53 protein-coding genes and 2 pseudogenes (1 of these 55 only partly in view) are annotated in these 55428 nt (G+C 71.0%); 38 read left to right on the top strand and 17 right to left on the bottom strand.

Annotated elements, in window-relative coordinates; all coding sequences use genetic code 11:
- The 7 genes and pseudogenes from ON759_RS06865 to ON759_RS06835 form a co-directional block, all read left to right on the top strand.
- Positions 1-1216, top strand: the 3' portion of a protein-coding gene (locus ON759_RS06865; protein ID WP_271679630.1) for a S9 family peptidase. 947 nt of this gene lie to the left of the window's left edge; 1216 of the gene's 2163 nt are visible here — the last part of the coding sequence; the start codon falls outside the window, past its left edge; its stop codon occupies positions 1214-1216.
- Between the two features lie 135 nt (positions 1217-1351).
- Positions 1352-1714, top strand: coding sequence for a YbaN family protein (locus ON759_RS06860; protein WP_271679629.1), 363 nt, complete (start codon positions 1352-1354; stop codon positions 1712-1714).
- Between the two features lie 25 nt (positions 1715-1739).
- A pseudogene (gene lptM, locus ON759_RS06855) lies at positions 1740-1904 on the top strand (LPS translocon maturation chaperone LptM); the annotation flags it as partial.
- Positions 1905-1921: 17 nt separating this feature from the next.
- Positions 1922-2782: a diaminopimelate epimerase gene (dapF, locus tag ON759_RS06850; RefSeq protein ID WP_271679627.1), complete on the top strand. Its 861-nt coding sequence runs from the start codon at positions 1922-1924 to the stop codon at positions 2780-2782.
- 2 nt (positions 2783-2784) lie between these two features.
- A complete protein-coding gene (locus ON759_RS06845) occupies positions 2785-3462 on the top strand; it encodes a DUF484 family protein (RefSeq protein WP_271679834.1) in 678 nt (225 codons plus the stop codon).
- 1 nt (position 3463) lies between these two features.
- Entirely contained in the window at positions 3464-4363 is a 900-nt protein-coding gene (xerC, locus tag ON759_RS06840; protein ID WP_271679626.1) for a tyrosine recombinase XerC, read from the top strand.
- Between the two features lie 44 nt (positions 4364-4407).
- Positions 4408-4671 (top strand): hypothetical protein, encoded by a 264-nt coding sequence (locus ON759_RS06835; RefSeq protein WP_271679625.1) that lies wholly within the window; start codon positions 4408-4410, stop codon positions 4669-4671.
- A gap of 7 nt (positions 4672-4678) precedes the next feature.
- On the opposite strand, the gene ON759_RS06830 is transcribed toward ON759_RS06835, so the two are convergent.
- Together ON759_RS06830 and ON759_RS06825 are read right to left on the bottom strand one after the other, a co-directional pair.
- A complete protein-coding gene (locus ON759_RS06830; RefSeq protein WP_271679624.1) occupies positions 4679-5440 on the bottom strand; it encodes a glycosyltransferase in 762 nt (253 codons plus the stop codon).
- Positions 5437-6219: a glycosyltransferase gene (locus ON759_RS06825; protein WP_271679623.1), complete on the bottom strand. Its 783-nt coding sequence runs from the start codon at positions 6217-6219 to the stop codon at positions 5437-5439. Before ON759_RS06825 ends, ON759_RS06830 begins: the two co-directional genes overlap by 4 nt.
- Before the next feature lie 64 nt (positions 6220-6283).
- Between ON759_RS06825 and hslV the strand changes: the two genes are divergently transcribed.
- Both hslV and hslU read left to right on the top strand, forming a co-directional pair.
- Positions 6284-6835, top strand: coding sequence for an ATP-dependent protease subunit HslV (gene hslV / locus ON759_RS06820; RefSeq protein WP_271679622.1), 552 nt, complete (start codon positions 6284-6286; stop codon positions 6833-6835).
- A gap of 102 nt (positions 6836-6937) precedes the next feature.
- Positions 6938-8311, top strand: coding sequence for an ATP-dependent protease ATPase subunit HslU (gene hslU / locus ON759_RS06815; RefSeq protein ID WP_271679621.1), 1374 nt, complete (start codon positions 6938-6940; stop codon positions 8309-8311).
- 6 nt (positions 8312-8317) lie between these two features.
- Here hslU and ON759_RS06810 read toward each other — a convergent pair whose 3' ends face one another.
- Both ON759_RS06810 and ON759_RS06805 read right to left on the bottom strand, forming a co-directional pair.
- The gene (locus ON759_RS06810) at positions 8318-9061 is read right to left on the bottom strand and encodes a YkgJ family cysteine cluster protein (RefSeq protein ID WP_271679620.1); all 744 of its coding nucleotides are present in this window, start codon (positions 9059-9061) and stop codon (positions 8318-8320) included.
- Positions 9062-9101: 40 nt separating this feature from the next.
- Positions 9102-10793 (bottom strand): GspE/PulE family protein, encoded by a 1692-nt coding sequence (locus ON759_RS06805; protein ID WP_271679619.1) that lies wholly within the window; start codon positions 10791-10793, stop codon positions 9102-9104.
- A 94-nt stretch (positions 10794-10887) separates the two neighbouring features.
- On the opposite strand from ON759_RS06805, the gene ubiE reads away from it, so the two are divergent.
- Positions 10888-11649: a bifunctional demethylmenaquinone methyltransferase/2-methoxy-6-polyprenyl-1,4-benzoquinol methylase UbiE gene (gene ubiE, locus ON759_RS06800; RefSeq protein WP_271679618.1), complete on the top strand. Its 762-nt coding sequence runs from the start codon at positions 10888-10890 to the stop codon at positions 11647-11649.
- A gap of 3 nt (positions 11650-11652) precedes the next feature.
- Positions 11653-11844 carry a hypothetical protein gene (locus tag ON759_RS06795; protein WP_271679617.1) on the top strand — a complete coding sequence of 64 codons (192 nt, stop codon included), beginning with the start codon at positions 11653-11655 and terminating at the stop codon, positions 11842-11844.
- 49 nt (positions 11845-11893) lie between these two features.
- Here the strand turns inward: ON759_RS06795 and ON759_RS06790 are convergent, their stop codons facing one another.
- On the bottom strand, positions 11894-14173 hold the full coding sequence (locus ON759_RS06790; RefSeq protein WP_271679616.1) for a DUF5916 domain-containing protein: 2280 nt from the start codon (positions 14171-14173) through the stop codon (positions 11894-11896).
- Positions 14174-14413: 240 nt separating this feature from the next.
- Here ON759_RS06790 and ON759_RS06785 point away from each other — a divergent pair, with 240 nt between their 5' ends.
- From ON759_RS06785 to ON759_RS06770, 4 genes are read left to right on the top strand one after another with little or no spacing between them, the layout of a single operon-like run.
- Entirely contained in the window at positions 14414-16402 is a 1989-nt protein-coding gene (locus ON759_RS06785; protein ID WP_271679615.1) for a M1 family metallopeptidase, read from the top strand.
- Between the two features lie 12 nt (positions 16403-16414).
- Positions 16415-17374 (top strand): alpha/beta fold hydrolase, encoded by a 960-nt coding sequence (locus ON759_RS06780; RefSeq protein WP_271679614.1) that lies wholly within the window; start codon positions 16415-16417, stop codon positions 17372-17374.
- A gap of 31 nt (positions 17375-17405) precedes the next feature.
- Positions 17406-18125 carry a hypothetical protein gene (locus tag ON759_RS06775; protein ID WP_271679613.1) on the top strand — a complete coding sequence of 240 codons (720 nt, stop codon included), beginning with the start codon at positions 17406-17408 and terminating at the stop codon, positions 18123-18125.
- Between the two features lie 20 nt (positions 18126-18145).
- Entirely contained in the window at positions 18146-18406 is a 261-nt protein-coding gene (locus ON759_RS06770; RefSeq protein WP_271679612.1) for a hypothetical protein, read from the top strand.
- Here ON759_RS06770 and ON759_RS06765 read toward each other — a convergent pair.
- The gene (locus ON759_RS06765; protein ID WP_271679611.1) at positions 18391-19326 is read right to left on the bottom strand and encodes a carbohydrate kinase family protein; all 936 of its coding nucleotides are present in this window, start codon (positions 19324-19326) and stop codon (positions 18391-18393) included. The genes ON759_RS06770 and ON759_RS06765 overlap by 16 nt on opposite strands.
- Positions 19327-19524: 198 nt before the next feature.
- Here ON759_RS06765 and ON759_RS06760 point away from each other — a divergent pair, with 198 nt between their 5' ends.
- From ON759_RS06760 to rarD, 14 genes and pseudogenes are all read left to right on the top strand, one after another.
- Positions 19525-20568 (top strand): rod shape-determining protein, encoded by a 1044-nt coding sequence (locus ON759_RS06760; RefSeq protein WP_271679610.1) that lies wholly within the window; start codon positions 19525-19527, stop codon positions 20566-20568.
- Positions 20569-20748: 180 nt separating this feature from the next.
- Positions 20749-21561, top strand: a pseudogene (mreC, locus tag ON759_RS06755) (rod shape-determining protein MreC); the annotation flags it as partial.
- Between the two features lie 152 nt (positions 21562-21713).
- A complete protein-coding gene (gene mreD, locus ON759_RS06750; protein WP_271679609.1) occupies positions 21714-22193 on the top strand; it encodes a rod shape-determining protein MreD in 480 nt (159 codons plus the stop codon).
- Between the two features lie 3 nt (positions 22194-22196).
- A complete protein-coding gene (mrdA, locus tag ON759_RS06745) occupies positions 22197-24167 on the top strand; it encodes a penicillin-binding protein 2 (RefSeq protein WP_271679608.1) in 1971 nt (656 codons plus the stop codon).
- Positions 24164-25291 carry a rod shape-determining protein RodA gene (gene rodA / locus ON759_RS06740; protein ID WP_271679607.1) on the top strand — a complete coding sequence of 376 codons (1128 nt, stop codon included), beginning with the start codon at positions 24164-24166 and terminating at the stop codon, positions 25289-25291. Before mrdA ends, rodA begins: the two co-directional genes overlap by 4 nt.
- Positions 25292-25364: 73 nt before the next feature.
- Complete coding sequence (gene mltB, locus ON759_RS06735) at positions 25365-26477, top strand: lytic murein transglycosylase B (RefSeq protein ID WP_271679606.1); 1113 nt, start codon at positions 25365-25367, stop codon at positions 26475-26477.
- On the top strand, positions 26474-27736 hold the full coding sequence (locus tag ON759_RS06730) for a septal ring lytic transglycosylase RlpA family protein (protein ID WP_271679605.1): 1263 nt from the start codon (positions 26474-26476) through the stop codon (positions 27734-27736). Before mltB ends, ON759_RS06730 begins: the two co-directional genes overlap by 4 nt.
- 138 nt (positions 27737-27874) lie before the next feature.
- A complete protein-coding gene (locus ON759_RS06725) occupies positions 27875-29089 on the top strand; it encodes a D-alanyl-D-alanine carboxypeptidase family protein (protein ID WP_271679604.1) in 1215 nt (404 codons plus the stop codon).
- Positions 29090-29152: 63 nt separating this feature from the next.
- On the top strand, positions 29153-29431 hold the full coding sequence (locus ON759_RS06720; RefSeq protein WP_271679603.1) for a DUF493 family protein: 279 nt from the start codon (positions 29153-29155) through the stop codon (positions 29429-29431).
- Positions 29432-29489: 58 nt separating this feature from the next.
- Positions 29490-30212 (top strand): lipoyl(octanoyl) transferase LipB, encoded by a 723-nt coding sequence (gene lipB / locus ON759_RS06715; RefSeq protein ID WP_271679602.1) that lies wholly within the window; start codon positions 29490-29492, stop codon positions 30210-30212.
- 24 nt (positions 30213-30236) lie between these two features.
- Positions 30237-31229, top strand: coding sequence for a lipoyl synthase (gene lipA, locus ON759_RS06710; RefSeq protein ID WP_271679601.1), 993 nt, complete (start codon positions 30237-30239; stop codon positions 31227-31229).
- A gap of 163 nt (positions 31230-31392) precedes the next feature.
- On the top strand, positions 31393-33576 hold the full coding sequence (locus tag ON759_RS06705; protein ID WP_271679600.1) for a carboxy terminal-processing peptidase: 2184 nt from the start codon (positions 31393-31395) through the stop codon (positions 33574-33576).
- A 93-nt stretch (positions 33577-33669) separates the two neighbouring features.
- Complete coding sequence (gene yedA, locus ON759_RS06700) at positions 33670-34551, top strand: drug/metabolite exporter YedA (protein ID WP_271679599.1); 882 nt, start codon at positions 33670-33672, stop codon at positions 34549-34551.
- Positions 34548-35447 (top strand): EamA family transporter RarD, encoded by a 900-nt coding sequence (gene rarD, locus ON759_RS06695; RefSeq protein ID WP_271679598.1) that lies wholly within the window; start codon positions 34548-34550, stop codon positions 35445-35447. Before yedA ends, rarD begins: the two co-directional genes overlap by 4 nt.
- A 4-nt stretch (positions 35448-35451) precedes the next feature.
- Here the strand turns inward: rarD and ON759_RS06690 are convergent, their stop codons facing one another.
- The 4 genes from ON759_RS06690 to ON759_RS06675 are packed head-to-tail and all read right to left on the bottom strand — an operon-like array spanning position 35452 to position 39928.
- Positions 35452-36768: an ABC transporter permease gene (locus tag ON759_RS06690; protein WP_271679597.1), complete on the bottom strand. Its 1317-nt coding sequence runs from the start codon at positions 36766-36768 to the stop codon at positions 35452-35454.
- 11 nt (positions 36769-36779) lie between these two features.
- Positions 36780-37937 carry an ABC transporter permease gene (locus tag ON759_RS06685; RefSeq protein WP_271679596.1) on the bottom strand — a complete coding sequence of 386 codons (1158 nt, stop codon included), beginning with the start codon at positions 37935-37937 and terminating at the stop codon, positions 36780-36782.
- Positions 37938-37949: 12 nt separating this feature from the next.
- Complete coding sequence (locus ON759_RS06680; RefSeq protein ID WP_271679595.1) at positions 37950-38642, bottom strand: ABC transporter ATP-binding protein; 693 nt, start codon at positions 38640-38642, stop codon at positions 37950-37952.
- Positions 38643-38665: 23 nt separating this feature from the next.
- The gene (locus tag ON759_RS06675) at positions 38666-39928 is read right to left on the bottom strand and encodes an efflux RND transporter periplasmic adaptor subunit (protein ID WP_271679594.1); all 1263 of its coding nucleotides are present in this window, start codon (positions 39926-39928) and stop codon (positions 38666-38668) included.
- Between the two features lie 212 nt (positions 39929-40140).
- Between ON759_RS06675 and ON759_RS06670 the strand changes: the two genes are divergently transcribed.
- The 5 genes from ON759_RS06670 to ON759_RS06650 all read left to right on the top strand — a co-directional run bounded on the left by ON759_RS06670 (position 40141) and on the right by ON759_RS06650 (position 44191).
- The gene (locus ON759_RS06670) at positions 40141-41055 is read left to right on the top strand and encodes an ABC transporter ATP-binding protein (RefSeq protein WP_271679593.1); all 915 of its coding nucleotides are present in this window, start codon (positions 40141-40143) and stop codon (positions 41053-41055) included.
- Positions 41052-41852 carry an ABC transporter permease gene (locus tag ON759_RS06665; protein WP_271679592.1) on the top strand — a complete coding sequence of 267 codons (801 nt, stop codon included), beginning with the start codon at positions 41052-41054 and terminating at the stop codon, positions 41850-41852. Before ON759_RS06670 ends, ON759_RS06665 begins: the two co-directional genes overlap by 4 nt.
- A gap of 25 nt (positions 41853-41877) precedes the next feature.
- Positions 41878-43089 carry a sensor histidine kinase gene (locus tag ON759_RS06660; RefSeq protein WP_271679591.1) on the top strand — a complete coding sequence of 404 codons (1212 nt, stop codon included), beginning with the start codon at positions 41878-41880 and terminating at the stop codon, positions 43087-43089.
- Complete coding sequence (locus ON759_RS06655) at positions 43086-43688, top strand: response regulator (RefSeq protein ID WP_271679590.1); 603 nt, start codon at positions 43086-43088, stop codon at positions 43686-43688. The genes ON759_RS06660 and ON759_RS06655 overlap by 4 nt, the downstream gene beginning before the upstream one ends.
- Positions 43689-43762: 74 nt before the next feature.
- On the top strand, positions 43763-44191 hold the full coding sequence (locus ON759_RS06650; RefSeq protein ID WP_271679589.1) for a hypothetical protein: 429 nt from the start codon (positions 43763-43765) through the stop codon (positions 44189-44191).
- 9 nt (positions 44192-44200) lie between these two features.
- On the opposite strand, the gene ON759_RS06645 is transcribed toward ON759_RS06650, so the two are convergent.
- From ON759_RS06645 to ON759_RS06615, 7 genes are all read right to left on the bottom strand, one after another.
- The gene (locus ON759_RS06645; RefSeq protein ID WP_271679588.1) at positions 44201-45589 is read right to left on the bottom strand and encodes a leucyl aminopeptidase family protein; all 1389 of its coding nucleotides are present in this window, start codon (positions 45587-45589) and stop codon (positions 44201-44203) included.
- A complete protein-coding gene (locus ON759_RS06640) occupies positions 45586-46296 on the bottom strand; it encodes an HAD family hydrolase (RefSeq protein WP_271679587.1) in 711 nt (236 codons plus the stop codon). Before ON759_RS06640 ends, ON759_RS06645 begins: the two co-directional genes overlap by 4 nt.
- A gap of 31 nt (positions 46297-46327) precedes the next feature.
- On the bottom strand, positions 46328-47455 hold the full coding sequence (locus ON759_RS06635; protein ID WP_271679586.1) for an AI-2E family transporter: 1128 nt from the start codon (positions 47453-47455) through the stop codon (positions 46328-46330).
- A complete protein-coding gene (locus ON759_RS06630; RefSeq protein ID WP_271679585.1) occupies positions 47452-47790 on the bottom strand; it encodes a hypothetical protein in 339 nt (112 codons plus the stop codon). Before ON759_RS06630 ends, ON759_RS06635 begins: the two co-directional genes overlap by 4 nt.
- Positions 47787-48338 carry a phage holin family protein gene (locus tag ON759_RS06625; protein WP_271679584.1) on the bottom strand — a complete coding sequence of 184 codons (552 nt, stop codon included), beginning with the start codon at positions 48336-48338 and terminating at the stop codon, positions 47787-47789. Before ON759_RS06625 ends, ON759_RS06630 begins: the two co-directional genes overlap by 4 nt.
- An 8-nt stretch (positions 48339-48346) precedes the next feature.
- Positions 48347-48703, bottom strand: a complete 357-nt coding sequence (locus ON759_RS06620; RefSeq protein ID WP_271679583.1) for a hypothetical protein — start codon at positions 48701-48703, stop codon at positions 48347-48349.
- Between the two features lie 74 nt (positions 48704-48777).
- Entirely contained in the window at positions 48778-50247 is a 1470-nt protein-coding gene (locus tag ON759_RS06615; protein WP_271679582.1) for a Do family serine endopeptidase, read from the bottom strand.
- Positions 50248-50673: 426 nt separating this feature from the next.
- Between ON759_RS06615 and ON759_RS06610 the strand changes: the two genes are divergently transcribed.
- The 4 genes from ON759_RS06610 to ON759_RS06595 all read left to right on the top strand — a co-directional run bounded on the left by ON759_RS06610 (position 50674) and on the right by ON759_RS06595 (position 55146).
- Entirely contained in the window at positions 50674-52824 is a 2151-nt protein-coding gene (locus ON759_RS06610) for an adenosylcobalamin-dependent ribonucleoside-diphosphate reductase (RefSeq protein ID WP_271679581.1), read from the top strand.
- Positions 52825-52937: 113 nt separating this feature from the next.
- Positions 52938-53462 carry a hypothetical protein gene (locus ON759_RS06605; RefSeq protein ID WP_271679580.1) on the top strand — a complete coding sequence of 175 codons (525 nt, stop codon included), beginning with the start codon at positions 52938-52940 and terminating at the stop codon, positions 53460-53462.
- A gap of 106 nt (positions 53463-53568) precedes the next feature.
- On the top strand, positions 53569-54369 hold the full coding sequence (locus ON759_RS06600) for a TSCPD domain-containing protein (RefSeq protein WP_271679579.1): 801 nt from the start codon (positions 53569-53571) through the stop codon (positions 54367-54369).
- 123 nt (positions 54370-54492) lie between these two features.
- Entirely contained in the window at positions 54493-55146 is a 654-nt protein-coding gene (locus ON759_RS06595) for a hypothetical protein (protein WP_271679578.1), read from the top strand.
- Positions 55147-55428 lie beyond the last annotated feature (282 nt).

Genomic DNA, 55428 nt, shown 5'->3' with positions numbered 1-55428 from the left:
CGGCCGCTGGGTGATCCGCACCAATGCCGATGGCGCGACCAACTTCAAGCTGGTCACCGCCGCCGACGGCAGCGCCTCGCGCAAGGACTGGCGGGACTGGGTCGCGCACGACCCGAAGGTGTTCATCGAGGGCATCGAGCTGTTCGACGGCTTCGCCGCCATCGCCGAGCGCTCGGGCGGGCTGGAGCGCGTGCGCATCCTCAAGGACGGCGCCTTGGACTACGTGAAGGCCGACGAGACCGCGTACTCGATGGGCCTGGACGTCAACGCCGAGCCGGCCACCGACTGGCTGCGCTACAGCTACACCTCGCTGGCGATGCCGGCGACGACCTACGAACTCAACGTCAGGACCGGCGAGCGCCGCGAGCTCAAGCGCCAGCCGGTGCCCGGCTACGACCCGGCGAACTACGTGACCGAACGCCTGTGGGCGACCGCCCGCGACGGCACCAAGGTCCCGGTGTCGATCGTGTACCGCAAGGGCTTCGAAAAGGACGGCAAGGCCGCGTTGCTGCAGTACGGCTACGGCAGCTATGGCGCGTCGATGGACCCGGGCTTCTCGGTCACCACGGTGAGCCTGCTCGACCGCGGCATGGCCTACGCGATCGCGCACATCCGCGGCGGCCAGGAAATGGGCCGGCAGTGGTACGAGGACGGCAAGCTGCTGCACAAGCAGAACACCTTCACCGACTTCATCGACGTCACCGACTTCCTGGTCAAGGAAGGCTACGCGGCGAAGGACCGGGTGGCGGCGCTGGGCGGCAGCGCCGGCGGCCTGCTGATGGGCGCGGTCGCCAACATGGCGCCGGAGAAGTACCGCGTGATCCTCTCGCAGGTGCCGTTCGTGGACGTGGTGACCACGATGCTGGACCCCAGCATCCCGTTGACCACCAACGAGTACGACGAGTGGGGCAACCCGGAGCAGAAGCCGTACTACGACTACATGCTCGGCTATTCGCCCTACGACAACCTGGCCCGCAAGGCCTATCCGGCGATGTTCGTGGGCACCGGCCTGTGGGATTCGCAGGTGCAGTACTGGGAGCCGACCAAGTACGTCGCCCGCTTGCGCGACCTGAACGCCTCGCAGGCGCCGGTGGTGTTCCGCACCAACATGGAAGCCGGCCACGGCGGCAAGTCGGGGCGCTTCCGCCGCTATCGCGAGCAGGCCGAGATGTATGCGTTCATGCTCGACCAGCTGGGCGTCGAAGCCGGCAAGTAAATTGCACCCGCCCCGCCGCACCGGCTCGCCAGGGGCGGCGACCCTCGATCGGGACGTCCTGTCCCGACTCGGGTCGGCGGGCTGTCCTGCCCGCCTCGCCTGCCCCTCGCCTTGCCGATGCGTCGGTTCCGGCCGATGACGCGCTGGGCGTGGTGGCTGCTCGCCTACGCCAGCCTCGCGCTGGGGATCATCGGCATCGTGGTGCCGGGGCTGCCGACCGTGCCGTTCGTGCTGCTGGCCGCGTTCGCCGCGGCGCGCGGCTCCGAACGCTTGCGTGCGCGCCTGCTGGCCGACCCGCGTTTCGGCCCGGTGATCCGCGACTGGGAGCGCGAGGGCGCGGTGTCGCGCCGTGCCAAGCGCCTGGCCACCGCGATGATGTCCATCTGCGCGGTGCTGCTGTTCGCCACCGCGCCGCGCGCGTGGATGGCCGGCATCGGCACGCTGGCCATGGCGCTGGTCGCGGCATGGCTCTGGCGCCGCCCGGAGCCGCGACACTGAGCGGGGCCGCGGGTACACTGCGGCCATGACCAAGCGCCTCGCCTTCGCCTCGTTCCTGCTCTGCGTCCTCGCCGGTTGCGGCAACAAGGGCCCGCTGGTGATGCCGGATGCGCCGCCGGAACCGGCCGCGGCCCCAGCCGCCGAAGCCCCGGCCAGCGACGCCGCACCCGCCACGGGTACGCCGGCCGCGCGCCGCTGAGCCGGCCGATGGCCGGCGGACTGCGCTTCACCAAGATGCATGGCGCGGGCAACGACTTCGTCGTTCTCGACCTGCGCGACGGCGCGCCGCCGCCGGATGCCGCGGCCTGCGCGCGGATCGCCGATCGCCATCGCGGCGTCGGCTGCGACCAGCTGCTGACCGTCGAGGCGCCGCGCAGCGCCGGTGCGGTCGCGTCCTACCGGATCTGGAACGCGGACGGCAGCGTGGCGGGCCAATGCGGCAACGGCGCGCGTTGCATCGCGGCCTGGCTGGTGCGCGCGGGCGCGGCGCCGGCGTCCGGGGCGTTCGCGATCGACAGCCCGGCCGGCCGCCACGAGGTGGCCCGCGACGCGGCGGGCGGCTTCGTCATCGACATGGGCATCCCCGACTTCGCCCCGGAGGCGTTGCCGATGCGCGGGTGGTCGGCGCCGCAGGCGGAGTACGCGCTCGAGGTCGACGGCATCGTGCTGCGCTTCGGCGCCGTGTCGATGGGCAATCCGCATGCAGTGGTCGAGGCCGCCGACCTGGCGCATGCGCCGGTGGATCGCCTCGGCAAGGCCCTGCAGGCGCATGGCGCGTTCCCGGAGTCGGTGAACGTCGGCTTCGTCGAAGTCGTGGCGGCCGACCACCTGCGCCTGCGCGTGCACGAGCGCGGCGCCGGCGAAACCCTGGCCTGCGGCAGCGGCGCCTGCGCGGCGGTTGCGGTGCTGACCCGCCAGGGGCGGTTGCCGGCCGGCGCGCCGGTGGCGGTCGACCTGCCCGGGGGCCGGCTGCGCATCCAGTACGATCCCGCCAGCGGCCATGTCCGCATGGGCGGGCCCACCGCCTTCGTGTTCGACGGAACGATGTCCGGGGAGGACCAGCCGTGACCATGGGATTCGACCAGACCGAGCGCCTCGGGGCGCACGAAGTCGCCGCCTGGCTGCGCCGGCACCCGGCGTTCCTGCAGCAGTTCCCCGACCTCGCGCTGACCCTGGTGGTGCCGCGCGAGAACGGCCCGGCGGCATCGCTGGCCAGCTACCAGCTGGAGGTGCTGCGCGACAAGAACCGCGAGTTGTCGCGGCGCTTGCAGGAGCTGTTCGGCAACGCGCAGGAGAACGAGCGGCTGGCGGTGCGCACGCACCAGCTGACGCTCGCGCTGATGAAGCAGGACAGCGCCGCCGCGACCCTGCGCGCGATGGCGGCCTCGCTGGCGGAAGACTTCCACGGCGACCTGGTGCGGATCGTGTCGTTCCATCCGGTCGCCGGCATCGACGATGCCGAGTGGCTGCAGGTGATCGCCGAGGGCGACCGCCGCCTGGATGGCTTCCGCGACCTGCTGGGCAGCGGCGAACCGGTCTGCGGCCGCCTGCATCCCGACAAGAACGCGCTGCTCTACGGCCTGCGCGCGGAAGACGTGCAGAGCTCCGCCCTGCTGGTGCTGCCGGGGATCGGCCTGGTCGCGGTCGGCAGCCGCGACCCCAACCGCTTCTTCCCGGGCATGGGCACCCTGTTCCTGCGCATGATGGGCGAGGCGCTGGCCGCCGGGCTGCAGCGCTTCCAGGCATGAGATGAGCGCCGCGGCCGGCCCGGTCGGGGAGTTCCTGGCGCAGCTCGCGGTCGAACGCCGCAGCTCCGCGCATACCCTGGACGCCTACGCGCGCGACCTCGCCGCGCTGGCGGGCTGGGCCGGCGCCAGGCGGCGCGACCTGCTCGCGCTGGATGCCGAGGACCTGCGCGCCTTCGTCGCCGCCGAGCATCGCCGCGGGCTGTCGCCGACCTCGCTGCAGCGGCGCCTGTCGGCCTGCCGCAGCTTCTACCGCTGGTTGCTCAAGCACGGCCGCATCGCCGCCAGCCCGGCCGACGCGGTGCGCGCACCGAAGGCGCCGCGCAAGCTGCCGCAGGTGCTGGACGTCGACGAGGCGGTGCAGCTGGTCGAGGTGCCGACCGCAGGGCCGCTGGGCCTGCGCGACCGCGCGCTGCTGGAACTGTTCTATTCCTCGGGGCTGCGCCTGTCGGAGGCCTGCGCGCTGCGCTGGATGGACCTCGACCTGGCCTCCGGCCTGGTGACCGTGCTCGGCAAGGGCGGCAAGCAGCGCGTGGTGCCGGTGGGCTCGCATGCCTGCCAGGCGCTGCAGGCCTGGCGGACGGCGTCGGACGGCGCGCAGGACCGCTTCGTGTTCCCGGGGCGCGGCGGCCGGCGGATCTCCGCGCGCGCGGTGCAGGTCCGGCTGCGCCAGCTGGCGATGCGCCAGGGCGTGTACAAGCGCGTGCACCCGCACCTGTTGCGCCACAGTTTCGCCAGCCACGTGCTGGAATCCTCGGGCGACCTGCGCGGCGTGCAGGAGCTGCTGGGGCATGCCGACATCGCGACCACCCAGATCTACACCCACCTCGATTTCCAGCACCTCGCGCGGGTCTACGACGCCGCGCATCCGCGGGCGAAGCGCAAGGGCGACGCCGGCGCTTGACCGCGCTCAAGGCGGCGCGCGCGGCGCGGCGGCATCCTGCCGCCATGGTCGAGACGATCGAAGGCTGGCGCTGCATCGGCTGCGGCAAGGTGGAAGCCACGCGGCCGTGCATCGGCGTGTGCCAGGACCGCAAGGTGGAATTGGTGGCGGCCGAGGACTATGCCGAACTGGCGTGGCGGGTGGCGCAACTGGAGGAGGCATTGGCGCTGATCGCGCGCGTCGACCCGAAGCCGGACCGGTTGCAGGAAAGTTGGGACGCCTTGCAAGCCCGCGCCCGCGCGTTGCTGGCGGACGCCCCGCCCGCGTGATCGCGGGTCAGTCGCCGCCGGTGCGCGGCTGCAGGATGTGCCAGCTGTCGATCTCCAGCGCGCAGTCGTAGCGTGCGTCGAGGCCGCGACGGCGGACCGCGTCGACGAAGGCGGCGTAGCGCGCGTCGATGCCCTCCGCCCAACGCGCGACCTCCGGCGCGGAGGCGTGCACCCGGTGGCGATAGGTCACCCGCGGGAGGTGCGCGATCGTGCAGGTCTCGGACAGCCGCAGGCACAGGTCGTAGTCCGCGGCGTCGGCGTGTGCGGCCCGGTAGCCGCCCGCCGCGCGGTAGGCGCTGGCGCGCAGCAGCCGCAGCGGTCCGGTCATGAAGTCCAGCAGGAGCGCATCGGGCGTGTACGGCAGCGCGCACAGCGGCCCCGGGCCGAGCACGCGGCCGCCGGCATCGACCAGCACATGGCGCCCGTAGGCCATGCCGGCATCGGGCCATTCGCGCAACACGGCGAGCAGCGTCGCCAGGGCATCGGGTTCCAGCAGGTCGTCGCCATCGAGCACGCCCAGCACCTCGCTGCGCGCCTGCAAGGCGGCGGCGTGCAGGGCCTCGGCTTCGGTCGCGGCGGCGTGTTCGGACACGCGCAGGCGTGGATCGCCGGCGGCCGCGGCCTGCAGGGCGGCGGGATCGGTGTCGACCCCGACCAGGATGGCCTCCCATGCCACTGGTGCTTGCGCGCGCAGGCTGGCCAGCGCATCGGCAACGAACGCGGCCGCGGCGCGCACGGGGATCAGGATCGACACCTCCGGCGCGGTCATCGCGCGGAATCCGTCGCCGGCTTCGGCTTGAGCACATGGCGTGCACGCACCCCCAGCGACAGGGCGTGGGTGGCATCCATCCCGCGGCGTTGCAGGGCGCGTTGCGCGGCTTCGAAGGCGGTGCGTACCTGGCGCAGGCGGTTGCCTTGCGACACCGAGGTGGCGCGGATGCGGTAGGCGTACAAGGCGCGCGGCAGGTGCTCCACCGGGTAGCGTTCCGACAGGCGCAGGCAGAAGTCGTAATCGGTCGAGACGTCCAGCGCGGGATCGAAGCCGCCGAGCGCGCGGTACGCGTCGGCGCGCACGAGGCGGAAATGGTAGGTCATGAAGTCCAGCAGCAGGCGTTCCGGCGAATACGGGGTGCGGAAGCGCGTGCCCGGGCCCAGCACGCGGCCGGCCTCGTCGATCTCCACGTACTCCGAATAGGCCATCCCGAGCTGCGGGCGGGCCTGCATGAAAGCGACCATCGCCGAGAGCGCGTCCGGGGCGAGCAGGTCGTCGCCGTCCAGCACGCCGACATAGGCGCCACGCGCCTCGCGCAGGGCACGGGCGAGGCCGACGCCGATGCCGTGGTTGCGGCCGTCGCCGAGCAGGCGGAAGCGCGGGTCGCGCGCGGCGTAGGCCTTGGCGATCTCCGCCGAGCCGTCGGTGGAGCCGTCTTCCCAGAGCAGCGCCTCCCACTCGGCGTGGTCCTGCGCCCGCAGGCTGTCCAGCGCGGCAGGCAGGAAGCGGGCGGTGTCGAAGACGGGGATGGCGATGCTGACCAACGGTGGCGGCACGGACGCGCTCCTGCTTGAACCCGGGGCGGGCAGCCCCACATCACCGGTTCGAACGGAGAACGCCATGGATCCCAGCCAGAACCCGCATGTCTTCCACGCCACCACCATCGTCTCGGTCCGCCGCGGCGGGCAGGTGGTGATCGCCGGCGATGGCCAGGTGACCCTGGGGCATACGGTGATGAAGGCCAACGCGCGCAAGGTCCGACGCCTGGGCAAGGATGGGCGCGTGCTGGCCGGTTTCGCCGGCGCGGCGGCCGATGCGTTCACCCTGTTCGAGTTGTTCGAGGCCAAGCTGGAGAAGCACGGCCAGCTGACCCGCGCCGCGGTCGAGATGGCCAAGGATTGGCGCACCGAGCGCCGCTTCGGCAAGCTCGAGGCGCTGCTCGCGGTGGCCGATGCCGAGACCTCGCTGGTGATCAGCGGCACCGGCGACGTGATCGAGCCGGAGGACGGGCTGATCGCGATCGGCTCCGGCGGCATGTACGCCCTGTCCGCCGCGCGCGCGCTGCTGGCGCACACCCAACTGGATGCGAAGACCATCGCCACCGAGGCGCTGGGCATCGCCGGCGATGTCTGCATCTACACCAACCGCAACATCGTGGTCGAGCAGCTCTGAGCGCCGGCCCGGCGTATCGAGGGCAGACCGATCAACCAAGCGAGTATCGGGGAGCGACTTGATCGGTCTGCCCTCGGTGCGCCGCACCACAGGACACATGCCATGACCGACTCCTCCTCCATGACCCCGCGCGAGATCGTCGCCGAGCTCGATCGCCACATCGTCGGCCAGCACGCGGCCAAGCGCGCGGTCGCCATCGCCCTGCGCAACCGCTGGCGGCGCGCGCAGCTCGCGCCCGAACTGCGCAACGAGGTGATGCCGAAGAACATCCTGATGATCGGCCCGACCGGCGTCGGCAAGACCGAGATCGCGCGGCGCCTGGCCACGCTGGCGAACGCGCCGTTCGTGAAGGTCGAGGCGACCCGCTTCACCGAGGTCGGCTACGTCGGCAAGGACGTCGAGCAGATCATCCGCGACCTCGCCGACACTGCGGTCAAGCTGCATCGCGCGCAGGCCAAGCAGCGCGTGCGCACCCAAGCCGAGGAACGCGCCGAGGAGCGCATCCTCGACGCCCTGCTGCCGCGCCGCGAGGCGCCGCCGTCGTTCGGCTTCAACCCCGCCGCCAGCGCCACCGTCGACATCGGCGCCGAGCCCTCGTCGCAGGCGTCCTCGACGCGGCAGAAGCTGCGCAAGCAGTTGCGCGCTGGTGAGCTGGACGCGCGCGAGATCGAGCTCGACCTCAGCATGAACATCGGCGTCGACATCATGGCCCCGCCCGGCATGGAGGAGATGGGCCAGCAGCTGCGCCAGGTGTTCGGCCAGCTCGCCGGCGCCAAGACCCACAAGAAGACCATGACCATCCAGGCCGCGCGCCCGCTGCTGCTGGAGGAAGAAGCCGGCAAGCTGGTCAACGAGGAGGAGGTGCGCGAACGCGCGATCGAGTCCTGCGAGCAGCACGGCATCGTCTTCATCGACGAGATCGACAAGGTCGCCAAGCGCAGCGAGGGCCACGGCGCCGACGTCAGCCGCGAGGGCGTGCAGCGCGACCTGCTGCCGCTGGTCGAGGGCAGCACGGTCAGCACCAAGTACGGCCCGGTGCGCACCGACCACATCCTGTTCATCGCCAGCGGTGCGTTCCACCTCGCCAAGCCCTCCGACCTGATCCCGGAAATGCAGGGCCGCTTCCCGATCCGGGTGGAACTCACCGCGCTGGGCAAGGACGACTTCGTGCGCATCCTCACCGAGCCGAAGGCGGCGCTCACCACGCAGTACGTCGAGCTGATGGGCACCGAGGGCGTGCGCCTGGCGTTCGCCCCCGACGCGGTGGAGCGGCTGGCCGAGATCGCCGCGCACGTCAACGAGCGCCAGGAGAACATCGGCGCGCGCCGCCTGCACACCGTGCTGGAGCGCTTGCTGGAATCGCTCAGCTTCGAGGCGCCGGACAAGGGCGGCGAGGTCGTGGTCGACCGGGCCTACGTCGACCGCCAACTCGGCGACCTGGTGCAGGATCCGGACCTGTCGCGCTACATCCTCTGAGTGGCGCTACCGCAACGCCCGCAGCCACTGCCGGAACAGCGGCTCCGCATCGAACCGCCGCTCGAGCTCCGCGCGATGCCGCCGCGCGTACGCCAATGCCAGCGTCAGCGGCACGCTGTGCTGCCGGCGGCCATAGGCGGCCTCGCTGATCGCCAGTGCCGCGGTGGCGGCGTGCAGCGGCATCGGGATGACCTCGGCCTTGTTCGCGAACGGCTCGGCGCACAACGCGGGGTCCGAGGTCACCAGGTATTGCCGGCACACGAACGGGCGCTGTGGGTGGATCGAGCAGGCGTTGTCGTCGAGGAATGGACACGCCAGCCCGAGCTTGAAGTAGGCATGGGCGAGGGTGCGTGCGGCGTCCGCGTCGAGGGCGTCCACGCGTTGCAGGAAGGCGTCGGCGAGGCCCGCGTCGCGCAGGCGCTGCTCGCGGTCGGCGAAGCGCGCCTCGATGTCGTGCCGACGCGCCGCCGGCAAGGCCTCCACCAGCCGCAGCAAGGCATGGGCCTCGGGCGGGGTCACCGGAACCGGTTGCGCGCGGCAACAGGCGGAGCAGCCCTTCGCGCAGGCTACCGTGCGGCCGCCGGCCTCTGCCTTGCGCACACCGTGGGCGATCGCGGCGTCGTCGATCGCGCGCTGCGCCGGCAGCAGTTCGTCCAGCCGCGCCGGTGAGGGCGGTTGCGGCGCCGACACCGCGACCGCCGCGCCATCGATGCGCAGCACGAGTTCGATCCGGCGCCGGCGAGGGTCCATGCCGCAGTGAACGGAAGGCCGGGGACGCGCGGGACACCCCTCAGTCGGCGCGCACCCGCCAGGCCTCCGCCAGCGAGATCGCGCCTGCGCGGGCCAGCGCCACCGCGGCCTGGGTGATCGGGACCATGCCGTCCTCGATCGCCACCTGGTGGATGCGGTCGGCTTCGGCGCCGGGCACCACCAGGGTGCGCAGGCGCGGGCTCATCACCAGCAGCTCGTAGACCGCGCGCCGGCCGTGCACGCCGAGGCCTTCGCACTGGCTGCAGCCGCGTCCCGCGTGGAACACCTCCTCGGCGCCGACGCCGAGCAGTTCGCGCATGTGCGCCGGTGCGTCCTCGACCTCACGGCAATGCGGGCAGGTCAGCCGCACCAGCCGTTGCGACATCACCGCCAGCAGGCTGGCGCGCAGCAGGTAGGGCTCGACCCCGAGGTCGAGCAGCCGGGTCACGGTGGTCGCCGCGGTGTTGGTGTGCAGGGTGCTCAGCACGAGGTGGCCGGTGAGCGCGCTTTCCACCGCGATGCCGGCGGTCTCGCGGTCGCGCACCTCGCCGACCATGATCACGTCGGGGTCGTGGCGCAGGAAATTGCGCATCGCGCTGGCGAAGGTGAAACCGGTCGCGCGGTTGACCTGCATCTGCTGGATCTCGGCGACGTGGAACTCCACCGGGTCCTCGATGGTGAGGATGTTGATCCGCTGCTTGCGCAGTTCCAGCAGCATCGCGTACAGGGTGGTGGACTTGCCGCAACCGGTCGGGCCGGTGGTCAGGAACATGCCGTGGCTGCGCGCCATCACGTCGTCGAGGCGCTCGCGGTCGGCCGCGGTCAGGCCGAGCTGGTCGATGTTCCACAGGCTCTCGCGGGCGTCCAGCAGGCGCACCACGACGCTCTCGCCGAACACCGCCGGCAGCGCCGAGATGCGCAAGTCGACCTGGCTGCCGTCCTCCAGCGCGAAGGTGGTGCGGCCGTCCTGCGGGCGCCGGTGCTCGGCCAGGTTCATCCCGCCGAGCACCTTGATCCGGCTGACCACCGCCGCATGCAGGGCATGCAGGAGGCTGCGCACCGGGACCAGTTCGTCGTCGATGCGGAACAGCACGTCGGTGCCGTGTTCGCCCGGCCGCAGGTGGATGTCCGACGCGCGCCGCGCCACCGCGTCGGCGATGAGCCCATGCACCAGGCGAACCACCGGTTGTTCGCGGGCGAGCCGTTGCGCCTCGTCCTCGCTCGCTGCCTGCGCGGGCAGGCTCGGGTCGAGGCCGAGTCGGCGAACGGTTTCCTGGTCCTCGACCCGGTCGTAGCTGCGCGCGATTGCATCGCGGATGCCGCGCATCGTCGCCTGCAGCGGCACCACCCGGTGCGGCGAGATGAACTCCAGCGCCGCCAGCGCCTCGCTGTCGGAGGGGTCTTCCATCGCCGCGGCCAGCAGGCCGCCGTGGATGCACAGGGGCACCACCCGCAGCCGTCGCGCGAGCTGCGGCGACAACAGGGCCGCCGCGGCCGGGTCGGCGCCGACCTCGGGCAGGCGCACCAGCGGGACCTGCAACCGGACCGCCTGGCCATAGCAGCGCTCGCAGGCATCGTCGCCGCTGGCCAGCCACGTCGCCAGGTCGACACCGCCGGGTGCCGCGCGGGTCGCGTAGGTCCCGCGGGCGTGTTCGTCGAGGTAGCGATCCAGCGCCGCGTCGTCGGCCAGCAGCCGCGGCGCGGCGGGCACGATGGTCCGGTGCTCGCCCATGGCATTCCCCCTGCATCCGATGCGTCCAGTCTGCGCCCTGCGCCGGCGGCCTGCATTGCGCGGCGTCAAGCGCCGGCGGTGCGATAATCCGGCCATGAGCACACCCGCAGGCAAGGACGGCACCACCCACTTCGGCTTCCGCGAGGTGCCGGTGGCGGACAAGCAGAAGCTGGTCGGCGAGGTGTTTTCGTCGGTGGCCGGTAAGTACGACCTGATGAACGACGCGATGTCGCTCGGCATCCACCGCATCTGGAAGCGCTACTTCGTGGCCACCGCGCAGGTCCGCAAGGGCGACCGCGTGCTCGACCTGGCCGGCGGCACCGGCGACATCGCCGCGCTGCTGCGCGAGCGGGTCGGCGACGCCGGCGAGCTGGTGCTCGGCGACATCAACGGCGAGATGCTGCGGGTCGGCCGCGACCGCATGACCGACCGCGGCCACGTGCGCGGCTTCGAGTACGTGCAGTGCAACGCGCAGGCGCTGCCGTTCCCCGACGCCAGCTTCGACCTGGTGACCATCGCCTTCGGCCTGCGCAACGTCACCGACAAGGATGCCGCCCTGCGCGAGATGCTGCGGGTGCTGAAGGTCGGCGGGCAGGCGCGGGTGCTGGAATTCTCGGAAGTCACCGCCGACTGGTTCAAGCCGCTGTACGACTTCCATTCCTTCCAGGTGCTGCCGCGCCTCGGGCGCCTGTTCGCCGGCGATGCCGACAGCTACCAGTACCTCGCCGAATCGATCCGCAAGCACCCGCCGCAGGCCGAGCTGAAGGCGATGATGGAAGCCGCCGGCTTCGCGCGTTGCGACTACCGCAACCTGTCGGCCGGCATCGTGGCCATCCATACCGGTTACAAGGCCTGAGCGATGGCCGACGACAAGCCCCTGCGCAGCTTCCGCGAAAGCCCCTGGCGCTACTCGCAGTTCGCCATCCTCGGTCTCATCGTGGCCGGCCTCGTGAAGTGGCTGAGTCCCCTCGGATGGCTGCCTGCGCTCGCGATCGGCGCAGCGGTCGCCGTGGCCTACCTGCTGTTCGAGAAGCGCCGCGGGGTGATCTGACCGCCTCCGCATCCGGCGCACCGGATGCGGGAGGGGTCGCAGGCGCCCGTCAGGGCTGCCAGCCGTAGCTGAGCTTCAGGAACACGCTGCGCGTCGCGCCGAACAACTCCGGGTGGTCGTCGTCCATGAACGCGCCGTAGGAGGCACCGGCGTACAGCGCGGTGCGCGGGTTGATCTTGTAGGAGTACACCGCCTGCGCCGCCCAGTCGCGGGCGGTTTCGTTCACCGGCTGCAGGTACAGCGCGGGGTCGCGGGTCACCTCGCTGCCCTGCAGGGTCAGGCGCAGGCGCTGGCGTGGGTCGAACTGCCAGCTGCCGCTGAGATTGGCGACCACCGCCTCGAACGCGGTGCCGCCGTCGCGCCACATGCGCTGGTGGATGACATCCCAGTCCATCGCGATGCCGCGGCCGATGTTGGCGTTGCCGTACAGCTCCACCATCGTGCGCTGGCCGGTCTTCGATGCCGCCAAATCCAGCAGGGTGCCGACCTGGGCATAGATGCCGACCTGCAGGCGGCCGTTGGGGCGGAAATTGGCGTTGGCGTCGACGTAGTGCTCGTCGAACATCCGGCCCTTCCAGTAGCGGTCGCGCACCAGGCCGTGCAGGCGCAGGTTGCTCTGCTTCGGTCCCTGCGCGCTGACCTGCGCTTCCAGCTCGCGCTCCAGCAGCTGGCCGTCGTAGCGGTGGGTGGTGTCGAAGTCGGCGTAGAAGTTGATCCGGTTGAACGCCTGGTCGTCGCGGAACCAGCTGTAGCCGCCGCCGAGCAGCGACTTGTCGTAGCCGACCTGGCCCATGAAGCCGAGGTCCGCGCGGAAACCGGGATCGATGTCCTCGTGGGAGGCGGTGAAGTTCCAGTTGCGGTTGCTGAAGGCGTACTCGAGGCGCCAGGCGTTGCCGGTCGGGGTGGGGTCGTCGCCCAGTTCGCCGCTGTACTGGTCCACGATCTCCTGCGGGTACTCGGACTGGCTGTGCAGGAACTGCGCAGTGGCGGTGTGAGCGCCCTGCTGCCAGCGCGCATCCACGCCGGCGAGGTTGTTGGCGTAGTCGTCGCCCTGGCGGAAGGTGCCGATCGCGCCGATGCTGAAGTGCGTGTTGATGTCATGGCGGTAGCGGCCGACCGCCACGTTGGCTTTCTGGTCCAGCTGGCTGAAGCCGGAACCCAGGACGCCGGGCACCAGCACCAAGGTGGTGGCGTCGCGCGCGACGATCGCGCCGTAGGCGCCGCTGCCGGTGCGGCCGGTGGTGCGCAGGCCGTAGTCCGGGTCGGCGATCTGCCGCGTGTAGAGCACGTCGAACTGGGTGGTGAAGTAGTCCGCGCCCTCCAGGAAGAACGGCCGCTTCTCCTGGTAGAACAGCGCGAAGCTGTTGTTGATGTCGAGCTGCAGCTGGTCGGTCTCGACCTGCGAGAAATCCGGGTTGAGCGTCGCGTTCAGGGTCATCGCCGGCGACGGCGCCCAGCTCACGTCCACGCCGGGTTCGATGCTGCTGTCCGTGCCGCCCCAGGGGGTGCCGGCATCCGGGCGCGACTGGCTGCCGCCGATGGTGAGCGTGGGCACGACCTCGAGGTTGCGCCCTTGCTGGGCGCCGGCGAAGCCCTCGTACTTGCCCCATTCGCACTGGAAGCAGTTGGACTCGCGGGGGACGCGATGGCTGGTGAGCTGGTGGCGCTTGTCGCGCGGCCAGTTGCGGAACAGCGAGATGCCCCAGCGCTGGTCCTGGCCGCCCCGGGGGAAGCGCAGGGTCGAGAACGGGATGCGGATCTCCACCTCGTAGCCGTCGGCGGTAAGCCGGCCCGCGCTTTCCCACAGGCCGTCCCAGCTGGCGTCCTCCTGGTTGTTGGTGTTGGTCTCGTCGCGGATCAGGTCGGCCTGCACGCCCAGCGGGTTGACGATCAACTCGTAGGCGCGGCGATGGTCGTCGAACGTGTCGAGGAACACGCCGACCCAGTCGTCGTTGAACGCGGCGTCGCGGTCGCGCAACTGCGCGCGGATCTGCGACGGGTCCGGGTCCTTCGCATGGAAGGCGAGGTACAGCGCGTCGGCGGTATAGCCGATGCGCACCGTGGTCTGCACGGGAGCGGGCGTGTTGTCGCCCGGCTGGATGTCGTAGGCGACCTGCTGTTCGAGCGCGCCCTGCCAGGCGTCGTCGTCGGGATTGCCGTCGATGGTGATGTCGCCCTGCAGCAACGGGATGCGTCCGCCCGGGATGTAGGCGGCGGGCGCCGCGGCCGCGGGGTCAGCCTTGGAGGGGGCCGACGCGGCATGGGCGAACGGCGCGCACAGCAGCAGGGCGGCGGCCAGGGCATGCGGCTTGGCGACGAGGGCTTTCAAGTGTCTCTCTCCGTGAGGCATCGGGTGTCGGGGGATCGGATGCGGGGTCGGGCGGACGGGTTGCCATGACTGATGGCAGGGGCGGCATGCGGCCCGCCTCCCGCGGCCCGCGTGCACCTTCCCCAATCGCGGGCCTGCGCCGGCAGTGCCGGTGGTCGCCCCACTTTCGGCAGGGCCGCCTGCACGGCGGCCCGACCCGGGCGGCGGTAAACTCGGCGTTTTCCGCGACAGGTCCCTCGCATGCGCCAGCTGATCCTCACCGCCTCCATCGCCGCCGCCCTCGGCATCGCCAGCGGTTGCGACCACAGCCCGGCCCCGCAGCAGGCGGCGGCTGCGCCCGCGCCGCGGCCTGCCGTCGCCGAGCAGGTGGTGGACGAGCATTCCTACGCCGAGCCGGACAAGGTCCGCACCACCGACCTCGCGCTGGACTTGGCCATCGACTTCGGCAAGAAGCAGATCGCGGGCACCGCCACTTACACCCTGGAGTGGCTCGACAAGGCGGCGACGCAGCTGGTGCTGGACACCCGCGACCTGGAGATCCAGAAGGCGGAGGGGCTGGGCGTCGACGGCCAGTGGCGCGCGCTGCAGTTCGCGCTGGCGGGCAAGGACAAGGTGCTGGGCAGCAAGCTCACCATCGACGCGCCGGATCGCCCGGCGCAGGTGCGGGTCACCTACGCGACGTCACCGGCGGCGTCCGGCCTGCAGTGGCTGGAACCCTCGATGACCGAAGGCAAGCAGCAACCCTTCATGTTCAGCCAGTCGCAGCAGATCCATGCACGCTCCTGGGTGCCGTTGCAGGACACCCCGCGGATCCGCTTCACCTACAGCGCGCACGTCTCGGCGCCGGCCGACACGATGGTGCTGATGAGCGCGGACAACGATCCCGCCGCCGCCCGCGACGGCGACTACACCTTCGAGATGCCGCAGAAGATCCCGTCGTACCTGCTGGCGATCGCCGCCGGCGACCTCGTGTTCAAGAAGTTCGGCGATCGCAGCGGCGTGTGGGCGGAGCCGGCGATGGTCGACAAGGCGACCGCCGAGTTCGCCGACACCGAGAAGATGATCGACACCGCCGAGGCGCTGTACGGCCCGTACCGCTGGGGCCGCTACGACTTGCTGGTGCTGCCGCCCAGCTTCCCGTACGGCGGGATGGAGAACCCGCGCCTGACCTTCGCCACCCCGACGGTGATCGTCGGCGACAAGTCGCTGGTCTCGCTGATCGCGCACGAACTGGCGCACAGTTGGTCGGGCAACCTGGTCACCTTCGCCACCGACAAGGACGCCTGGCTCAACGAAGGCACCACGACCTACGTGCAGGGCCGCATCACCGAGGCGCTGTATGGCCAGGACATGGCCGACATGGAGCACGTGATCGACCGCGACGAGCTCAAGCAGGAGTACCGGACGCTGAAGCCCGAGCTGCAGCGCCTGTCGCTCAAGCCGGGGACGCTGTCCGACCCGGACGACCAGTCCAGTGCGACCGTCTACACCAAGGGCGCGTGGTTCCTGCAGTTCCTCGAGAAGCGATTCGGCCGCGAGGTGTTCGATCCGTGGCTGAAGGGCTACTTCGACCACTTCGCGTTCCAGAGCATCACCACCGCGCAGTTCCGCGACTACCTCAAGACCCAGCTGATCGACAAGCACCCGAACGTGGTGACGATGCAGGAGGTCGACCAGTGGCTGTACGAGCCGGGGATCCCGCCGAACGCGCCGGTGGTGGAATCCGGCAAGTTCAGCACGGTCAATGCCGCGCGCATCGCGTGGATGGGCAGCGCCAAGCTGCCCGACAAGACCATCACCGACGCCTGGGGCACGCAGGAGTGGGTGCATTTCCTCGAGGGCATGCCGGACACCCTGGCCCAGGCGCAGCTGACCCAGCTCGACGAAGCCTATCGCTTCACCGGGACCCCGAACGGCGAGATCGCGATGCGCTGGTACCCGCTGGCCGAGCGCAGCGGCTACGCGGCTGCGCGCCCGGCGATGGGCGCCTTCTTGGAGCGGGTCGGCCGGCGCAAGCTGATCATGCCGACCTACAAGGCACTCGTGGCCACGCCAGATGGCTTGGCTTTCGCCAAGGCGGTGTTCGCCAAGGCAAGGCCGGGTTACCACCCGATCACCACCGGCTCGGTCGAGGCGATGATCGCCGAGGCCAAGCCGATGGAACGGCAGGAGGTGCCGGAGGCGTTGCATCCGGTGGACCCGGCGCCGCAGCCGGCCCCGACGAAGTAAGGCGTCCGCGCCATGCGTTGGGCGCTCGCGCTGGCGCTGGTCGTGGTGGTCGCGGTCGGGATCGTGCTGTGGCGCGATCCCTTCCTGCTCGTGCGCGGCGAGTTCGAGCGGCAGCGCCTTGCCGCCGGGCTTTCGCGCGACAGCGTGGTCGTGGATGGGCACCGCTGGGTGTATGCCGAGCGCGCCGCGGACGCCGCCGATGCCCCCACCCTGGTGCTGGTGCACGGGTTCACCGGCAGCAAGGAAAACTGGTACCCACTGGCGCGCGCGCTGGGCGGCCGTTACCGGCTGCTGATCCCGGACCTGCCCGGCTGGGGCGAAAGCGAACGCAAGCCCGGTGCGGTGTACGGGTTCGGCGAGCAGGCCGCGCATGTGGACGGGTTCATCCGCGCCTTGTCGCCCGGCCGGCCGGTGGTGCTGGTCGGGCATTCGATGGGCGGCGGGATCGCCGCGCTTGCGGCCGCGCGGTATCCGCGCGAGATCGCCGCGGTCGCGCTGCTCGACGCCGCCGGGGTGCGCTTCAAGGACAACCAGTTCGGGCTCGACGTGCTTGCCGGGCGCAATCCGTTCGCGGTCGAGGACGAGGCCAGCCTGCAACGCTACATCGACATCGTGTTCCACGACGCGCGGGCCAAGCCGTGGCTGCCGTGGCCGGCGTCCACCGCGTTGATCCGCAAGCGTCGCGCCGATGCCGCGTTCGAGCAGGGCGTGCTGGCGCGGATCGGGCGCAGCGAGGAAAGCCTGCTGCCGGGCGAGGAAGCCGCGCGCATCCGCCAGCCGGCGCTGCTGCTGTGGTGCCGGCAGGATGCGGTGATCGATCCCAGCGCGCTCGAGCTGTACGCGGCGCGCATCCCGCAGGCGCGCAAGGTGCTGCTGGACGGCTGCGGGCACATGTCGCTGATGGAGCGGCCGCAGGCAGTAGCCGAGGCGCTGGTCGCGCTGGCCGGGGACACGCAGGGCGGCGCCCGGTAAGCTCCCGCCACGCATCGCCCCAGGAACCGCCATGAAGCACGCGCTCCTCGCCATCGCCCTCGTCGCGCTGTTGCCCGCCTGCCAGGGCGGCGATCCGCAAGCCGCTGCCCAGGCCGCGGCCGCGCAGGCCGCCGCGCAGGAACGTGCGGCCGAGGACATGGCGCGGCAGTTCGACGACGCGGTGGCGGCGCAGAACTGGCACCTGGCCAAGGGCCTGGGCGACGTCTTGCTGATGGACCATCCGGCCAGCGCGGCGGCGGCGCGCATCAAGCCGCGGCTGGAGGAGATCCGGGCCAAGGCCGAAGCCGAGGCGCAGCAGCGCCGGCTGGCGGCGCTGTGGTCGTACGGGGAGGAGCCGACGAAGGGCGGCACCCAGCTGTCAGCGGCGATCTACTCGCAGGAGCCGGTGGACACCGACGGCGGCGGCGCGCATCCGGTCCGGCTGATCTTCCGCGACCATCCGGACTGGGGGCGCAGCGCGTACCTGGTGCTGGAGGCCGGCGATTTCGATTGCTATGGCGGCTGCCGCTTGAAGGTGACCGCGGATGGCAAGACCCACGCGTTGCCGGGGTCGCGGCCGAGGACCGACGAGGCCATCGCCATGTTCATCGACGACCACAAGGCGCTGTGGAAACTGGCCAAGGCCAGCAAGCAGCTATCGATCGAATTCCCGACCAAGGGCGTTGGCCGCAAGACCGTGGACTTCGAGGTCGGCGGCCTGGATCCGGCCAGGCTGCCGAAGTGGAACTGAGCGCGCGCGGCTGAGCGGCGATGGGTATCGACGTCGCCATCGTGGCGGTGGTCAGCGCGGCGGCGATCGCGCTGCATGCCGGCCTGTTCCTGTTGTTCCGGCGCTGGATGGACCGCGACCTCGCGCTGTCGTTCGCCGGCGACGACCCGGGCAAGCGCGCGTGGATGCTGGCGCGCCTCGCCGAGGCGCGGCGTACCGGGGTCGGGCGGCGTGCGCTGCCGGAGTGGCTGGCGCAAGCGGCCAGCGCCTACGCAGCCCGCGCCGATCAGGCCAGCGCGTAACCGAACTGCTGGCGGAACTGCTCGCTGAACTCGGCGTAGTCGAAGCGCTGGTTCTGGGTGCCCGGATGCTCGACCTTGAGCGCGCCCATCAGGTTGCCCATGCGGCCGATGGTCATCCAGTCGTAGCCCTTCTCGATGCCGAAGATCAGCCCGGCGCGGAATGCGTCGCCGCAGCCGGTCGGGTCCGTGACGCGGCGTTCGTGCGCCGGCGGGATGCGGTGGGTGGTGCCGTCGGCATGGATCTCCGCGCCGCGTGGCCCGCGGGTGGTGATGTAGGCCTTGACCTTGCCGGCGATCTCGGCCTCGCTCCAGCCGGTGCGCTCCTGCAGCAGGTTGGATTCGTAGTCGTTGACGCAGACGTAGTCGGCGCGTTCGATGAAGGCGCGCAGCTCGGCGCCGTTGAACAGCGGCATCGCCTGGCCGGGGTCGAAGATGAAGGGGATGCCGGCCTCGGCGAATTCCTTCGCGTTCTGCAGCATGCCCTCGTAGCCATCGGGGCTGACGATGCCGATGGTCACGCCCGGCACGTCCTTCACGTGGTTCTCGTAGCTGCGCATCATCGCCCCGGGGTGGAAGGCGGTGATCTGGTTGTTGTCGTGGTCGGTGGTGATGAAGGCCTGCGGGGTGAACAGCTCGTCGATCACCTTGACGTGGTCGAGGGTGATGCCCTGCTCCTCGAACCAGGCCCGGTACGGCCCGAAGTCGCCGCCGACGGTGGCCATCGGCACCGGGTCGCCACCCAGCAGCTTCAGGTTGTAGGCGATGTTGCCGGCGCAGCCGCCGAATTCGCGACGCATCCGCGGGACCAGGAAGGACACGTTCAGGATGTGCACCTTGTCCGGCAGGATGTGGTTCTTGAACTGGTCGGGGAACACCATGATGGTGTCGTAGGCCAAGGAACCGCAGATCAGGGCAGCCATCGCAGGGTCTCGGAGGGTCGGCGCAGGGCCGCACAGGGTACCGTCGGCGCCCGGCGGCGGCCAGCCTTCGCCGCGATCCGCCTTGCCGGCACCCGGGGGCGTTGCTAGGCTAACCGCCCCCGGCGGTGTGCACGCCGGCCAGTCTCCTTCCCGCGTTTCCCCCGCGCGGCGTTCCCCTCCTTCCGGCAGTCCCCTCGCATGTTCAAGTTCCTCGGGCGCTATTTCTCCAGCGACCTCTCCATCGACCTCGGCACCGCCAACACGCTGATCTACGTGCGCGGCCAGGGCATCGTGCTCAACGAACCCTCCGTGGTCGCGGTGCGCCAGGACCGCGGCGGCGGTGCCAAGGCCGTCGCGGCGGTCGGCAGCGAGGCCAAGCAGATGCTGGGCCGCACCCCGGGCCACATGAGCACGGTGCGACCGATGAAGGACGGCGTGATCGCCGACTTCACCTACACCGAGGAGATGCTCAAGCACTTCATCCGCAAGGTGCACAAGAGCCGCTTCCTGCGCCCCAGCCCGCGCGTGCTGGTGTGCGTGCCGGCCGGCAGCACCCAGGTCGAGCGCCGCGCGATCAAGGAGTCGGCCGAGGAGGCGGGTGCCCGCGAGGTCTACCTGATCGAGGAGCCGATGGCCGCGGCGATCGGCGCCGGCATGCCGGTGACCGAGGCGCGCGGCTCGATGGTCGTGGACATCGGCGGCGGCACCACCGAGGTCGCGGTGATCGCGCTGAACGGCATCGTCTACTCGCAGTCGGTGCGCATCGGCGGCGACCGCTTCGACGAGGCGATCATCGCCTACGTGCGCCGCCACCACGGCATGCTGATCGGCGACGCCACCGCGGAGCGGATCAAGCTGGAGCTCGGCAATGCCTACCCGCAGCAGCTGGTCCGGGAGATCGAAGTCTCGGGCCGCCACCTCGCCGAAGGCGTGCCGAAGATCATCGCCATCAACTCCAATGAAGTGCTGGAAGCCCTGCGCGAGCCGCTGGCCGGCATCGTTTCGGCGATCAAGCTGGCGCTGGAGCAGACCCCGCCGGAGCTGTGCGCCGACGTCGCCGAGCGCGGCATCGTCCTCACCGGCGGCGGTGCGCTGCTGCGCGACCTCGACAAGCTGATCAGCGAGGAAACCGGCCTGCACGTGCAGGTGGCGGACGACCCGCTGACCTGCGTGGCGCGCGGCGGCGGGCGGGCGCTGGAATTGGTGGACATGCACGGCAACGAGTTCTTCGCCCCCGAGTAAGCGCCGATAACCTGCTGCGCTCGGCGGATTCGCCGCCGTGCGCTGCTCGGAATCCTCATGTACTCACACGTACACTGCGGTTCCTGCGCTGCGCGCGGCGACGATCCACCATCGCTCGCGACGGTTCTCCGGCGCTTCCTCCACAACACCTCCCGATTCGCCATCCGCTGACCCACTGACGTGCCGTCCCTCGCCGGTCCTCCCGCTGCCCGCCCCGGCGATGTCGCCGGCGTGTTGCGGCTGCTGGTCTACCTGGTGCTGGCGCTGGTGGTGATGGTGCTGGACCACCGTGGCGGTTGGCTGGCAACCGCGCGGGCACGCGCCGAAGTCGCGGTGCAACCCGTGTGGTGGCTGGCCCAGCTGCCGTCGCGGATCGGCGTGGCGGTGAGCGAGGACGCCGCGCTGCGCAGCCAGCTGGCGCGCGAGAACCGCATCCTGCGCAACGCCTTGCTGGTCACCGGCGCGCGCAATGCACGCCTGCAGGCGGCGGCGGTGGAGAACGTCCGCCTGCGCGCGCTGCTCGGCGGGGTGGAACGCAATCGCCTCGACGTGCAACTGGCCAGCATCCTCGACATCGACCTGGATCCCACCCGGCAGCGGCTGGTGCTGGACGCCGGCCAACGCGACGGCGTGCAGGTGGGGCAGGCGGTGATCGATGCCGGTGGCCTGATGGGGCAGGTGATCCACACTACGCCGGCCACCGCCACCGTCCTGCTGGTCACCGATCCCGACCACGCTGTCCCCGCGGTGACCGCCCGCAGTGGCGCCCGGGTGATGGTCCATGGTGGTGGGCGCAGCGACCTGCTGCGGGCCGCCGACATCCCTTTGTCCGCGGATGTGCGCGAGGGCGACGTGCTGCTCACCTCCGGCCTGGGCGGACGGTTCCCGGCCGGCTTCCCGGTCGGGGTGCTGGGCGTCTTGCGCGCCGACGACAGCCGCGCCTTCCTCGCGGCGGACGTGGTGCCGGCCGCGCAGCTCGATCGCGGTCGCGACGTGTTGCTGCTGCGCGGCTACAAGCCGGCCACGCCCACGCCCACGCCGCCCTGCGTGCCGGGCGCGGCGGCGCAGGACTGTGCGCCCGCCGCATCGACGGCCGAGGCCGGCACGACGAAGCCCGCGCCGGCGGTGGCACGGGAGGCGACGCCATGAGCCGCGCGCGCAACGGCTGGGTCTTGCCGGTCAGCCTGCTGGTTGCGCTATTGCTGGGACTGGTGCCGATGCCCGACGTCCTGCAGCCCCTGCGGCCCTACTGGCTTGCGCTGGTGCTGGCGTACTGGGTGCTGGAAGCCCCGGACAAGGTCGGATTGGGCGTGGCTTTCCTGCTTGGCTTGCTGGCGGACCTCGCGTTCGGCGGCCTGCTCGGCGAGCAGGCGCTGCGCCTGGTCGTGCTGACCTTCATCCTCGACCGCTTCCGCGCGCGCCTGCGCTTCTTCCCGATGTCGCAGCAGGCCCTGGCGATCGGTGGCCTGCTATTCAACGACCGCGTGGTGGCGATGGCGGTGCACCTGGTGCTCGGCGAGGTGCAACTGCCTTGGGCGTTCTGGGCGGCACCGCTGGTCGGGATGGTGCTGTGGGCACCGCTGCACCTGGTGCTGGACACGCTGCGCCTGCAGCGACGCGGGTAGGCGATGCCGCGCGCGCCGCGCCTGATGAAGAACCATGCGGCGGAAGCCGCGCTGTTCCGCGCGCGCGCGCTGGCCGGTTTCGTGCTGGTGCTGGCCGGACTGGCAGCGCTCGCCGGCTGGTATTTCCGCCTGCAGGTGCTGCGCCACGACGAGTTCGCCACCCGCTCGGAGGCCAACCGGCTGCGGATGGTCCCGGTGGTGCCGGCGCGCGGCCTGATCGTCGACCGCAAGGGCCGGATTCTTGCCGACAACGTGGCGGCGTGGCGCCTCGACGCGGTGCCCGAGCGTGCCGGCGAGGGTGGGGCGTTGCTCGCGCGCCTGCGCGAGGTGGTGGCGATCGACGAGGAACAAGGGTCTCGCTTCCTGCGCGAGTACAAGGCCAGCAGGCCGTTCAAGCCGGTGACGCTCAAGCTGCGGATCAGCGATGAAGAGGCGGCCCGGTTCGCGGTGAACCGCTGGCGCTTCCCCGGCGTGGACCTGGTGCCCTACCTCGGGCGGGTGTACCCGCACGGCCCGCTGCTGGCGCACGTGGTCGGTTACGTCGGCCGCGTCGACGAGAAGGACCAGGCGGCGCTGGGGCCGGCAGGCAGCGCCTATTCGCACGTCGGCAAGACCGGGCTCGAGCGCTATTACGACGAACAGCTGCGCGGCAAGCCCGGCTTCCGCCGGTTGGAGACGAATGTCGATGGCCGCACCGTGCGTGCGCTCGATACCGTCCCGGCCACGCCCGGCACCGACCTGCAGCTGTCGATCGACCTCGACCTGCAGCGGGCGATGGTCGACGCCTTCGGCGAGCTGGAGGGCACCGCGGTGGCGGTCGATCCGCGCACCGGCGAGGTGCTCGCGATGGTCAGCCTGCCGGCCTACGACACCAACCTGTTCGTGAATGGCATCAGCCACGCCGACTACAAGGCGCTGCAGGACAACCCCTCGCGCCCGCAGTTCAACCGGCTGGTGTTGGGCGGGGTGGCGCCGGGCTCCACGATCAAGCCGCTGACCACCCTGGCCGGCCTGGACAGCGGCGTGCGCCGGCCGGAGGACCGGATCCTCTCCACCGGCGTGTTCCGCCTGCCGGGGATGCGCGGCCGTGGCTGGCTGGATGGCGTCCACGGCTGGACCGATGCGCGCAAGGCGATCTACGAATCGGTGAACACCTACTACTACCAGCTGGCGCTGGACATGGGCGTGCAGCGCTACGACACGTACATGGAACGGTACGGCTTCGGGCAGAAGACGGGCATCGACCTGGCCGGCGAGATCGAGGGCATCGTCCCGTCGCCGGCGAGCAAGCGGCAGTACGAGAAGAAGGCACGCTGGTATCCGGGCGACTTGGTCAACGCCTCGATCGGGCAGGGCTTGTGGAAGGTGACGCCGCTGCAACTGGTGCGTGGCGTCGCCGCGATCGCCGATGATGGCCGGATGCGCCGCCCGCACCTGGTCGCCAACACCCGGCCGCGCTTCGACGCACCCTGGCAGCCGCTGCCGCAGGCCGATCCGATCCGCATCAGCGACGATGCCGGCCACGTGCGCGTGGTGCAGGAGGGCATGCAGATGACCACCACGGGCTCCGGCACCGCGGCGCGGATCTTCCGCGGCACGCCCTACCTGTCGGCCGGCAAGACCGGCACCGCGCAGGTGGTCAACCGCGGCGCGCGCGCGGTGGATCCGCGTTCGCTGCCGTTGTGGAAGCGCCATCGCGGCCTGTACATCGGCTACGCGCCGGCGGACGACCCCAAGATCGCGATCGCGATCGCGGTCGAGGGCGGCGGCTTCGGCGCGGATTCCGCCGCGCCGATCGCGCGCAAGGTGTTCGACGCGTGGCTGCTGGGCAAGCCGCCCACGCCAGCGGCGACCGAGCCGGACGGCGATGCCGCGGCCACCCGGCCCGACTTCTCCAACGTGGTCGGCAACCCACCCGCCCCGCCGCCCGTGCCCACGGCCCCGGTGCCAGCGTCCGCGGAGGCACCGCGATGAACGTGATCCTGCGCGTCCTGCTGGACCTGCTGCTGCGCTTCCTGCGCACCCTGGACCTGCCGCTGCTCGCCGCCCTGCTCGCGCTGATGGGGATCGGCCTGGCCACGCTGCACAGCGCGAGCAACGAGTCGATGCGCGTGGTCGCCACCCAGGGCGCGTACTTCACCGTCGGCCTCGGTGCGTTGTGGGTGGCCTCGCGCGTCCCCGCGCACATCCTCAAGCAGCTGACCCCGCTGGCCTACGTCGCCTCGCTGGTGCCGCTGGTGCTGGTGCTGTTCATTGGCCGCGGCAAGTACGGCAACCACTGGATCAACCTCGGCTTCTTCAACTTCCAGCCCTCGGAGCTGGCCAAGCTGACCCTGCCGATGATGCTGGCGTGGACGCTGGATCGGCACCGGCTGCCGCCGCGCCCGTCGGTGCTGCTCACCGCGCTGGTGGTGATCGCGCTGCCGGTCGGCCTGGTGTTGCTGCAGCACGACCTGGGCACCGCGGTGCTGGTGCTCGCCAGCGGCGTGTTCGTGCTGTTCCTCGCCGGCGTGTCGTGGTGGTGGTTCGCCGCGGCCGGCGCGGTGGGCATCGCGGGGTTCTCCTTGGCGATGTTCGCGCCGATCCGCTGGTTCTCGTTCCTGCGGCCCTACCAGCAGGACCGGATCCTGACCTTCCGCAACCCCGAGAACGACCCGATGGGCGCGGGCTGGAACATCATCCAGAGCAAGATCGCGATCGGCGGCGGCGGCCTCACCGGCAAGGGCTGGGGGCAGGGCACGCAGTCGCACCTGGACTACCTGCCCGAGCACACCACCGATTTCGTGTTCTCGGTGCTGTCCGAGGACTTCGGCTGGATCGGCGTGGTCGTGGTACTGGCGCTGTACCTGTTCGTGGTCGGCCGCTGCCTGTGGATCGCCGCGGAGTCGCGCGATGGCTACGCGCGGCTGCTGGCCGGCACCCTCGGCCTGTCGCTGTTCGTCTACGTGCTGGTGAACGGCGGGATGATCTCCGGGCTGCTGCCGGTGGTCGGCGTGCCGATGCCGCTGCTCAGCTATGGCGGCACTGCCCCGGTGGCGCTGCTGCTCGGGTTCGGCGTGGTGATGGCCTTGAAGGCGCGGCGCACGTTCAACCGCTGAACCCGCGCAACCGCGCGGCGCAAGCTGAACCGCCGTTCGGGTGGCCGCCAACCTGCGTGCTACCCTCGCGCCGATGATCCGACGCGCATTGCCCCTGCTCGCCGCGCTCGCGCTTGCCGCCTGCGCCGTCCCGCCGCCGAAGCCGATGCCGTCGACGCCGGCCCCCGTCACGCCGCCGCCCCCGCCACCGACGCCCGAACCCGTGGCGCCGGTGCGCGACATCGCCGCCGCGCGTGCCGCCTTCGTGCGCGAGACCGCGCAACGCTTCGGCATCCCCGCCGCGGAGATCGAGGCCACGCTGGCCAAGGCGCAGCTGCGCGAGGCCATCGTCAAGGCGATGTCGCGGCCGGCCGAGGCCAAGCCCTGGCGCGACTACCGCCCGATCTTCATCCAGCCCAAGCGCATCGACGACGGCCGCGCGTTCCTCGCCACCCATCGCGATGCGCTCGCGCGCGCCGAGCAACGCTACGGCGTGCCCAAGGAAGTGGTGGTCGCCATCCTCGGGGTGGAGACCAGCTACGGCGGCAACAAGGGCAGCTACCCGGTCATCGATGCGCTGTACACGCTGGCCTTCGCCTACCCGCGCAGCGGCGATCCCGCCAAGGCCGCGCGCGAGGACCAGCGCCAGGCGTTCTTCCGCGACGAACTGGCGCAGCTGTTCGCGCTGGGTAAGGAAGAGGGCTTCGACATCGCGACCCTGAAGGGCAGCTACGCCGGCGCGATGGGCTGGGGCCAGTTCATGCCCTCCAGCTACCGCGAGTACGCGGTGGATGGCGATGGCGACGGCAAGCGCGACCTGTTCAACGATCTCGACGACGTGTTCGCCTCGGTCGCGAACTATTTCGCGAAGAAGGGCAAGTGGGAGGCCGGCGGCCCGGTGATGGAGCGGGCGACCCGCGACGCCACGGCGGCCGACTTCGTCAATCCCGGCAATGCGGTGACCCTCGACCAGACCCTGGCCGGGCTGGCGGCGAAGGGCTATCGCCCGGCCACGTTCCGTTACCTGCACACCGATGGCGGCCCGCCGGTGACCCTGGTCACCCTCGAGGGCAGCGCCGGGCCCGAGTACTGGATCGTCTACAACAACTTCAAGGCGATCACGACCTACAACATCTCGCGCCTGTACGCGACCGCGGTCCACCAGCTGGCCGAGGCCATCGCCGGGCGCACGCCGGACCCGGCATGATCGCCCGCCGACTCCTGCTGGCCGCGTTGCCGCTTGCATTGGCGGCCTGCGCGACCACCGGCACCGCGTCGAAGTCGCCGCCGCCGCAGGGCCCGAAGGTGGTGGTGCAGCCTGCGCAGGGGGTGAACCCGACGCCGCCGCTGCACCATCGCAAGCCGGTATCGCCGTACGCGCCCGCGCAGGAGGATCCCGGCAAGCGCGGCGACTACGTCGCCGGCGGCCTGTTCCGCCCGGGCGAGGCCGACTCGGTGCCGGACTATGTGCCTGACGTGGACGCGATCCCGGAGCCGGAGGTCCGCGCCGAACCGCGCGCGCGCACCGGCAACAAGAGCTACAGCGTGCTCGGCAAGCGCTACCAGGTGCTGGACTCCGAGCATGGCTACGTCGAGGAAGGCGGCGCGTCGTACTACGGCAACAAGTTCCATGGCCGCCGCACCTCCAGTGGCGAGGTGTACGACATGTACGCCTTCACCGCGGCGCACAAGTCGCTGCCGCTGCCGAGCTATGCGCGCGTCACCAACCTCGACAACGGGAAGTCCGTGGTGGTGCGGGTCAACGACCGCGGGCCGTTCCATTCCAACCGCATCATCGACCTCAGCTATGCCGCCGCGGTGAAGCTCGGTTACCGCGAGCGCGGCACCGCCCGCGTCGAAGTCCGCGCGCTGACCCCCGGCGAGCTGCAGGACGCCTCGCTGGCGCAGAAGCAGGGCCCGGGCGACACCAGCGCGATGGATGCGCTGGTCGACGGCCTGCCGCAAGCGGTGACCGCGGCCGGACCGGCCGACCCCGCGCCGCAGGCGACAGCGCCCGCCACGTCGGCGCGCCAGTACCGCTTCGACATGCGCCAGGACGGCAAGCTGATGGGCGCCGATGAGTTCGATGCGTGGATGCGCTCGCGCCAGGTGCGGGTGGCCACCGGCAAGCCCGGCACGCCGGATCCCGTGGCGCCCGCCAACCCGGTCGCGCCCCCACCGCCGCCGCCGGTGAATGCGGCCGTGCTGCAGGCCGCGCAGGCGCCGGCTGCGGCGGGCGTCGTGACCCTGCAGGTCGCCAGTTTCGGCAGCCAGCAGAATGCGGAGCACGCCCTCGACCTGCTGCGCGGCGCCGCGATCGATGGCGCCCGCTTGCTCGACGCCGACGTGAATGGGCGGCGCATCTGGCGATTGCGCGTGGGCCCGGTGGACGAAGCGCGCGCCCCGGAACTTGCGGCGCGCCTGGTCGGTCTGGGCTTCGGCCAGCCGCAGCGCGTCCGCGACTGAGGCCGTAATCGCGTCGCCAGGCGACGACGTGGGTGGCGTTTTCGGTGACGGCGGTCGGTCCACGCCCGTTCGATGCGGCTTAAAATGGCCGCTTGCCTGTTGTGTCGCCGCATTGGTGCGGCCCGAGGAGTGTTGTTGATGCGTTCGCGTTCGTTGTGGTTCGTCACGCTGGCCACCGCCGGCATCGTCCTCGGTTCCGCCCTTGCCACGGCGCAGGCACCGGCCCCCGCCCCGGCCCGGCCCGCTGCGTTGAGCGACAACCTGCCGATCCCGGACGCGCCCGCGCCCGCCACCAGCAAGGCCTGGCTGGTGATGGACTACGCGACCGGCCAGGTCCTGGCTGGCGAGAACATCGACACCCCGGTCGAGCCGGCCAGCATCACCAAGGTGATGACCAGCTACGTGATCGCCGCGGAAATGGCCGCCGGCAAGGTCAAGCCGACCGACCAGGTGATGATGACCGAGCGCGCCTGGCGCGAGGGCGGCGCCGGCACCGACGGCAGCTACAGCGGGTTCGAGGTCAACCAGGCCGCGCCGCTGGTCGAGATGGAAAAGGGCATGGTGGTGCAGTCCGGCAACGATGCCGCGATCGCGTTGGCCGAGCACGTGGCGGGCAGCGAGCAGGCCTTCGCCCAGCTCATGAACGCCTATGCCAAGAAGATCGGGATGAAGGCCTCGCATTTCGTGAACCCGCACGGGCTCACCGCCGAGGGCCATGTCACCACCGCGCACGACCTGGCCCTGCTCGGCCGCGCGCTGATCCGCGACTTCCCCGAGGCCTACAGCTACAACAAGATCAAGGAATTCACGGTCGGCCCGATCACCCAGCCGAACCGCAACCTGCTGCTGTGGCGCGACCCCAGCGTCGACGGCATCAAGACCGGCCACACCTCCAGCGCGGGCTACTGCCTGATGGCCTCGGCCAAACGCGGCGACCAGCGCCTGATCACGGTGGTGATGGGCGACACCAGCGAGAACCAGCGCGCGGTGGACTCGCAGGCGCTGCTCAACTGGGGCTTCCGCTTCTACGAGTCGCACCAGCTGTATGCCGCCAACAAGTCGCTGGCCACGCAGAAGGTGTGGAAGGGCGATGCCGACAGCGTGCAGGTCGGCGTCGCGCAGCCGTTGCTGGTCTCCACGCCGCGCGGCAAGTACGAGCGCCTGAAGGCCAGCATGGAGCTGCCGAAGTCGCTGGTCGCGCCGATCGCGAAGGGCCAGAAGCTCGGCACGGTGAAGGTGGCGCTGGACGGCAAGGTGGTCGCCGAGGCGCCGCTGGTCGCCCTGCAGGGCGTGGAAGAGGGTGGCTTCTTCAAGCGCCTGTGGCACGCCCTGCTGATGTGGTGGGCGGAGTAAGGCCCGTCCCCCACTGAGGCGGGCGCGGTTGGATCGTCGCGCCCGCGTCCCCATACTGCGGCGATGGACATCCATTCCGACAATCCCGAGCACGGCTTCCAGTTCCCCGGCACCTTCGAGCTGTCGGCGATGGGGGCCGCGGACAAGCACCTCGAGGCGGACCTGCCCCGGCACCTGATGGACGCCGGCATCGAGGTCCTGCACGAAACCGTCAACTGGAAGCACTCGTCCAGCGGCAAGTACGTGTCGGTGCGCATTTCGTTCCGCGCCAACTCGCGCGAGGACTACGACCGCGCGCACCAGGCGCTGCGCGACCACCCCGAGGTGAAGTGGACGCTGTGAGTGCTTGCCCCCTCCCTTGCGCCGCAGGCGGAGGGGAGGGCTGGGGAGGGGTGCCTTGATGGGCGACAGCCAACCCCCTCCCGGCCTCCCCCTGCGCTGCGCGCAAGGGGAGGAGGTTGCCGCGCGCCCCGCGGTCGTCCGCGACCTCGGCCGCCAGCCCTACGAGCCCGTGTGGCGGGCGATGCAGGCGTTCACCGATGCGCGCGGCGAGGCCACCGAGGACGAACTCTGGTGCGTCGAGCACGAGCCCGTGTTCACCCTCGGCCAGGCCGGCAAGCCCGAGCACGTGCTGATGCCGGGCGAGATCCCGGTGCTCCATGTGGATCGCGGCGGCCAGGTCACCTACCACGGTCCCGGCCAGCTGGTGGCCTATCCGCTGCTGGACCTGAAGCGGCTGAAGATCGGCGTGCGCGACTACGTGTGCAGGATCGAGCAGGCGGTGATCGACACCCTCGCCGGATGGAACATCGAGGGCGCACGCAAGGACGGCGCGCCCGGGGTATACGTGGCCGGGGCCAAGATCGCCGCGCTCGGCATCCGCGTGCGCCGCGGCTGCAGTTTCCACGGGCTGGCCTTCAATATCGCCGGCGAGAGCACCGCCCCGTTCCTGCGCATCAACCCCTGCGGCTACGAAGGCCTGCAGGTGGTCGCGCTGTCCGACCTCGGCGGACCGTCGTCGCTGGATGCGGTGCGGCCGGTGCTGCTGGCGCAGCTGGCGCGGCAGTTCGGCCTCGCGCTGCGCGAGGATGCCGGCCTGCCCGCGCTGGCGGCGACGCCCTGAGCCGGCATCGGCGATAATCGCGGCATGAGCACGCCCCCCCGCAGCATCCCCCTGGCCGTCGTCGCCGACGCCGCCGCGTCGCTGGAGCCGGGCGTGCGCCAGGTGGCCGAGGACAAGATCGGACGCTCGCCGGTCGAGTTCGTCGAAGCGCCGGTCCTGCGCAAGCCCGGCTGGATCCGCGTGCGCATCCCCAGCGGCAACGCGGTGCAGGCGCTCAAGGCCAAGCTGCGCGAGAACCGCCTGGTCACGGTCTGCGAGGACGCCAGCTGCCCGAACATCCACGAATGCTTCGGTCACGGCACCGCCACCTTCATGATCATGGGCGACGTGTGCACCCGCCGCTGCAGTTTCTGCGACGTCGCCCACGGCCGGCCCAAGCCGCTGGACGCCGACGAGCCGCGCCGGCTGGCGCAGACCATCGCCGACATGGGCCTGAAGTACGTGGTGGTCACCAGCGTCGACCGCGACGACCTCCGCGACGGCGGCGCCCAGCACTTCGTCGACTGCATCCGCGAAACCCGCGCGGCGGTGCCGGGGATCCGCATCGAGATCCTCACCCCCGACTTCCGCGGCAAGGGCCGGATGGAGCGCGCGCTGGACATCCTGGCCGGGTCGCCGCCGGACGTGTTCAACCACAACATCGAGACCGTGCCCGACCTCTACCGCAACGTGCGGCCGGGCGCGGACTACCAGTGGTCGCTGGACCTGCTGAAGCAGTTCAAGGCGCGCCACCCGGGGATCCCCACCAAGTCCGGGATCATGCTCGGCCTGGGCGAGACGATGGCGCAGGTGGAAGCCACGTTGCGCGACCTGCGCGCGCACGACGTGGAGATGGTGACCATCGGGCAGTACCTGCAGCCCTCGCCCGCGCACCACCCGTTGCTGCGCTACTGGACGCCCGAGGAGTTCAAGGCGCTGGAGGACTACGGCAACGCGCTGGGCTTCAGCCACGTCGCCTCCGGCCCGATGGTGCGCTCCAGCTACCACGCCGACCGCCAGGCCGCCGGCATCGCCTGACGCCGCGCAACGCTGCGTCCCGCCCGTGGCGGGGCGGCGTTCACACAGGCTCGCGGCGCGCCGTTAGAGTGGGGACGCGCCCGATGGCGAACTTCCGGCACTGTGCCGGGGTCGCAATCCGGCGCATCCTGCGCGACCACGGCGCCCCACGCCCGGAATCCCGATGAAGCCCACCCGTACCCTGCTCGTCCTCACCCTTGGCCTGGCCCTGGCCACCCCGCTGGCGTTGCTCGCGCGCGCCGATGGCGGGCTGCCCGCCGCCGGGCCCACGCCCGACCAGGCCACCACCTCGCGGCTGGTCTACGGCCTGCTGTCCGACAGCCGCTATGCCTACCGCCCGCGCGCGCTGGACGATGCGCTGTCGCGCGACGTGCTCAAGCGCTACCTCGAAGCGCTGGACCCGGGCAAGGTGTTCTTCACCGCGCAGGACGTGGCCGGCTTCGCCAAGTACCAGGACCGCCTGGACGATGCGATCAAGTCCGGCGACGTCGCCCCGGCCTGGGCGATCTTCGGCGTGTACCGGCAGCGCGCCAACGAGCGCCTGGCCTACGCGCGCGGGCTGCTGAAGGGCGGCTTCGACTTCACCGCCGCCGACCGCTACGCCTTCGACCGCAAGGACGCGCCTTGGGCGGCCGATGGCGCGGCGCTCGATGCGCTGTGGCGGCAGTCGGTGAAGAACGACTGGCTGCGCCTGAAGCTTGCCGGCAAGCAGCCCGACGAGATCCGCAAGACCCTCGACAAGCGCTACGCGAATTCGGTGGACGACATCGCCCAGCTCAAGGGCGAGGACGTGTTCCAGAGTTTCCTCAACGCCTACGCCGGCGCCATCGACCCGCACACGGACTACCTGACCCCGCGCAGCGCGGAGAACTTCAACCTCACCATCTCGAACTCGCTGGAAGGCATCGGCGCGGTGCTGCAGCGCCAGGACGATGTCGTGCTGATCCGCGAGATCGTGCCCGGCGGACCGGCCGCGCGCAGCGGCGTGTTGAAGCCGGGCGACCGCATCACCGCGGTCGGCCAGGGCGCCTCCGGCGAGATGAAGGACGTGGTGGGCTGGCGGATCGACGACGTGGTCCAGCTGATCCGCGGTCCCGCCGCCTCCAAGGTGCGCCTGGACGTGGTCGCGGCCGAGGCGCCGCTGGACAGCAAGCCGAACCGGCTGGTGCTGACCCGCGCCAAGGTCCGGCTGGAGGATGCGCGCGCCAAGGCGGAGACGATCACCCTGCCGGCCGCCAACGGCCAGCCCGCGCGCCGCATCGGCGTGGTCAAGCTGCCGGGGTTCTACCAGGACTTCGAGGCGCGTCGCCGCAACGAGGACGACTACGCCTCGGCGACGAAGGACGTCGCGAAGATGCTGGCGCAGTTCCGCGCGCAGAAGGTCGATGGCGTGGTGCTCGACCTGCGCAACAACGGCGGCGGTTCGCTGGGCGAGGCGATCGAGCTCACCGGCCTGTTCATCGACCAGGGCCCGGTGGTGCAGGTGCGCGAGTCCGGCGGCCGGGTCAGCGTCGAGGACGACCGCGACGCCGGCGTGGCCTGGGACGGGCCGCTGGCGGTGCTGGTCAACCGCGGTTCGGCCTCTGCCTCGGAGATCGTGGCCGGCGCCATCCAGGACTACGGGCGCGGCCTGGTGATCGGCGAGACCACCTTCGGCAAGGGCACCGTGCAGAACATGGTCGACCTCGACCGCTGGCCGGCCAACGAGAAGCCGCGCTTCGGCCAGGTCAAGCTGACCATCGCCCAGTTCTTCCGCCCGGACGGCAGCAGCACGCAGAACAAGGGCGTGGTCCCGGACGTCAGCTTCCCGGCCAGCGTGGACGCCAGCGAATTCGGCGAGAGCACCTACGACAACGCGCTGCCGTGGACCCGCATCGCCGCCGCGCCGCACGTGCGCTACGGCAACTTCGGCGCGATGCTGGGCACGCTCGGCGCGCGCCACCAGGCGCGGGTGGCCAAGGACGTCGAGTTCCAGTGGTGGGTCGAGGACGTGCGCACCTTCCGCGAGGAAAGCGCGAAGAAGTCGGTGTCGCTGAACGAGGCCGAGCGCCGCGCCGAGCGCGACAAGTTCGACGCGCGCCGCAAGCAGCGCATCGCCGAGCGCGAGAAGCTGGGCCTGGCCCGCGACCCGCTGGCGGATGCGCGCAACGACGACGGCCTGCTCGCCGACGAACGCGACGTCGCCAAGGATGCGGCCCGCGACCAGGCCGCCAAGAACGCGCCGGACCCGCTGCTGCACGAGTCGGCGGCGATCCTCGCCGACGCGGTCGGCCTGCTGGGCGCGGACGCGAAGCTGGCCGCACAGGTGCTGCCGGAATCGCGCACCGCCGCGCACTGGGTGGACTGACCGCTCGCCGCCCGCTTTCCCTTCCACCACGCGACGGGCGCCTTCGGGCGCCCGTCGCGTGTCATGCGACCCGCATCCCGGACCCTGCCCGCCATGGACCACGCCACCGCTCCCGCCCCTCGCGTCGCCCTGGCGTTGGCCGCGGTGTTCCTGATCTGGGGCTCCACCTACCTCGCCATTCGCTTCGCGCTGGAAGGCGGGTTCCCGCCGTTCCTGCTGGGTGGCATCCGCTTCCTGCTCGCCGGCGGGTTGGTGTTCGCCTTCCTGCGCCTGCGCGGGGTGGCCGCACCGACCCGCGCGCAATGGGGCAACGCCGCGGTGATGGGCGTGCTGCTGCTGGTGCTCGGCAACGGCATGGTGAACTTCGCCGAGAAATCGGTGTCCTCGGGCATGGCGGCGGTGGCGGTGGCCTCGGCGCCGCTGTGGATGGGCGTGTTCGCGGCGATGCGCGGTCAGCGGCCCAGCGGCATCGAATGGGTGGGCCTGGCGATCGGCTTCGTCGGCGTGGTCTGGCTCAATGCCGGCAGCAGCCTGAACGCCTCGCGGGCCGGGATGCTGGCGCTGCTGGTGGCGACCATCGCCTGGTCGTTCGGCTCGATCTGGAGTCGCGGTCGCGACCTGCCGTCGCCGTTCATGGCTTCCGCCGCGCAGATGCTGTGCGGCGGCGCGGCCATGCTGGTGCTGGGCCTGACCATCGGCGAGCGCTTCGACGGACTGCCCAGCGCGCACGGCCTCGCCGCGTTCGCCTACCTGGTGGTGTTCGGCTCGATCATCGGCTTTTCCGCCTACATCTGGCTGCTGCACCACGTGCGCCCGGCGCTGGCCGGCAGCTATGCCTACGTGAACCCGGCGATCGCGGTGGCGCTCGGCGCGTGGCTGGCCGGCGAGCGCTTCGGCCAGCACGAGCTGCTGGCGATGGGCGTGATCCTGCTGGGCGTGGTCGCGATCACCGTGGCGAAGGCGCGTCCGAAATGAACCCGGTCGATCGCCGCGGCATGTGGGTCGCGGTCGGCGCCTACGTGCTGTGGGGCGTGATGCCGCTGTACTGGCACCTGCTGAAGGTGGTGCCGTCGCTGCAGATCGTGCTGCACCGGATCGCCTGGAGCACGCTGTTCGTGGGTGCCTACCTGCTGTGGCGCGACGGCCGCGGCTGGCTGCGGCGGACCCTGGCCGGCCCGCGCCTGGGGTGGATGCTGGCGCTCAGCGGCGTGCTGATCGCGTTCAACTGGGGCCTGTACATCTGGGCGGTGAATGCCGGGCACGTGGTGGAGACCGCGCTGGGCTACTTCATCAACCCGCTGCTCAACGTGCTGATCGGCGTGCTGTTCCTGCGCGAGCGGCTGCGCCCGCTGCAGTGGCTGTCGGTCGCGGTCGCGGCCACCGGCGTGCTGTGGCTGGCGGTGCGCTACGGCCAGGTGCCGTGGATCGCGCTGGCGCTGGCCGCGTCGTTCGGCCTGTACGGCGTGGTGCGCAAGCTCGCGCACGTGGATGCGGTGGCCGGGCTGGGCGTCGAGAGCGCCTACCTGTTCCTGCCCGCGATCGCGCTGCTGGCGTGGACCGAAGCGCACGGGGGTGGCGGGTTCGGCGCGGGCTACGGCGCCGCCGCGAGCGCCCTGCTGGTGCTGGGCGGCATCGTCACCGCGCTGCCGCTGGTCGGCTTCGCGTATGCAGTGCGACGCATCCCGCTGGCGACCGTGGGCCTGCTGCAGTACATCGCGCCGACCCTGCAGTTCCTGATCGGGGTGCTGGTGTTCCGCGAGCCGTTCGACCGCGAGCGCCTGGTCGGCTTCGCCTGCATCTGGCTGGCGCTGGCGATCTTCGCCGCCGACGGCCTGCTGCGCGCACGGCGCGGCAGGCTCGCCCCCGCCTGAGCGATCAGGCGGCGCGCAGCGCCTCGGTGACCGGCAGGCGCGCGGCGCGCAAGGCCGGGAACAGGCCGCCGACCAGGCCGATGCCGAGCGCCCACTTCAGCCCGGTCCAGAGCAGCTCGGGCGAGACCCGGAACTGGAACACCACCTGGCTGAAGTTCTGCCCCAGCGTGCTGACCGTGTAGCCGTTGAACACCAGCCAGGCGATGGCGGCGCCGAGCAGGCCGCCGAGCAGGGCCAGCAGCATAGTTTCCAGCATCACTGCGGCGACCACCGGCAGGCCGCGGAAGCCGAGCGCGCGCAGGGTGGCGATCTCGCGCGCGCGGCCGGCGACCGCGGCGTACATCGTGTTGAGCGCGCCGAACACCGCGCCGATCGCCATGATCGTGCCGATCACGATGCCGAGGATGCGGATCAGCTTCTCCAGCTGCGCCGATTGCTTGCTGTAGTAGGCGCGGGTGGTCTCGGCGTCCAGCTTCAGGCGCGGGTCGGCGGCCAGCGCGGCCTTCAGCCGCTTGAAGCCGTCCTTGCCGTCCAGCTTCACGGTGATCGACTGGAACGCCTGGCGCTGGTACGCCGGGCCGAGCACGTCGGCGTCGGCCCACAGCTCGGAGTCGTGCGAGTCGCCGGACTGGAACGCGCCGACCACGGTCCAGGTCTGGTTGGCGAGCTTGAGCTGCTTGCCCACCTCCAGCCCGCGGAACTGGGTCTGCGCGCCGCGGCCGACCACGATCTCGCGCAGGCCGGGCTCGAACTTGCGGCCTTCGACGATCTTCAGCTGCGGGCGGATCGCCCAGCCGGCCGGACCCACGCCTCGGAACTGCACGTTGGCGTCGGTGCCGTCGGCCATCGAGGGCAGGTTCACCACCTGCGACAGCTCGGGCGAGGCCAGCGCGCGCCCATCCGGCCCGCGCGCGATGCCGGCCAGTCCGCCCACCAGCGGCGCCTGGTCGCGGGTCACCACCGAATTGGTCTCGGCCTGCGAGCCGGCGCGGAGGATGATCGCGCTGTCCTCGCCGCCGGTCTTGTTGAGGGTGGCCTTGAAGCCCTCGCCCATCGCCAGCATCGCGACCAGTACGCCGACCACGCCAGCGATGCCGACCACGATCACCAGCGAGGCGCCCCAGCGTTGCGGCAGGCCGGCGATGCCGATCTTCGCCGCCTCGCGCGCCAGCCGGCCGCTGCGGGTGAGCAGCAGCCACAGCCCGACGGCCACCGCCACGCCGAGCACCGCGAACCACGGCAACGCGATCCAGGCGCCCAGCGCCAGCGCGAGCAGGACGATGGTCAGCAGGCCGGCGAAGAATCCCTTGAAACGTGTCATGGCGTACTCCCTTATCGGCCGGCCAGCGCATCGACGATGTTCAGCCGCATCCCGCGCAGCGCCGGCAGCAGGCCGACCACCACGCCGATCAGCATCGCCAGGCCCAGGCCGACCGCCCAGGTCTGCGGCAGCACCGTGGGCAGCTGCACCATGCCGCCGCTGGCCGCGCTGACCGCGGGCATGATCCCGGCCGCGATCGCCAACCCCAGCGCACCGCCCAGCACCACCAGCAGCACCGACTCGGCGAGCACCAGCCACAGCACGCTGTTGTTGGAAAAACCGATCGTCTTCAGCACCGCCAGTTCGGGGATGCGTTCGCGCACCGCCTGCGCCATGGTGTTGCCGGTCAGCAGCAGCAGGGTGAAGAACACCGCGCCCATGATCGCGGTGACGATCAGGCCGATGTCGGCGAACTGCTTGGCGAAGCTCTGGTTGAACGCGGCCTCGCTCTGGGTCTTGGTCTCGTGGTCGGAGTTCTCGCTGAGCTTGTCGACCGCCTTGGCCACGCGGTTGGCGGCATCGGCGCCGGTGGGTTCCACCACCCACCAGCCGACGCGGCCCTTCACGTAGTCGTTGGCCTCGTCGAAATACTTCCAGTGGAAGAACAGGATCTGCTCCTGGCCCTTCTGCTTCGGATCCTCGACGCGATAGATGCCGCGCAGGGTGAACGACCAGTCGTTGCTGCCGCCGGTCGGGAAGATCGTCGCCTGCAGCGGGATGGTGTCGCCGACCTTCCAGCCGAAGCGCTTGGCCAGGGTCTCGCCGACGATGGCGCCGCGGCGGTCGGCCAGCCACGCCGCCTTCTGCGCCGCGGGCAGCTTGAACTCGGGGTACAGGTCCAGGTAGTCCGGGCTGACCGAGAAGTTCGGGAAGAAGTTGTTCATGTCGCGGTACACGCCGCCGAACCAGGCCGCGTACGCCGCCTTGCGCACGCCGGGCACCGCGCGCACCTGCGCATCCAGGCTGTACGGCAGCATCTGCGTGATCGACAGCCGCGACATCGTGATCATGCGGTTGGCGCCGCTGACCTGGCCGCCGGAATTGAAGGCCACCCGCACCGAGTCGAGCATCCCGAACAGCAGGAACGCGGCGACCACCGACAGCAGGGTCAGCAGGGTGCGGGTCTTGCTGCGGAACAGCGCGGCCCAGATCAGGTGCAGGTATTTCATCGCGCGCTCCCGTCAGGCCGCGAGGTCGGCGTCGCCGACCAGGTTGCCCTTGTCCAGGTGCAGGGTGTGGGTGGCGTACTCCGCGGCCTTGGGGTCGTGGGTGACCATCACGATGGTCTTGCCGTGCTCGCGGTTGAGCGTCTGCAGCAAGCCCAGGATTTCCTCCGCGGAGGCACGGTCGAGGTCGCCGGTGGGTTCGTCGCAGATCAGCAGGGTGGGATCGGAGACGATCGCGCGGGCGATCGCCACGCGCTGCTGCTGGCCGCCCGATAGCTCCGCCGGGCGATGCTTGCCGCGGTCCTTCAGGCCGACCAGCTCCAGCGCGACCTCGGCGTTGCGCTTGCGCTGCGCCGACGACAGCTTGGTCAGCAGCAGCGGCAGCTCGACGTTCTTCTGCGCGGTCAGGGTCGGCATCAGGTTGTAGAACTGGAACACGAAGCCGACGTGGTCGCTGCGCCATTGCGCCAGCTGGCCGCCGCTCATCGCGTCGATGCGCTGGCCGGCGACCGCGATCTCGCCCGCGGTGGGCGAATCCAGCCCGCCGATCAGGTTGAGCAGGGTGGTCTTGCCGGAGCCCGACGGCCCCATCAGCGCGACGAAGTCGCCCTCGGCGATGTCGAGGTCGATGCCATGCAGGACGTGCACCTCTTCCGGGCCGCGGCGATAGGTCTTGGACAGGTTGCGGATGCGGACGAGTGCGGTCATGGCGGGCTCCGTGGCGGGGCGTGTCAGTCGTTGTTCGCGTCGGCGTCCGCATCCTCACGCGCGGGCTGCACGCGGACGCCGTCGACGAGTTGTTCGGGCGGATCGAGGACCACCGCGTCGCCGCCGGCCAGGCCCTGCAGCACTTCGCGGTCCTCGCCGAGGGTGCGGCCCAAAGCCAGCGTGCGCTGCATCGCCTTGCCGTCGACCACCACGAAGGCGACGTCCTTGCCGTCGCGCTGCACGATGGCGGCGGCGGGCGCGAGCACGCCCGGCTTGGCGGCCTGCGCCGGCTTGGCGTCCTCGAGGAAGCCGACCCGCGCGCCCATGTCGGGCACGATGCGCGGATCGCCCTTGGCGTCCAGTCCCACGCGCACCTTGACCGTGGCCTTGCCGCGGTCGGCGGTGGGGATGATCGCGATCACCTTGCCCGGGATCTTCCAGTCCTGGTAGGCGTTGAGGATGGTTTCGGTGGGCATGCCCGGCTTGACCCGGCCGATGAAGGCCTCGCCGACCTCGACCTCGACCTCCAGCGACTGCATGTCGACGATGGTGCCGATGCCGGTGCGGGTGAAGCCGCCGCCGGCCGACAGCGGCGAGACGATCTCGCCGGGCTGCGCCGACTTGGCGATCACCACGCCGGCGAACGGCGCGCGCACCACGGTGTTGTCGACCCCGTTGTCGGCGATCCGCAGGCCGTCGCGCGCCACCTGCGCGTTGCGTTGCGCGGTCGCGAGCTGGGCGCGCAGGGCGTCGCGCGCGGCCACGGACTGTTCGTACTGGGCGCGGCTGATCAGCTTCTGCCCGACCAGCGCACCGAGCCGGGCGGCGTTCGCCTCGGCTTCCTTCAGCTGCGCCTGCACGCTGCCGATCTGGCTCTGCGCGGCGTTGACCTGCGAGGCCGCCAGCGCGCGTTGGGCGTCGGCATCGACCGGGTCCAGCGTGGCCAGCACCTGCCCTTCCTCGACCCGCTGGCCCTCCTCGATGCGCACGTCGCGCACGCGCCCGGTGACCTTGGCCGAGACCGTCGCCATCCGCCGCGCGACCACGTAGCCGGTGGCATCCAGCACCGAGGCGCTGGCGTTGCCGTTGCCGTTGCCGATCGCCACCACGTCGGCGGTGCGCACCTCGAGGTCCTTGCCGCGCCCGAACGCGAACCAGCCGCCGGCCGCGAGCAGCACCGCGCCGGCCACCGCCAGCCCGATCCACAGGCCCGTGCGCGGGGCCGGGGGCGGCGCCGCGTTGCGGTCGATCTTCAGCGATTTCAGCAGATCGGCATTGCTGCTCATCGAACGGTCCTGCAAGCGAATGGGAGGCGGGAGAGTGTGACCGAGCGTGATGGCATGCGCCATGCGCCCCGCGGTGTCCCATGGCGATGCAGGCTAAGCCGCGCGGCGCGGCGCGTCATGTGATGGCTGTCATGCGCTTTCGCTGATGCCTGCGCGTATCGCCGCGGCTGGCGGCCGCGCAGCATGGCCGCGACTTCCACGGAGACGGGCCGATGCAGGGGCAGGGCGAGGCGATGGCGCGGTTGCAGGGCGTGCGCAAGCGCTACGGTGCGTTGCAGGCGCTGGACGGGGTGGACCTGGTGCTGCGCGGCGGCGAGTTGCTGGCCCTGCTGGGGCCGAATGGCGCGGGCAAGACCACCGCGATCGGCTTGCTGCTGGGCCTGCTGCGCGCCGATGCCGGGCAGGCCACGCTGTTCGGCGGCGACCCCCAGGACATCCGCCTGCGCAGGCACGTGGGGGTGATGCTGCAGGATGCCGACCTGCCGCCGACCCTGCGGGTGGGCGAATTGATCCGCCAGGCCGCCAGCTACTACCCGACCCCGCGCAGCGTGGCCGAGGCCGCCGCCATCGCCGGCATCGAGGACCTGCTCGCCCGACCTTACGGCAAGCTGTCCGGGGGCCAGCAGCGGCGCGTGCAGTTCGCGCTGGCGCTGTGCGGCCGGCCGCGCCTGCTGTTCCTCGACGAGCCCACCGTGGGCATGGACATCGAGGCCCGGCAAGGCCTGTGGGCGGCGATCCGCCGGCTGGTCGGCGAGGGCTGCGGGGTGGTGCTGACCACGCATTACCTGGAGGAAGCCGAAGCGCTGGCCGACCGCGTGTGCGTGCTCGCGCGCGGTCGCATCGTGAGCGAAGGCAGCGTCGATGCACTGCGCGCACGGATCGCGCGCAAGCGCGTGTGGTGCACGACCGCCCTGCCGCTGGCCCGCGTCGCCGAGTGGGACGAGGTCGCCGAGGCCAGCCGCGAGGGCGAGCGCCTGTGCCTGGCCACCGAGGTCCCCGAGCGCCTGGTGCGCCGTCTGCTCGCCGAGGATCCCGCCTTGTCCTCGCTGGAAGTGCGCGCCGCCGGCCTCGCCGAAGCCTTCACCGAACTCACCCGCGATCCCGCCACGCTGCCGGAGGCCGCATGACCCCGCACCGCCTCGACCTGTCCGTCCTCTCCGAACGCCCGGCCTATGCCGAGATGCCGCGCAGGCGCGTGCTGCGCGCCTACCTCGAGGAGGCCCGCGGCGAAGTGCTGCGCTACCTGCGCAGCCCCGGCTTCCTGCTGCCCACCATCCTGTTCCCGGTGGTGTTCTACGTGATGTTCGGGATCCTGATGGGCGGCAAGCGCGGCGGCCTCGACATCGCCGCCTACCTGCTGGCCTCCTACACCAGCTTCGGGGTGATGGCGCCCGGGCTGTTCGGCTTCGGGGTGTCGCTGGCGCTGGAGCGCGACAACGGCCTGCTGGTGCTCAAGCGCGCCCTGCCGATGCCGCCGGCGGCCTACCTGCTCGGTAAGATGGCGATGGCGATGGTGGTGGCCGCGGCCATCGTCTCGCTGTTGCTGCTGCTCGCCACCCAGGCGGCGGGGGTCGTGCTGTCGGCGGCGCAGGTCGCGCGCCTGTTCGCGGTCGGCGTCCTCGGCGTGCTGCCGTTCAGTGCCATGGGCCTGCTGCTGGGCACCCTGGTGCGCGGCCAGGGCGCGCCGGCGCTGATCAACATGCTGTACCTGCCGATGGCCTTCCTGTCGGGGTTGTGGTTCCCGCTGAAGGGCACGCTGCTTGACATCGCGTGGATCTGGCCGAGCTACCACCTCAACCAGCTCGCGCAGGACGCGGTGGGGATGCCGTCGCGGGGCGCCACCGTGGCGCACGTGCTCGCGCTGGCCGGGTTCGCGCTGGGTTTCCTGCTGCTTGCCGCGCGACGCCTGCGCCGGCATGGCTGAGCCGGGCTTGCAGTAGCATCCGCGCATGCACCCGATCGCCTCCCTGCGTCGCTGGATGGCGCCCGCGCCCGACTCCGCCGTGGCCGATGCGCTGCGCAGCGGCAAGTCGCCGTGGTCGGAGGGGGTGCACCTGCTGTGGACGGTGTGGGTGTTCCTGACCCCGATGTTCGGCGGCGGCTTCACCGCGCGCTGGGCGGTGCTCACCGGCCTGTCCTACCCGGTGTTCCTGTGGTTGTACGCGATGGTGTTGCTGGCCCCGGCGCATGCGGCCAAGCGCTATGCCCTAGGCATGGTCGCGCTGTGCCTGGTGTTGCTGCCCTGGTACCCGGCGGGGCTGAGCTACTTCGTGTTCGGCTGCGTGATGCTCCACACCGGCCGCCGCCAGCTCGCGCTGCTGCCCTACCTCGGTCAGGTGCTGGCCTTGAACGCGGTGTACATCGTCGCCGCTTGGCAGATCGGCTATCCGTGGCAGATGTGGGTCTGGGTGCCTGCGATGACCCTGGTGATCGGCATCATCGTCAACGTCGAGCACACCGCGCACGCGCGCGAGGCCGCGTTGCGGCTGTCGCAAGACGAGGTGCGCCGGCTCGCCGCGACCGCCGAGCGCGAGCGCATCGGCCGCGACTTGCACGACCTGCTGGGGCACACGCTGTCGCTGATCGCGCTGAAGCTGGAGCTCGCGCGCAAGCTGGCCGACCGCGACGCCGCGGCCTCGCGCCTGCACCTGGAGGAAGCCGAGCGGGTGGCGCGGCATGCCTTGGCCGAGGTGCGCAGCGCCGTGACCGGGATCCGCGCGGTGGACCTGGCGGCGGAACTTGCCTCGGCGCGGCTGATGCTGGATTCCTCGCAGGTCGCGCTGGACTACCAGCCGCCGCCGGCGTCGCTGCCGCCCGAGCTCGAGGCAGGGCTGGCGCTGGTGCTGCGCGAGGCGGTCACCAACATCGCCCGGCATGCGCGTGCGCGCCACGCCCGCGTGGCCTTCGCGCGCAGCGGCGAGATGCTGGAGCTGCGCATCGAGGACGATGGCCGCGGCGGCATCGACGTGGAAGGCAACGGCATCGCCGGCATGCGCGACCGCATCCGCGCGCTCGGCGGCAGCCTGCTGGTGCACGCGCCGCGTGGTGGCGGCACCCGCCTGCAGGTGCGCGTGCCGTGGCGCGAGGCGGCGCGCTCGGCCTTCCTCGCCGGTGGCGACGACGCATCGGCGATGCCGGTGCAACAGGCGGCCGGCGCGTGATCCGGCTGCTGCTCGCGGAAGACCAGGCGATGTTGCGCGGCGCGCTGGCCGCGCTGCTCGGGCTGGAGTCCGACCTCGAGGTGGTCGGCGCCGCTGCCGATGGCGAAGCGGCCTGGCGCGACCTGCAGCGCCTGCAACCCGACCTGCTGGTCACCGACATCGAGATGCCCGGGCTGACCGGGCTGGAACTCGCGCAGCGCATCCAGCGCCAGCAGTTGCCGGTCAAGGTGGTGATCGTGACCACGTTCGCGCGCGCCGGCTTCCTGCGCCGCGCGCTGGATGCCGGGGTGTGCGGCTACCTGCTGAAGGACGCGCCCGCCGAGCAACTGGCCGAGGCGCTGCGCAAGGTGCATCGCGGCGGCCGCGCGATCGACCCGCAACTGGCGCTGGAAGCCTGGGGCGAGGCCGATCCGCTCAACGATCGCGAACGCCAGGCCTTGCGCCTGGCTGGCGAAGGCCTGTCCGCCGGCGAGATCGCGCAGCGCCTCAACCTCTCGCAGGGCACCGTGCGCAACTACCTGTCCGAGGCGATCGGCAAGCTCGGCGTCGGCAACCGCATCGAGGCGCATCGGCTCGCGCGGCAGAAGGGCTGGTTGTAGGCGCCGCAGCGCGGCATGCGTCGCGGCCCTGCGCGCGCTAGGCTCGCCGCTGCGGACAACAGGGGGGAGACGCGATGGCGACGACGCAACGCCCGATGTGGTTCGTGCTGGTGGCCGCGCTGGCCCTGCTGTGGAACGTGGTCGGGCTGTACTCGTTCTACGTCCACTTCACCGCCGGGCCCGAGGTCATCGCGACCTGGCCGCAGGCGCAGCAGCAGATCGCGGCGGCGATGCCGCGCTGGATCTTCGTGCCGTTCGCGATCGCCACGCTCGGTGGCGCGATCGGCTCGCTGGGGCTGCTGCTGGGGCGACGCTGGGCGGAGCCGGTGCTGCTGCTCTCGCTGCTCGGCATCCTGGTCCAGTTCGGCGCGACCTATGCGCTCACCCCGACCTGGGCCCTCACCGGCAGTGCCGGCGCTGGCCTGCCGGTCGGCATCGCCATGATCGGCCTGTTGCTGTGGTCGTTCGCGCGCAAGGCCGCGGGCCGCGGCTGGCTACGCTGAGCGTCGGGCTCAGCGCGGGCCGCCCGCCCGCGCCTTCAACAGCGCGTACGCCGCGCGCAGGCCCTGCGCCTCGCCGCCGGCAGGCTTGCCCGGGCGGTCGCTGTCGTTCCACGCGTACACGTCGACGTGCGCCCAGCGCTGGCCGTCGCGCACGAAGCGTTCCAGGAACAGCGCGGCGGTGACGCTGCCGGCCATGGTCGAACTGCTGCCGTTGGCGAGGTCGGCGATGCCGCTGGCGAGGTAGCGCAGGTAGGGCCGCCACAGCGGCATCCGCCATAACGGGTCGCGCGCCTGCTGGCCGGCGGCCAGCCAGTCGTTGGCCAGCGCGTCGTCGTTGGCGTACAGCGCCGGCAGGTCGGGGCCCAGCGCGATGCGCGCGGCGCCGGTCAGGGTGGCGAAGTCCAGCACCAGGTCCGGCCCGAGTTCGCAGGCGCGGGCCAGTGCGTCGCTGAGCACCAGCCGGCCTTCGGCATCGGTGTTGTCGATCTCGATGCTGGCGCCGGTGCGGGTGGCGATCACCTCGCCGGGGCGGAACGCGTTCGGGCCGACCGCGTTCTCCACCGCGGCGATGAGCAGGGTGATGCGCAGCGGCAGCGCGCGCGCCATCACCAGCCCGGCCAGCGCCAACGCATGCGCGGCGCCGCCCATGTCCTTCTTCATGTTGCGCATGCCGGCGGCGGCCTTGAGGTCCAGCCCGCCGGTGTCGAAGCACACGCCCTTGCCGCAGAGCGCGACATGCGGATGCGCGGGGTCGCCCCACGCGAGTTCGATGATCCGCGGCGCGCGATGCGAGGCGCGGCCGACCGCGTGGATCGCCGGGTAGTTGCGCGCCAGCAGGTCGTCGCCCGCCACCACCTCGAGCCGAGCGCCATGGCGCTCGGCCAGCGCGCGCGCGGCGGCCTCGAGTTCGTCCGGGCCCATGTGTTCGGTCGGCGTGTTGACCAGGTCGCGCACCTGCACGCAGGCGGCGAGCAGGTCCAGCGCCTCGGCGTCGAAGGCATCGGCGACCAGCCGGGCCGGCGCGCGCTTGTTCGCCTTGTAGCGGTCGAAGCGGTAGCAGCCGAACCCCCAGCCCAGCTGAAGCGCGCGCTGCGCGTCCTCGTCGCGCGTCGCCACTGCCTGCCAGTCGCCGCCCGGCAGCGCCAGCGGCGCATGCGCGTACGCGAACGGGTCGAGTGGATCGCCGATGCCGATCGCCGCGCCGGCGAGCCCGCCGTCCGCGTTCGCCCAGCTGACCGCGGTGTCGGCGCTGCCATCGAAGCGTTGCGCGGCCAGCCATGCCTGCACCGCGGGCGGTTGCGCGTCGCGCCAGGCGGCGAAGCCACCGCGGTCGACCACGTACAGCGGCAAGGGCGCGGGGGCGTCGGCGGTGCGGGCGAAACCGGCGGGCAGGGTCATGTGGGGGGATCCTCGGGCAGGGCGTCGAGCCAGTCGGCCAGCGCGGTCAGGGTGTGCACGTGCAGGTCGGCGGGCGGCAGCTCGTCGGGCCAGGCGTGGTCGCCGCGGTCGATCCAGCAGGTGCGCAGGCCGGCCGCGGCGGCGCCGGCGACGTCGATGTGCGGATGGTCGCCGACGTGCAGTACCTCGTGCGGGGCCAGGCCCAGGCGTGCGCACGCGGCGTGGAAGATGCCGGGGTCCGGCTTGGGCACGCCGTGCTGGCAGGCGCTGAGGTTGAACGCGAAGTGCGCGTCGATGCCGACCGCGGCGAGGTCCGCGTTGCCGTTGGTCAATCCGGCCAGCGGGCGCAACCGCGCCAGCCGCGCGAGGCCCTCGAGCGCATCGTCGTAGAAATCCACGCGATTGCGTTCGCGGAAGAAGCAGGCATGCGCGGCGTCGGCCAGCGCGATGTCGCCGCCGCTGTCGCGCAACGCGCGCTGGATGGTCAGCCGCCGCAGCAGGCCGAGGTCGTGCGCGTGCTCGGGATGCTCGGCGTGCACCTGCAGGCGCAGCGCGCGCATCTCCTCGATCGGGAAGCGCGCGGCGGTCAGCGGGCTGTGCGCCTCGAACCAGGCGTGCAGGGCGGTCTCGATGCGTTCGCCGATCGGCGCGAACGGCCACAGGGTGTCGTCGAGGTCGAGGGTGATGGCGCGGATGGCGTGCTGCACCCGCGCATTGTAGGGCCAGCCCCGCGCCGGCTCACTCCAGCAGGCGTGCCCAGCCTTCCATGCCTTCGACGCGCGCCAGCACGATCTTCACGCAGACCAGCAGCGGCACCGCGAGCAGCAGGCCGACGATGCCCCACAGGCTGCCGAACACCATCAGCCCGAGGATCAGCACCAGCGGCGAGATCGCCATGGTCCGGCCGAGCACGATCGGGGTGACGATCTGCCCTTCCAGCGTATGCAGGCCCAGGTAGATCGCCGCCGGGGCGAGCGCCTGCAGCGGCGCGTCGTAGCTGGCGAAGCCCATCAGCAGCATCGCCACGATGCCGATCAGCGGGCCGACGTAGGGCGCGAAGTTGAGCAGCGCGGCCATCGTGCCCCACAGCAGCGCCTCGTCGATCGGCACGCCGAGCAGCAGGTGGAGGGCGGCGGCGAACACCAGCCCGACCACCGCATTGATGATGCTGATGGTCAGCACGTAGCGGCTGACTTCGGTCTCGATCGCCTGCAGGATCTCCACCGTCAGCTTCTTCTTCTGGCGGTCGGGCAATAGCGCGATCGCCTTGCGCTGCAGGTCCTGGCCGAACACCATGAAGAAGAACGTGAGCAGCACCACCGCGAGGATCGAGGCCACCAGCATCGGCGTCGCGGTCAGCGAGCGGTACGGGTCGTTGACCTCGGTCTTCACCACCTGCGCCGGACGCGCGGTGTTCTCGCCGCCGGCGGCGCGCGCGATGTTCTCCGCGGCCTTGTTCGCCTCCTGCACCGGCTTGATCAGCTTCTGCACCTTCGGCGCCAGGCTGCGCAACTCGCGCGGGGCCTCGCGGATCCATTCGCCGGCGGGCTGCACCAGTTGCTGCGCCAGCAGCACCGCCAGCGCGATGCCGCCGCACAGCACCGCCAGCGCACCGAGGAAGCGCGGCACGTGCAGGCGCTGCAGCACGCGGATGATCGGATTGCCCACCAGCGCGAAGAACATCGCCAGCAACACCGGCAACACGACTTCCTGGGTGATCCACAGGGTGTAGCCGACCGCGAGCACCGCCAGCACCACCAGCGAGAGCGGCGCGCGCGGGCGCGGGCGTTGGCTCGGCGCGCTGGTGGGCGCGGCAGGCGCGGGCGCCGGCTGTGGCGCGGCGTCAGGTGGCGTGTCGGCGGTCATTCGACGGGCGTGGCGTTCGCCGCATCGGCGGCGGTGGCGGCGGCATCGGCCGCATCGCTGGCGTCGTCGGCCGCGGCCTGCGCACCGGCGCTGGCGAACAGCCCGGACAGGGCGGTGACCAGGTTGAGCAGGCCGCCGCTGCCGGCCAGCTTGAGCGGTTGCGCGCGCCCGGTCAGGAAGCCCAACGCGAGCCCGGCGACCACGATGCGGCCGGGCGTCCACGCACTGCGCCAGGTCGTGGCGACCTGCCGCCATTGCGTGGCGGTCCTGCGCTCGGAGGCTTCCAGCGCGTCCTCGGCCTGGCGGACCTTGGCGATCAGGGCATCGAAGCTCATGGCGGGGTCACGTCCACGCCGAGGCCCTTCTTCAGCGGATCGCCGGCCTGCGCCTCGGCGACCCGGCGCGCGGCGGCCTCGGTGGATTCGGGGCTGTCGGGATCGGGCAGGAGGTCGGCGAGTTCGCCGAAGCCGAGGCGGCCCAGCTGGCGGCGCGTGGCCTTGAGCCGGGTGTGTTCGAAGTAGCGCGATGCGCCCCAGGCGGCGGCGACGGTGACGCCGATGCTGAGCACCGCGGTGAGCAGCAAGGCCAGCGCCCACGGCATGCCCAGCCCGCGACTGAGGCCGACGATCAGCGCCGCCATCAGCAGCAGCCACGACGAGGCACCGAAGGCGATCGCCACGCCGGTCAGCGCCAGCGTCCGGCCGAACGCGCTGCGCGCCAGGGAGATGTCGGCGGCGACCAGGATGCGCAGCGCCTTGGCGACATCGCCGGCCGCCTTCAGGCCGGCACGGCCTTCCGCGCCGAGCGCGCGCAGCGATGCCTCCAGGCCCGGTGGCGGCGCCTCCGGGCCCGGGCGCGGGCCGTCTTCCCCGTCGGCGCGCATCGCGTGGCTTATTTGTCGCTGCGGGCGAGCTTGGCGATGATCCAGCCGGCGGCGAAGGCCACGCCGAAGGCGGCCAGCGGGCGCTCGCGGATCAGTTCGGCGGCGCTGTCGACCAGGTCGCGGCCCTTGTCCATCAGCGCGTCGACCTGCTCGCCTGTGGCGCCGCCCAGCACCTCGGCGGCGCTCAGGCCTGCCAGCGCGCCGTCGGCCAGTTCCGACTTCATCTGCGCCTTGCCCAGGCGCATCTCGTCGCCGGCGGCGGAGGCCGCGCCCTTGAGCGCGTCGCCAGCCGCGACCGCGGCCTGCTTGAGGTGGGTGCCGGCTTCGCCCAGGTTGCTCTTGAGGGCGTCGGTATTCGTGCTCATGGGAACTCCGTGGTGCGGGGTGGCAGGAGGGTCAGCATCGCAACCGCCGCGTGACGCGGCCGTCACGGGCCGGGTCAACGCATCAACAGGGTACCGCTGGCGCCGCCGCGCAGGACGCGCAGCACCAATTGCTCCGGCGTGTCCTGCAACGCGGCGCGGAAGCCGGTGAGGTCGCTGAACTCGCCGCCGCTGGAGGCCAGCACCACGTCGCCGCCGCGCAGGCCGCTCTGCGCCGCGCGCGAGCCGCGCGCGACCGACTCCACCAGCACGCCCGACAGGCCCTGGCGGCGCAGCGACTCCGGCAGCTCGGCGAAACTCGCGCCGGCCAGCCGCGGATCCAGCTGGGTGCCGGCCAGCGCCTTCGGCGCCTCGTGCAGGCCGGTGGTGACCTGCAGCGGCTTGCCTTCGCGGCGCACGTCCAGCACCACCCGTGCGTTCGGCGCCTGCAGGCCCTGGAAGTTGCGCAGCGCCTCCGCGTTGGCGATCGCCTGCCCGTTGGCGGACAGGATCACGTCGCCGACGCGCAGGCCGGCATCCGCCGCCGCCGAGCCCGGGTACACCCGGGTCACCACCGCGCCGCGGGTCTCGGCCAGGCCCAGGCCCTTGGCGATGCGCGCGTCCACGTCCTGGCTGTCGATGCCGAGGGTGCCGCGGCGGACCACGCCGCCGGCCAGCAGCTGGTTCTTGATGCTGTTGGCGAGGTTGGCCGGGATCGCGAAGCCCAGGCCGATGTTGCCGGCCATCGAGCCGCGCGGGTTGAAGCTGGCGGTGTTGATGCCGACCAGCTCGCCGTTGAGGTTGACCAGCGCGCCGCCGGAATTGCCGGGGTTGATGCTGGCGTCGGTCTGGATGAAGTTCTGGTAGCCCGCGCCCGGCAGGTTGTTGCGGCCGACCGCGGAGACGATGCCCGAGGTCACCGTCTGGCCCACGCCGAACGGATTGCCGATCGCCACCACGAAGTCGCCGATCTGCAGCTGGTCGCTGTTGGCCAGCGGGATCGCGACCAGGTTCTGCGCCGGGATGCGCATCAGGGCGACGTCGGTGTCGGGGTCGGAGCCGAGGAACTCGGCCTTGACCGTGCGCCCGTCGGCCAGCTGCACCTGCACCGCGTCGGCGTTCTCGACCACGTGGTTGTTGGTCAGCACCAAGCCGCGCTGCGCATCCACGATCACCCCCGAGCCCAGCGAGCGCGCGATGCGCTCCTCGGGGATGCCGAACATCCGGCGGAACACCGGGTCGTCGCCGAACGGGGTGTTCACCCGCACGCGCTGCTCGGTGTTGACGCTGACCACCGCGGGCAGCACGCGCTTGAGCATCGGCGCCAGCGAGGGCATCGGGGTGCCGTTGACCACGTTGGGCAGCGCGGCCGCGGCCGGCACGGTGGCGGCGGTGGCCGGCGGCGCGGGTTCCGCCGCGGCGGGCCGGTCCAGCATCAGCTGCATGCCGGTGGCGGCGAAACCGCCGAACGCGGCGGCGGCGGTGAGCGCCAGCAGGGTGCGGCGGGCACTGGAACGGGGGGCGGTCGGGGGCGACGAATGCTGCATTGCGGCAGGACTCCGGGGGCGGGCATCGGGGCGGCGCCGGTCGGCGCGCATTCACACTTTCGGCCGGCGCGCTTGAATCTTCGGTGAAATCGAAGCGGCATGCGCGTGTCAGCCGGCATGCCCGGAAATCAAGGGGATTTCCACCCGGTCCCGGCGTTGACTTCGCCGCGGGCGCTGGCTATGGTCGTTTCCCGCGCCTCCACTACATCTTGTGGTTGGTAGCGTGAAACAAACCCAAGCGTTGTGTTTCACGAAACATGGTTCGGCGTCCGTTGGGGAGCGGCGCAGGATGGGGATGCGGACAGACAAACCAGACAACGGCGGCGTGCCTCGGGCGCGTGGCCCCGTCGTCGCCCCCGCGACGGCGACCAGCACACACGACCGCGGCACGGCCGCGCGGGTACAAGGACAGGAGCGCACACGAGCATGAGCACGGCGAGGTTGGAAGCGGTGGCCACGGACGCAAAGCAGGACATCCCGATGCAGCCGGCATCGGTCGACATCTGGGACAAGAAGTACCGGCTGAAGACCAAGCAGGGCCAGTCGCTCGACGCCGACATCGACGGCACCTACAAGCGCGTCGCCAAGGCGCTGGCCGACGCCGAGCCCACCGTCGAGCTGCAGCAGTACTGGATGGAGCGCTTCACCTGGGCGCTGCGCCGCGGCGCGATCCCGGCCGGCCGCATCACCTCCAACGCCGGCGCGCAGGAACACAAGCCCGCCACCTCGACCATCAACTGCACCGTGTCCGGCACCATCCAGGACTCGATGGACGGCATCCTCGACAAGGTCCACGAGGCCGGCCTGACCCTGAAGGCAGGCTGCGGGATCGGCTACGAATTCAGCACGCTGCGCCCGAAGGGCGCGTTCGTCGCGGGCGCCGGCGCCTACACCAGCGGCCCGATGTCGTTCATGGATATCTACGACAAGATGTGCTTCACCGTGTCCTCCGCCGGTGGCCGCCGTGGCGCGCAGATGGGCACCTTCGACGTCTCGCACCCGGACGTGAAGGACTTCATCCGCGCCAAGCGCGAGGACGGGCGCCTGCGCCAGTTCAACCTCTCGCTGCTGATCACCGACGGCTTCATGCAGGCGGTGGAGCACGACACCGACTGGCCGCTGGTGTTCCCGATCAACGCGCAGGAGTCCGGCGACCTCGACCTGCAGGACGCCGCGCAGGTGGTGTGGCGCGAATGGCCCACCCACAAGAACTACATCGTGCGCGACGACGGCCTGGTGGCCTGCAAGGTGTACGGGCACATCCGCGCCCGCCACCTGTGGGACATGATCATGGTCTCCACCTACGACTACGCCGAGCCGGGCTTCATCCTGATCGACAAGGTCAACGAGATGAACAACAACTGGTGGTGCGAGACCATCCGCGCCACCAACCCCTGCGGCGAGCAGCCCCTGCCGCCCTACGGCGCCTGCCTGCTGGGTTCGGTCAACCTCACCAAGTTCGTCAAGCACCCCTTCACCGACCAGGCCACGTTCGACTGGGAGGAATACAAGGAAGTGGTGCGCGTGTTCACCCGCATGCTGGACAACGTGGTCGAGGTCAACGGCCTGCCGCTGCAGCAGCAGCGCGACGAGATCCTGCGCAAGCGCCGCCACGGCATGGGCTTCCTGGGGCTGGGCAGCACCATGACCATGCTGCGGATGAAGTACGGCAGCCAGGAATCCTGCGAGTTCACCGAGCGCATCGCCCGCGACATGGCGGTGGCCGGCTGGGAAACCGGCCTGTCGCTGGCCCGCGAGAAGGGCCCGGCGCCGATCATGGAGGAGGCGTTCACCGTCACCGCCGAGATGTTGCGCAAGCGCCCCGAGATGGTCCGCGACGGCTGGAAGGTCGGCCAGCAGATCGAGGGCAAGCTGCTGCATGCCAGGTACAGCCGCTACATGCAGCGCGTGGCCGAGGTCGCCCCGGAGCTGGTCGAGGAGCTGGCCGAGGTCGGCGCCCGCTTCACCCACCACAGCTCGATCGCGCCCACCGGCACCATCTCGCTGAGCCTGGCCAACAACGCCAGCAACGGCATCGAGCCCAGCTTCGCCCACCACTACAGCCGCAACGTGATCCGCGAGGGCAAGAAGACCAAGGAGAAGGTGGACGTCTACAGCTTCGAGCTGCTGGCCTACCGCGAACTGGTCAACCCGAAGGCGATGCCGTACGCCGAGGACGCCGCCGCCAGGCTGCCGGACTACTTCATCAGCGCCGACGACATCAGCCCGAAGGAGCACGTGGACGTGCAGGCCGCGGCGCAGAAGTGGGTGGATTCCTCGATCTCCAAGACCGCGAACGTCCCCACCGACTACCCGTACGAGGACTTCAAGGACATCTACCGCTACGCCTACCAGCAGGGCCTGAAGGGCTGCACCACCTTCCGCTTCAACCCCGCCGCGTTCCAGGGCGTGCTGGTCAAGGAAGCCGACCTCGAGAACACCACCTACCGCTTCGAGCTGGAGGACGGCCAGGTCATCGAGGTCAAGGGCAACGAGCAGATCGAGTACGACGGCGAACTGCACACCGCGGCCAACCTGTTCGACGCGCTCAAGGAGGGGTACTACGGCAAGTTCTGACCGGTCCGGCGCGGCCGTCGCCGGCGTGCATTCGTCACGCTGCACGGACGCCGTTTCCGGGTATAGGATCGCGCTGTAGTACCCACCCACCCAATGCCCGACGAGGAGGGCACATGAGCAACGGAAACGGAGTGACGGCGACGCTGTCCGACGCCGCCGACAGCGTCAAGGAAAAGGCCGCCGAGATCGGCGGCGCCGTGGCCAGCACCGCCAGCGCCACCGTGGCGAAGGCGAAGAAGGCCGCCAAGTCCGCCGAGAAGAAGGTCAAGACCGAAGTGGGCAAGGCGAAGAAGGCGGTCAAGAAGACCGTCGCCAACGCCAAGAAGAAGCTCGCGTCGGCCAGCGCCGAGGCCAAGAAGGAAGTGGCCAGCCTGAAGAAGAAGGTCGCCGGCAAGAAGACCGCGGCGAAGAAGGCCGCCAAGAAGGTCGCGAAGAAGGCGACCGCCAAGAAGGCCGCGGTGAAGAAGGCCGCCAAGAAGGTCGCCAAGAAGGCCACCGCCAAGAAGGCGGCGGTGAAGAAGGCGGTCAAGAAGGCACCGGCCAAGAAGGCCGCCGCCAAGAAGGCGCCGGCCAAGAAGGCCGCCGCCAGGAAGGCGCCGGCCAAGAAGGCCGCGAAGAAGGCCGCCAAGAAGAAGTGATCCACCCGCGCCCCCTCCCGCCCGGGAGGGGGCGCCGGCGGGCCCCGCGCCCGCATGCTCCACCCGCACGCCGACCCACCACCGCAACCCACGCACCGGAACCGCAATGGCCGTCAGGATCGACAAGAAAATCAAGGGCTACGCCGTCGTCACCGCCGAGGACAAGGCCAAGGAAGCCGCGCGCGCCGACGCCGCGCAGCAGCCGCAGGCCGCGCCCGCCGCGGAGCCCGTGGACAACGTCATCCAGATGCACGAGCGCATCGAGCGCCCGGAGGTCCTGGTCGGCAGCACCTACAAGATCAAGTCGCCGCTGGTGGAGCACGCCATGTACGTGACCATCAACGACATCGTGCTCAACGCCGGCACCGAGCACGAGCACCGCCGCCCGTTCGAGGTCTTCATCAACTGCAAGTCGATGGAGCACTTCCAGTGGATCGTGGCGCTCACCCGCATCATGTCCGCCGTGTTCCGCAAGGGCGGCGACGTCACCTTCCTGGTGGAGGAGATGAAGGCGGTGTTCGACCCGCGCGGCGGTTACTTCAAGGCCGGCGGCGTGTACATGCCGTCGCTGGTGGCCGAGCTGGGCAGCATCGTCGAGGACCACCTGAAGTCGATCGGCATGCTGCACGACCCGGAGATGAGCGAGCACACCCGCGCGCTGATCGCGGAGAAGCGCCGCGCGTTCGAGAGCCGCTCAAAAAAAAACACTGACGTAGCCGAAGCGGGCGAGATGGGCGGGGCCATGCTGGCCGCGTCCGAGCAGCGCCCCGAGGACATCCAGGTCACCGGCGACGGCGCCAGCTTCCCGCCCAGCGCGACCATGTGCCACAAGTGCAGCACCAAGGCGCTGGTGCTGATGGATGGCTGCGCGACTTGTTTGAATTGTGGATATAGCAAGTGCGGGTGAGGTCGGGAAGCCGATTCCGATTGCGGTCCGGCGCCTGAATCCGGCGGACACTGCGGCATGCGCGGTTGCGCGCCCGGTCCGGGAGGGCGTAGCGTAATGCCACTTTCCATCAGGAGTGTGGTCATGCGCTACGCGGCTCGTGCTCTGGTGTTGGCCCTGTTGCTCTGCGGCTCGGCGGTGGCTGCCGATAAGGTCACCAAGCTCCCGGTACATTTCGCCAAGGGAGCTTCCAGCGCCACCCTGAAAGGCAATTTCAGCGGGTATGACAGCGTCCAGTACACCATCGGGGCGCGTGCCGGCCAGACCATGACGGTTTCGATCACCGGCAGCAGCAACGCCAATTTCAACGTGTTCGCGCCGGGCCACGTCCCCGGCCAGTCCGAGGCGATGGGCTCCGGCTTCGTGGGTAGCCCGTGGTCGGGCAAGCTGCCCGCCAACGGAACCTACACCGTGCAGGTGTTCCAGATGCGCGCGTCCGCGCGCCGTGGCGAGGCGGTGCCGTACACGATCAAGATCGGCGTGGCCGGCGGTGCCAGTGCCGCGGCGCCCGCAGGCGGCAATTTCGCCGCAGCTCGCACGGCCTGCCTGAAGGCGGTGGCGGCGGAAGTCGGGGTTGCGCAATCGAAGCTGAGCATCGGCAACGTCGGCAAGGGGCAGTCCGGCATCGCGGTGACCGTGATGGTGCCGGGTTCCCGCGGTCCCGCGCCGTGGGACTGCCTGGCCGACGAGCGTGGCAGGGTGAAGAACGTGATGTACGCGGGTTCCGACGGCGAATGACCAGGAACCGCCGCTGTCCGTGAATCAGCAAGGGGCACCTTCGGTGCCCTTTGTGTTTCCGGCCACTGGCAAACCGTGTGGCCGGCGTTGCGGCGGGGCCTACTTCGGCCGGCCGCTGTAGCCGGCGGCTTCGCGCAGGGCATCGGCATCAAGCGAAAATGGGTCACCATTTCGCCGCCGTGGTCAATAGGCACGAAGAAAGATCTCCCGCATCCGGGCTGAAGGCATCGCCTTGACCTGTCCACCGGCTTCCGCAGTGTTTCTGATGCGAGGCGGGTCACC

This window comes from Thermomonas mangrovi (assembly GCF_028201335.1).
Lineage (GTDB): Bacteria > Pseudomonadota > Gammaproteobacteria > Xanthomonadales > Xanthomonadaceae > Thermomonas > Thermomonas mangrovi.
This window is presented reverse-complemented; position numbering and strand designations above follow the sequence as displayed.

Bases quoted from the DNA above. Each gene is read 5' to 3' on its own strand.
- ON759_RS06860 (WP_271679629.1), top strand. From the start codon at position 1,352: ATGACGCGCTGGGCGTGGTGGCTGCTCGCCTACGCCAGCCTCGCGCTG.
- dapF (WP_271679627.1), top strand. From the start codon at position 1,922: ATGGCCGGCGGACTGCGCTTCACCAAGATGCATGGCGCGGGCAACGAC.
- ON759_RS06845 (WP_271679834.1), top strand. From the start codon at position 2,785: ATGGGATTCGACCAGACCGAGCGCCTCGGGGCGCACGAAGTCGCCGCC.
- xerC (WP_271679626.1), top strand. From the start codon at position 3,464: ATGAGCGCCGCGGCCGGCCCGGTCGGGGAGTTCCTGGCGCAGCTCGCG.
- ON759_RS06835 (WP_271679625.1), top strand. From the start codon at position 4,408: ATGGTCGAGACGATCGAAGGCTGGCGCTGCATCGGCTGCGGCAAGGTG.
- ON759_RS06830 (WP_271679624.1), bottom strand. From the start codon at position 5,440: ATGACCGCGCCGGAGGTGTCGATCCTGATCCCCGTGCGCGCCGCGGCC.
- hslV (WP_271679622.1), top strand. From the start codon at position 6,284: ATGGATCCCAGCCAGAACCCGCATGTCTTCCACGCCACCACCATCGTC.
- hslU (WP_271679621.1), top strand. From the start codon at position 6,938: ATGACCGACTCCTCCTCCATGACCCCGCGCGAGATCGTCGCCGAGCTC.
- ON759_RS06810 (WP_271679620.1), bottom strand. From the start codon at position 9,061: ATGGACCCTCGCCGGCGCCGGATCGAACTCGTGCTGCGCATCGATGGC.
- ON759_RS06805 (WP_271679619.1), bottom strand. From the start codon at position 10,793: ATGGGCGAGCACCGGACCATCGTGCCCGCCGCGCCGCGGCTGCTGGCC.
- ubiE (WP_271679618.1), top strand. From the start codon at position 10,888: ATGAGCACACCCGCAGGCAAGGACGGCACCACCCACTTCGGCTTCCGC.
- ON759_RS06795 (WP_271679617.1), top strand. From the start codon at position 11,653: ATGGCCGACGACAAGCCCCTGCGCAGCTTCCGCGAAAGCCCCTGGCGC.
- ON759_RS06785 (WP_271679615.1), top strand. From the start codon at position 14,414: ATGCGCCAGCTGATCCTCACCGCCTCCATCGCCGCCGCCCTCGGCATC.
- ON759_RS06780 (WP_271679614.1), top strand. From the start codon at position 16,415: ATGCGTTGGGCGCTCGCGCTGGCGCTGGTCGTGGTGGTCGCGGTCGGG.
- ON759_RS06775 (WP_271679613.1), top strand. From the start codon at position 17,406: ATGAAGCACGCGCTCCTCGCCATCGCCCTCGTCGCGCTGTTGCCCGCC.
- ON759_RS06770 (WP_271679612.1), top strand. From the start codon at position 18,146: ATGGGTATCGACGTCGCCATCGTGGCGGTGGTCAGCGCGGCGGCGATC.
- ON759_RS06765 (WP_271679611.1), bottom strand. From the start codon at position 19,326: ATGGCTGCCCTGATCTGCGGTTCCTTGGCCTACGACACCATCATGGTG.
- ON759_RS06760 (WP_271679610.1), top strand. From the start codon at position 19,525: ATGTTCAAGTTCCTCGGGCGCTATTTCTCCAGCGACCTCTCCATCGAC.
- mreD (WP_271679609.1), top strand. From the start codon at position 21,714: ATGAGCCGCGCGCGCAACGGCTGGGTCTTGCCGGTCAGCCTGCTGGTT.
- mrdA (WP_271679608.1), top strand. From the start codon at position 22,197: ATGCCGCGCGCGCCGCGCCTGATGAAGAACCATGCGGCGGAAGCCGCG.
- rodA (WP_271679607.1), top strand. From the start codon at position 24,164: ATGAACGTGATCCTGCGCGTCCTGCTGGACCTGCTGCTGCGCTTCCTG.
- mltB (WP_271679606.1), top strand. From the start codon at position 25,365: ATGATCCGACGCGCATTGCCCCTGCTCGCCGCGCTCGCGCTTGCCGCC.
- ON759_RS06730 (WP_271679605.1), top strand. From the start codon at position 26,474: ATGATCGCCCGCCGACTCCTGCTGGCCGCGTTGCCGCTTGCATTGGCG.
- ON759_RS06725 (WP_271679604.1), top strand. From the start codon at position 27,875: ATGCGTTCGCGTTCGTTGTGGTTCGTCACGCTGGCCACCGCCGGCATC.
- ON759_RS06720 (WP_271679603.1), top strand. From the start codon at position 29,153: ATGGACATCCATTCCGACAATCCCGAGCACGGCTTCCAGTTCCCCGGC.
- lipB (WP_271679602.1), top strand. From the start codon at position 29,490: ATGGGCGACAGCCAACCCCCTCCCGGCCTCCCCCTGCGCTGCGCGCAA.
- lipA (WP_271679601.1), top strand. From the start codon at position 30,237: ATGAGCACGCCCCCCCGCAGCATCCCCCTGGCCGTCGTCGCCGACGCC.
- ON759_RS06705 (WP_271679600.1), top strand. From the start codon at position 31,393: ATGAAGCCCACCCGTACCCTGCTCGTCCTCACCCTTGGCCTGGCCCTG.
- yedA (WP_271679599.1), top strand. From the start codon at position 33,670: ATGGACCACGCCACCGCTCCCGCCCCTCGCGTCGCCCTGGCGTTGGCC.
- rarD (WP_271679598.1), top strand. From the start codon at position 34,548: ATGAACCCGGTCGATCGCCGCGGCATGTGGGTCGCGGTCGGCGCCTAC.
- ON759_RS06690 (WP_271679597.1), bottom strand. From the start codon at position 36,768: ATGACACGTTTCAAGGGATTCTTCGCCGGCCTGCTGACCATCGTCCTG.
- ON759_RS06685 (WP_271679596.1), bottom strand. From the start codon at position 37,937: ATGAAATACCTGCACCTGATCTGGGCCGCGCTGTTCCGCAGCAAGACC.
- ON759_RS06680 (WP_271679595.1), bottom strand. From the start codon at position 38,642: ATGACCGCACTCGTCCGCATCCGCAACCTGTCCAAGACCTATCGCCGC.
- ON759_RS06675 (WP_271679594.1), bottom strand. From the start codon at position 39,928: ATGAGCAGCAATGCCGATCTGCTGAAATCGCTGAAGATCGACCGCAAC.
- ON759_RS06670 (WP_271679593.1), top strand. From the start codon at position 40,141: ATGCAGGGGCAGGGCGAGGCGATGGCGCGGTTGCAGGGCGTGCGCAAG.
- ON759_RS06665 (WP_271679592.1), top strand. From the start codon at position 41,052: ATGACCCCGCACCGCCTCGACCTGTCCGTCCTCTCCGAACGCCCGGCC.
- ON759_RS06660 (WP_271679591.1), top strand. From the start codon at position 41,878: ATGCACCCGATCGCCTCCCTGCGTCGCTGGATGGCGCCCGCGCCCGAC.
- ON759_RS06650 (WP_271679589.1), top strand. From the start codon at position 43,763: ATGGCGACGACGCAACGCCCGATGTGGTTCGTGCTGGTGGCCGCGCTG.
- ON759_RS06645 (WP_271679588.1), bottom strand. From the start codon at position 45,589: ATGACCCTGCCCGCCGGTTTCGCCCGCACCGCCGACGCCCCCGCGCCC.
- ON759_RS06635 (WP_271679586.1), bottom strand. From the start codon at position 47,455: ATGACCGCCGACACGCCACCTGACGCCGCGCCACAGCCGGCGCCCGCG.
- ON759_RS06630 (WP_271679585.1), bottom strand. From the start codon at position 47,790: ATGAGCTTCGATGCCCTGATCGCCAAGGTCCGCCAGGCCGAGGACGCG.
- ON759_RS06625 (WP_271679584.1), bottom strand. From the start codon at position 48,338: ATGCGCGCCGACGGGGAAGACGGCCCGCGCCCGGGCCCGGAGGCGCCG.
- ON759_RS06620 (WP_271679583.1), bottom strand. From the start codon at position 48,703: ATGAGCACGAATACCGACGCCCTCAAGAGCAACCTGGGCGAAGCCGGC.
- ON759_RS06615 (WP_271679582.1), bottom strand. From the start codon at position 50,247: ATGCAGCATTCGTCGCCCCCGACCGCCCCCCGTTCCAGTGCCCGCCGC.
- ON759_RS06610 (WP_271679581.1), top strand. From the start codon at position 50,674: ATGAGCACGGCGAGGTTGGAAGCGGTGGCCACGGACGCAAAGCAGGAC.
- ON759_RS06605 (WP_271679580.1), top strand. From the start codon at position 52,938: ATGAGCAACGGAAACGGAGTGACGGCGACGCTGTCCGACGCCGCCGAC.
- ON759_RS06600 (WP_271679579.1), top strand. From the start codon at position 53,569: ATGGCCGTCAGGATCGACAAGAAAATCAAGGGCTACGCCGTCGTCACC.
- ON759_RS06595 (WP_271679578.1), top strand. From the start codon at position 54,493: ATGCGCTACGCGGCTCGTGCTCTGGTGTTGGCCCTGTTGCTCTGCGGC.